The organism is Luteimonas terricola (assembly GCF_004352845.1).
Lineage (GTDB): Bacteria > Pseudomonadota > Gammaproteobacteria > Xanthomonadales > Xanthomonadaceae > Luteimonas > Luteimonas terricola.
The window spans coordinates 115,344-171,356 of sequence record NZ_SJRX01000002.1 but is presented as its reverse complement, the minus strand read 5'-3'; the positions used below and the strand labels follow the sequence as shown (position 1 = coordinate 171,356).

The 56,013-nt window shown below is 68.8% G+C and carries 49 protein-coding genes, 2 tRNA genes, 3 rRNA genes and 1 other RNA gene (2 of these 55 running past the window's edge); 32 read left to right on the top strand and 23 right to left on the bottom strand.

The genetic code is table 11. The annotated features are described in order from the left end of the window. On the bottom strand, window positions 1-399 hold the 5' portion of the coding sequence (gene ppa / locus E2169_RS05490; protein ID WP_132985618.1) for an inorganic diphosphatase. The gene continues 132 nt to the left of window position 1, outside the view; only the first 399 of its 531 coding nucleotides appear in the window; its start codon is at window positions 397-399; the stop codon falls past the left edge of the window. Between the two features lie 241 nt (window positions 400-640). Between ppa and E2169_RS05485 the strand changes: the two genes are divergently transcribed. Continuing rightward, entirely contained in the window at window positions 641-2,215 is a 1,575-nt protein-coding gene (locus E2169_RS05485; protein ID WP_165942338.1) for a M91 family zinc metallopeptidase, read from the top strand. 211 nt (window positions 2,216-2,426) lie between these two features. Next, the gene (locus E2169_RS05480) at window positions 2,427-2,966 is read left to right on the top strand and encodes a hypothetical protein (RefSeq protein ID WP_132985616.1); all 540 of its coding nucleotides are present in this window, start codon (window positions 2,427-2,429) and stop codon (window positions 2,964-2,966) included. Window positions 2,967-3,327: 361 nt separating this feature from the next. Here the strand turns inward: E2169_RS05480 and E2169_RS05475 are convergent, their stop codons facing one another. Then, a complete protein-coding gene (locus tag E2169_RS05475; protein ID WP_132985615.1) occupies window positions 3,328-5,358 on the bottom strand; it encodes a sodium-translocating pyrophosphatase in 2,031 nt (676 codons plus the stop codon). A gap of 196 nt (window positions 5,359-5,554) precedes the next feature. Between E2169_RS05475 and E2169_RS05470 the strand changes: the two genes are divergently transcribed. Further along, window positions 5,555-6,085 carry a hypothetical protein gene (locus tag E2169_RS05470; RefSeq protein WP_229659084.1) on the top strand — a complete coding sequence of 177 codons (531 nt, stop codon included), beginning with the start codon at window positions 5,555-5,557 and terminating at the stop codon, window positions 6,083-6,085. A 9-nt stretch (window positions 6,086-6,094) separates the two neighbouring features. Here E2169_RS05470 and E2169_RS05465 read toward each other — a convergent pair whose 3' ends face one another. Further along, window positions 6,095-7,351, bottom strand: coding sequence for a 6-phosphofructokinase (locus E2169_RS05465; protein WP_132985614.1), 1,257 nt, complete (start codon window positions 7,349-7,351; stop codon window positions 6,095-6,097). 126 nt (window positions 7,352-7,477) lie between these two features. Here E2169_RS05465 and E2169_RS05460 point away from each other — a divergent pair, with 126 nt between their 5' ends. The 3 genes from E2169_RS05460 (at window position 7,478) to E2169_RS05450 (ending at window position 10,103) form a co-directional block, all read left to right on the top strand. Then, the gene (locus E2169_RS05460) at window positions 7,478-8,044 is read left to right on the top strand and encodes an adenylate kinase (protein WP_132985613.1); all 567 of its coding nucleotides are present in this window, start codon (window positions 7,478-7,480) and stop codon (window positions 8,042-8,044) included. Then, complete coding sequence (mpl, locus tag E2169_RS05455) at window positions 8,041-9,453, top strand: UDP-N-acetylmuramate:L-alanyl-gamma-D-glutamyl-meso-diaminopimelate ligase (protein ID WP_268236921.1); 1,413 nt, start codon at window positions 8,041-8,043, stop codon at window positions 9,451-9,453. The genes E2169_RS05460 and mpl overlap by 4 nt, the downstream gene beginning before the upstream one ends. A gap of 74 nt (window positions 9,454-9,527) precedes the next feature. Then, the gene (locus E2169_RS05450; protein ID WP_132985612.1) at window positions 9,528-10,103 is read left to right on the top strand and encodes an LON peptidase substrate-binding domain-containing protein; all 576 of its coding nucleotides are present in this window, start codon (window positions 9,528-9,530) and stop codon (window positions 10,101-10,103) included. On the opposite strand, the gene E2169_RS05445 is transcribed toward E2169_RS05450, so the two are convergent. After that, the gene (locus E2169_RS05445; RefSeq protein WP_132985611.1) at window positions 10,100-12,160 is read right to left on the bottom strand and encodes a bifunctional DedA family/phosphatase PAP2 family protein; all 2,061 of its coding nucleotides are present in this window, start codon (window positions 12,158-12,160) and stop codon (window positions 10,100-10,102) included. The genes E2169_RS05450 and E2169_RS05445 overlap by 4 nt on opposite strands. On the opposite strand from E2169_RS05445, the gene E2169_RS05440 reads away from it, so the two are divergent. From E2169_RS05440 to E2169_RS05430, 3 genes are all read left to right on the top strand, one after another. After that, window positions 12,152-12,817, top strand: coding sequence for a protein kinase family protein (locus E2169_RS05440; RefSeq protein WP_132985610.1), 666 nt, complete (start codon window positions 12,152-12,154; stop codon window positions 12,815-12,817). The genes E2169_RS05445 and E2169_RS05440 overlap by 9 nt on opposite strands. Before the next feature lie 157 nt (window positions 12,818-12,974). Beyond that, window positions 12,975-13,790 carry an SDR family oxidoreductase gene (locus E2169_RS05435; RefSeq protein ID WP_132985609.1) on the top strand — a complete coding sequence of 272 codons (816 nt, stop codon included), beginning with the start codon at window positions 12,975-12,977 and terminating at the stop codon, window positions 13,788-13,790. A gap of 10 nt (window positions 13,791-13,800) precedes the next feature. Next, complete coding sequence (locus E2169_RS05430) at window positions 13,801-15,042, top strand: acetylornithine transaminase (RefSeq protein WP_132985608.1); 1,242 nt, start codon at window positions 13,801-13,803, stop codon at window positions 15,040-15,042. Window positions 15,043-15,066: 24 nt separating this feature from the next. On the opposite strand, the gene E2169_RS05425 is transcribed toward E2169_RS05430, so the two are convergent. The 3 genes from E2169_RS05425 to thiE are packed head-to-tail and all read right to left on the bottom strand — an operon-like array spanning window position 15,067 to window position 17,642. Next, window positions 15,067-15,681, bottom strand: a complete 615-nt coding sequence (locus E2169_RS05425) for an HAD-IA family hydrolase (RefSeq protein ID WP_132985607.1) — start codon at window positions 15,679-15,681, stop codon at window positions 15,067-15,069. After that, complete coding sequence (gene hemL, locus E2169_RS05420) at window positions 15,678-16,970, bottom strand: glutamate-1-semialdehyde 2,1-aminomutase (protein ID WP_132985606.1); 1,293 nt, start codon at window positions 16,968-16,970, stop codon at window positions 15,678-15,680. The genes E2169_RS05425 and hemL overlap by 4 nt, the downstream gene beginning before the upstream one ends. Window positions 16,971-17,000: 30 nt before the next feature. Further along, the gene (thiE, locus tag E2169_RS05415) at window positions 17,001-17,642 is read right to left on the bottom strand and encodes a thiamine phosphate synthase (protein WP_132985605.1); all 642 of its coding nucleotides are present in this window, start codon (window positions 17,640-17,642) and stop codon (window positions 17,001-17,003) included. Between the two features lie 21 nt (window positions 17,643-17,663). Between thiE and E2169_RS05410 the strand changes: the two genes are divergently transcribed. Continuing rightward, on the top strand, window positions 17,664-17,903 hold the full coding sequence (locus tag E2169_RS05410) for a rubredoxin (protein WP_370465095.1): 240 nt from the start codon (window positions 17,664-17,666) through the stop codon (window positions 17,901-17,903). A 40-nt stretch (window positions 17,904-17,943) separates the two neighbouring features. Here E2169_RS05410 and E2169_RS05405 read toward each other — a convergent pair whose 3' ends face one another. Then, window positions 17,944-18,399 carry a DUF192 domain-containing protein gene (locus tag E2169_RS05405; RefSeq protein ID WP_132985603.1) on the bottom strand — a complete coding sequence of 152 codons (456 nt, stop codon included), beginning with the start codon at window positions 18,397-18,399 and terminating at the stop codon, window positions 17,944-17,946. A 661-nt stretch (window positions 18,400-19,060) separates the two neighbouring features. Here E2169_RS05405 and E2169_RS05400 point away from each other — a divergent pair. The 5 genes from E2169_RS05400 (at window position 19,061) to rrf (ending at window position 24,275) form a co-directional block, all read left to right on the top strand. Continuing rightward, window positions 19,061-20,605 (top strand): 16S ribosomal RNA (locus tag E2169_RS05400). Between the two features lie 98 nt (window positions 20,606-20,703). Further along, window positions 20,704-20,779: transfer RNA gene (locus E2169_RS05395), tRNA-Ala, on the top strand. 15 nt (window positions 20,780-20,794) lie between these two features. Then, window positions 20,795-20,871: transfer RNA gene (locus tag E2169_RS05390), tRNA-Ile, on the top strand. 230 nt (window positions 20,872-21,101) lie between these two features. Next, window positions 21,102-23,983: ribosomal RNA gene (locus E2169_RS05385) — 23S ribosomal RNA — on the top strand. 178 nt (window positions 23,984-24,161) lie between these two features. Beyond that, window positions 24,162-24,275: ribosomal RNA gene (gene rrf, locus E2169_RS05380) — 5S ribosomal RNA — on the top strand. The 16S, 23S and 5S rRNA genes sit together here with 2 tRNA genes alongside, the layout of an rRNA operon. A 156-nt stretch (window positions 24,276-24,431) precedes the next feature. Here rrf and rpiA read toward each other — a convergent pair. From rpiA to E2169_RS05345, 7 genes are all read right to left on the bottom strand, one after another. Continuing rightward, window positions 24,432-25,079, bottom strand: a complete 648-nt coding sequence (rpiA, locus tag E2169_RS05375) for a ribose-5-phosphate isomerase RpiA (protein ID WP_132985602.1) — start codon at window positions 25,077-25,079, stop codon at window positions 24,432-24,434. Next, a complete protein-coding gene (locus tag E2169_RS05370; RefSeq protein ID WP_132985601.1) occupies window positions 25,076-25,558 on the bottom strand; it encodes an EVE domain-containing protein in 483 nt (160 codons plus the stop codon). Before E2169_RS05370 ends, rpiA begins: the two co-directional genes overlap by 4 nt. Next, window positions 25,555-26,136 carry a 5-formyltetrahydrofolate cyclo-ligase gene (locus E2169_RS05365; RefSeq protein WP_268236922.1) on the bottom strand — a complete coding sequence of 194 codons (582 nt, stop codon included), beginning with the start codon at window positions 26,134-26,136 and terminating at the stop codon, window positions 25,555-25,557. Before E2169_RS05365 ends, E2169_RS05370 begins: the two co-directional genes overlap by 4 nt. A 45-nt stretch (window positions 26,137-26,181) precedes the next feature. Further along, window positions 26,182-26,367: non-coding RNA, 6S RNA (ssrS, locus tag E2169_RS05360), on the bottom strand. Between the two features lie 93 nt (window positions 26,368-26,460). After that, complete coding sequence (locus E2169_RS05355; RefSeq protein WP_132985599.1) at window positions 26,461-26,754, bottom strand: cell division protein ZapA; 294 nt, start codon at window positions 26,752-26,754, stop codon at window positions 26,461-26,463. Beyond that, window positions 26,751-26,972, bottom strand: a complete 222-nt coding sequence (locus tag E2169_RS05350) for a TIGR02449 family protein (RefSeq protein ID WP_132985598.1) — start codon at window positions 26,970-26,972, stop codon at window positions 26,751-26,753. Before E2169_RS05350 ends, E2169_RS05355 begins: the two co-directional genes overlap by 4 nt. A 32-nt stretch (window positions 26,973-27,004) precedes the next feature. Then, window positions 27,005-29,200 (bottom strand): putative bifunctional diguanylate cyclase/phosphodiesterase, encoded by a 2,196-nt coding sequence (locus E2169_RS05345; protein ID WP_165942337.1) that lies wholly within the window; start codon window positions 29,198-29,200, stop codon window positions 27,005-27,007. Window positions 29,201-29,346: 146 nt separating this feature from the next. Between E2169_RS05345 and E2169_RS05340 the strand changes: the two genes are divergently transcribed. Both E2169_RS05340 and E2169_RS05335 read left to right on the top strand, forming a co-directional pair. Continuing rightward, on the top strand, window positions 29,347-29,892 hold the full coding sequence (locus tag E2169_RS05340; protein ID WP_132985596.1) for a UPF0149 family protein: 546 nt from the start codon (window positions 29,347-29,349) through the stop codon (window positions 29,890-29,892). A gap of 10 nt (window positions 29,893-29,902) precedes the next feature. After that, entirely contained in the window at window positions 29,903-31,219 is a 1,317-nt protein-coding gene (locus E2169_RS05335) for an aminopeptidase P N-terminal domain-containing protein (RefSeq protein WP_132985595.1), read from the top strand. A gap of 19 nt (window positions 31,220-31,238) precedes the next feature. Here E2169_RS05335 and pepQ read toward each other — a convergent pair whose 3' ends face one another. The 6 genes from pepQ to rph form a co-directional block, all read right to left on the bottom strand. After that, window positions 31,239-32,576, bottom strand: a complete 1,338-nt coding sequence (gene pepQ / locus E2169_RS05330) for a Xaa-Pro dipeptidase (RefSeq protein WP_132985594.1) — start codon at window positions 32,574-32,576, stop codon at window positions 31,239-31,241. Window positions 32,577-32,639: 63 nt separating this feature from the next. Beyond that, window positions 32,640-32,990, bottom strand: a complete 351-nt coding sequence (locus tag E2169_RS05325; protein WP_132985593.1) for a PilZ domain-containing protein — start codon at window positions 32,988-32,990, stop codon at window positions 32,640-32,642. Beyond that, window positions 32,987-35,428: a DUF1631 family protein gene (locus E2169_RS05320; RefSeq protein ID WP_132985592.1), complete on the bottom strand. Its 2,442-nt coding sequence runs from the start codon at window positions 35,426-35,428 to the stop codon at window positions 32,987-32,989. The genes E2169_RS05325 and E2169_RS05320 overlap by 4 nt, the downstream gene beginning before the upstream one ends. A gap of 104 nt (window positions 35,429-35,532) precedes the next feature. Beyond that, a complete protein-coding gene (gene hemW, locus E2169_RS05315) occupies window positions 35,533-36,690 on the bottom strand; it encodes a radical SAM family heme chaperone HemW (protein WP_132985991.1) in 1,158 nt (385 codons plus the stop codon). Then, window positions 36,687-37,280 carry an RdgB/HAM1 family non-canonical purine NTP pyrophosphatase gene (gene rdgB, locus E2169_RS05310; RefSeq protein WP_132985591.1) on the bottom strand — a complete coding sequence of 198 codons (594 nt, stop codon included), beginning with the start codon at window positions 37,278-37,280 and terminating at the stop codon, window positions 36,687-36,689. The genes hemW and rdgB overlap by 4 nt, the downstream gene beginning before the upstream one ends. Window positions 37,281-37,283: 3 nt before the next feature. Next, window positions 37,284-38,015: a ribonuclease PH gene (gene rph / locus E2169_RS05305; protein WP_132985590.1), complete on the bottom strand. Its 732-nt coding sequence runs from the start codon at window positions 38,013-38,015 to the stop codon at window positions 37,284-37,286. Between the two features lie 63 nt (window positions 38,016-38,078). Between rph and E2169_RS05300 the strand changes: the two genes are divergently transcribed. The 10 genes from E2169_RS05300 (at window position 38,079) to E2169_RS14210 (ending at window position 48,365) form a co-directional block, all read left to right on the top strand. Next, entirely contained in the window at window positions 38,079-38,939 is an 861-nt protein-coding gene (locus E2169_RS05300) for a YicC/YloC family endoribonuclease (RefSeq protein WP_132985589.1), read from the top strand. A gap of 13 nt (window positions 38,940-38,952) precedes the next feature. Further along, window positions 38,953-39,570, top strand: a complete 618-nt coding sequence (gmk, locus tag E2169_RS05295) for a guanylate kinase (protein WP_132985990.1) — start codon at window positions 38,953-38,955, stop codon at window positions 39,568-39,570. 119 nt (window positions 39,571-39,689) lie between these two features. After that, a complete protein-coding gene (rpoZ, locus tag E2169_RS05290; RefSeq protein WP_132985588.1) occupies window positions 39,690-39,992 on the top strand; it encodes a DNA-directed RNA polymerase subunit omega in 303 nt (100 codons plus the stop codon). A gap of 133 nt (window positions 39,993-40,125) precedes the next feature. Next, window positions 40,126-42,285 carry a RelA/SpoT family protein gene (locus E2169_RS05285; RefSeq protein WP_132985587.1) on the top strand — a complete coding sequence of 720 codons (2,160 nt, stop codon included), beginning with the start codon at window positions 40,126-40,128 and terminating at the stop codon, window positions 42,283-42,285. Between the two features lie 91 nt (window positions 42,286-42,376). After that, a complete protein-coding gene (locus E2169_RS05280) occupies window positions 42,377-42,760 on the top strand; it encodes a RidA family protein (RefSeq protein ID WP_132985586.1) in 384 nt (127 codons plus the stop codon). 4 nt (window positions 42,761-42,764) lie between these two features. Next, on the top strand, window positions 42,765-44,885 hold the full coding sequence (gene recG, locus E2169_RS05275; protein WP_370465097.1) for an ATP-dependent DNA helicase RecG: 2,121 nt from the start codon (window positions 42,765-42,767) through the stop codon (window positions 44,883-44,885). A gap of 17 nt (window positions 44,886-44,902) precedes the next feature. Beyond that, a complete protein-coding gene (locus tag E2169_RS05270) occupies window positions 44,903-45,835 on the top strand; it encodes a nucleoside hydrolase (protein ID WP_132985585.1) in 933 nt (310 codons plus the stop codon). An 80-nt stretch (window positions 45,836-45,915) separates the two neighbouring features. Then, window positions 45,916-46,158 carry a type B 50S ribosomal protein L31 gene (locus E2169_RS05265; RefSeq protein WP_132985584.1) on the top strand — a complete coding sequence of 81 codons (243 nt, stop codon included), beginning with the start codon at window positions 45,916-45,918 and terminating at the stop codon, window positions 46,156-46,158. Between the two features lie 269 nt (window positions 46,159-46,427). Then, a complete protein-coding gene (locus tag E2169_RS05260; protein ID WP_132985988.1) occupies window positions 46,428-47,702 on the top strand; it encodes a citrate synthase in 1,275 nt (424 codons plus the stop codon). 222 nt (window positions 47,703-47,924) lie between these two features. Beyond that, complete coding sequence (locus E2169_RS14210; protein ID WP_165942336.1) at window positions 47,925-48,365, top strand: hypothetical protein; 441 nt, start codon at window positions 47,925-47,927, stop codon at window positions 48,363-48,365. 9 nt (window positions 48,366-48,374) lie between these two features. Here the strand turns inward: E2169_RS14210 and E2169_RS05250 are convergent, their stop codons facing one another. Together E2169_RS05250 and E2169_RS05245 are read right to left on the bottom strand one after the other, a co-directional pair. Further along, on the bottom strand, window positions 48,375-49,031 hold the full coding sequence (locus E2169_RS05250) for a hypothetical protein (protein WP_132985582.1): 657 nt from the start codon (window positions 49,029-49,031) through the stop codon (window positions 48,375-48,377). Between the two features lie 44 nt (window positions 49,032-49,075). Further along, window positions 49,076-51,547 (bottom strand): penicillin-binding protein 1A, encoded by a 2,472-nt coding sequence (locus tag E2169_RS05245; protein WP_132985581.1) that lies wholly within the window; start codon window positions 51,545-51,547, stop codon window positions 49,076-49,078. Between the two features lie 241 nt (window positions 51,548-51,788). Between E2169_RS05245 and E2169_RS05240 the strand changes: the two genes are divergently transcribed. The 5 genes in view from E2169_RS05240 to E2169_RS05220 are tightly spaced (at most 14 nt apart) and all read left to right on the top strand, a layout consistent with a single transcriptional unit that may run on beyond the window. Continuing rightward, a complete protein-coding gene (locus tag E2169_RS05240) occupies window positions 51,789-52,847 on the top strand; it encodes a pilus assembly protein PilM (protein ID WP_132985580.1) in 1,059 nt (352 codons plus the stop codon). Next, a complete protein-coding gene (locus E2169_RS05235; RefSeq protein WP_132985579.1) occupies window positions 52,847-53,515 on the top strand; it encodes a PilN domain-containing protein in 669 nt (222 codons plus the stop codon). The genes E2169_RS05240 and E2169_RS05235 overlap by 1 nt, the downstream gene beginning before the upstream one ends. A gap of 11 nt (window positions 53,516-53,526) precedes the next feature. Further along, window positions 53,527-54,183 (top strand): type IV pilus inner membrane component PilO, encoded by a 657-nt coding sequence (locus tag E2169_RS05230; protein WP_370465134.1) that lies wholly within the window; start codon window positions 53,527-53,529, stop codon window positions 54,181-54,183. Window positions 54,184-54,190: 7 nt separating this feature from the next. After that, window positions 54,191-54,724, top strand: coding sequence for a pilus assembly protein PilP (locus tag E2169_RS05225; protein ID WP_132985987.1), 534 nt, complete (start codon window positions 54,191-54,193; stop codon window positions 54,722-54,724). Window positions 54,725-54,738: 14 nt separating this feature from the next. Further along, window positions 54,739-56,013, top strand: partial view of a type IV pilus secretin PilQ gene (locus E2169_RS05220; RefSeq protein ID WP_132985577.1) — the 5' portion only. The gene runs 681 nt beyond the window's last position; 1,275 of the gene's 1,956 nt are visible here — the first part of the coding sequence; the start codon lies at window positions 54,739-54,741; its stop codon lies off the right edge, out of view.

Here is a 56,013-nt window from a genome sequence, read left to right as displayed (position 1 = left end):
CTCCAGCCAGTGGCCGGAGACCTGCTTGATGTCGGTGATGTGCGCGTAGCCGGCGAAGACCTTCGGCTCCGGCACCGCCAGCAGCTTCTCGTCGCTGCCGGCCTCGTCGGTCATCTTCAGCACGCCCACCGGGCGGCAGCGGATCACCGAGCCCGGCACCAGCGGCAGCGGCAGGATCACCATCACGTCGGCCGGGTCGCCGTCGCCGCAGACGGTGTTCGGCACGTAGCCGTAGTTGCAGGGATAGCGCATGGGCGTCGACAGCACGCGGTCGACGAAGATCGCACCGGACTCCTTGTCGACCTCGTACTTGACGGGCTCGGCATCCTTCGGGATCTCGATGATGACGTTGATCTCGTCGGGCGGGTTCTTGCCGGTGTTGACGTGGTCCAGGCCCATGGTGGCTCCAGTTGTGCGGCCGCGGGAAAGCCTGCGGGCCGCGAAAGGGGGGGGGGGAAGGCCGCCCATTCTACGCGTCGCTGTTGCGACGCACCAAAGGGCGCGGGGCAGGGCGCCGGCCATGCTGTCGGGACACGTTCCGGGGCCGGGGCCGACCCGAGGTCGGGTACGCCCCAGCTTGGTGCTCGATGGCAGGGGGATTAAACAGTACGCCACCGTATCCACAACGAGAGTCCCCGGCATGAGCATCCAGTCCGCCAGTTTCGATCCCGGCGCCAGCGCCATCGCCCAGTTCGAGCGTGCGGGCTATTGGAACAATCCCGACGCCCCCCACCAGCACGACCACGGCCCCGAGGCCCTGGGCAGCGAGGCCCCGGCGCCGCGCCTGATCGATGTCGACGGCGCGGACGCCGTGGACGCCCAGCCGGAGTCCGCGCAGGGCGAAGGCCAGAAGATCGACGGCGGCTCGGACAACCCGGCCGAGCGCAGCCAGCGCAGCACCGTGGACGGGAAGCCCGTCGTCGTCGACCCGCTGTTCTCGGGCAAGGGCGTCGAGGTTGCCCGCGAACGCACCATCGACGCCTGGAACCGGATCAGCAGCGACCAGCTGGTGTTCACCACCGGCGCGGCCGACGACCACTTCGGCGTCACCCAGCGCGACAACGGCACGCTCGACGTCACCATCAACGGCGAAAGCTACGAGGTCCGCATCGACCAGGGCCAGGAGCTGACCATCCGCGCGGGTGCCGGCGATGACGTCATCGAGGTCGCACCCAACGTGACGGTCAACATCGTGGTCGAGGGCGGCGACGGCGACGACACCATCACCACCGGTGCCGGCGACGACCGCATCGACGGAGGTGCGGGCAACGACACCATCTTCTCCGGCGCGGGCCGCGACGACATCTTCGGTGGCAGCGGCGACGACGTGATCGTCGGTGGCGAGGGCGTCAACATCATCCACGGCGGCGATGGCAACGACGAGATCACGGCCGGACCCGGCACCAACTTCATCGAGGGTGGCGCGGGCGACGACGTGATCCACGGCGGTGGCAAGAGCGACATCCTGTCCGGTGGCCTCGGCAACGACCGCATCAACGTGGGCGAAGGCAAGAGCACGGTCTACACCGGTGCGGGAGATGACACAGTCGAGGGGGCTGGCGTCAACGCCACCGTCTATGCCGAAGTCGGCGACCTGATCAACGCCGCCACCGGCGCCAAGCCGACGGTGGTCAACGTCGCCATCGACGCAAGCGCCGGCCACACCATCAAGGTCGAGGGTTCGGAAGGCTTCGTGCAGCGCATCCAGGCCGAGCTGGACTTCCTGCGCGCGTCCCCCGTGGGGCAGCAGATGCTCGCCGAGTTCGACAAGGCGGCCGACGTGAAGGGCAACACGGTCACGATCAAGGAGCTGGCCAACGAGCAGAACGGTTATGCCCAGACCTTCAGCCGCGACGCCGACATCGTGAACGGGCGCGCCGGCGCCGGCGGCAACGTCGACATCGTCTACAACCCCTCTTTCCACATGGACCAGTTCCCGGCGCCCGTCGTGGTGCTGTACCACGAGATGTCGCATGCCTATAACGGCGTGAACGGTACCTTCCAGCCTGGCGAGTACACCGGCCCGGGTCCGGACAACGGCATTGCCAACGCCGAGCGCCAGGCCGTGGGCCTCGAGACCAGCGCACCCGCCTACGACTTCGACGGCGACCCCGCCACCCCGCCGACCACTGCCAACCCGGACCACCTGACCGAGAACGGCATCCGCGAGGAGTTGGGCATGCCGGATCGCCCGAGCTACGCCCTCGAGTTCTGAGCAGCCTGGAGGGACATCCGTCCAACGCGCAGCCTGCGTTCACCGCAGGCTGCGCGCTTTCGGTCATCCTGAGCGGAATCAACGAGGACACAGGTGAGGCATGGCCTTGAACACGATCCAACGCGCGGGCGGCGTCCTGGCAGCCGTCCTGTCCGCTGCCGCCGCAATCCCCCATCCTGTCGCCGCCCAGGCGCAAACGGAGTCCGAAGCCGTGAATGAAGAAGAGCAGGTGGCCCGCATCAGCGTCAGCGGGGAGGGCGCCGTGCTCGAGGCCGCCTTCGATCCCGATGGCCAGCGCCTGGCCGTGCGCTACCGCATCAGCAACAGCGGTGACGTGCCCCTGGTCGTCTTCGATCGCGGCGACAGCCATGCGGTGCTGACCAAGCGGCTGGTCGCCGGCGACGTGCCGGCGCCGCGGGTGGAGAACGGCGCGGACGGCCTGACGCTGTCGCATGCCGCGCATGCGCTTCCGGATCCCGCGCCGACGGTGCCGCCGATGCCGCTGGCCACGAAGCTCGGCCCGGGCGAGCGCCTCGACGCGGGCTTCGAGCTCGACCTGTCGCTGTTCTCCGATGCAGCCCGGGTGCGCTGGTGCCTCGGCGTGATGCCCTTCGACGAGGCGGTGTTGAGGCCGGCGACCTCGGCGGGCGACGTCGCCGTCTGGTCGGCGTCCTTCGGCGTCGTCGAGCGCCAGCAACTGCTGTGCACGCCGTGGTTCGACGTTGCGGCGGGGGTGTTCGAGGGCGGGTGAGGGCGGGTCGTGTGGCGCAGCGATTTCCGCTGCTTCCTTCGCCATGCGTCGCCGTGAGCTGGAGGGCCTCCCGGTCACGACGGGGCTCGGCTTCGGTTGCAATGCGCAGGTTCGCGGGCTTTGCTCCCGGGCCCGGCGTACTGGTGCGCACCGGGTGCCAAGGCCCTTGAGAGCGAAGTCAAGGAGGAGGCGATGGCCGCAGGCCAGCGCCGGGGGACATGAGCACTCAAGGGCCTTGGCATCCGGCGCCCGAGGGTATCAATGGCGCGCCAGTCCCCCAGTCGGGAGAAGAACCAAAGAAAAGCGGCCCCGGGGCCGCTTTTCCGTTGCCATGCCGGAACCTTCCCGGCGGGTGCCGCTCTTACAGCAGCGGCACCAGCAGCAGCGCCACGATGTTGGTGACCTTGATCAGCGGGTTGATCGCAGGGCCGGCCGTGTCCTTGTAGGGATCGCCGACGGTATCGCCGGTGACCGCGGCCTTGTGCGCCTCCGAGCCCTTGCCGCCGTGGTGGCCTTCCTCGATGTACTTCTTGGCGTTGTCCCAGGCGCCGCCGCCGGTGCACATCGAGATCGCCAGGAACAGGCCGGTCACGATCGTGCCCATCAGCAGGCCGCCCAGCGCGTCCGCGCCCAGCGTCAGGCCGACGATGATCGGGATCGCCAGCGGCAGCAGCGAGGGGATGACCATTTCCTTGATCGCCGACCTGGTCAGCAGGTCCACCGCGCGGTCGTACTGCGGCTTGCCGGTGCCCTCCATGATGCCGGGGATCTCGCGGAACTGGCGGCGTACTTCCTCCACCACCGCGCCGGCCGCGCGGCCGACGGCCTGCATGGCCAGCGCGCCGAACAGGTAGGGGATCATGCCGCCGATCAGCAGGCCGATCACCACGTTCGGGTTGTCGATGGAGAAGTTCACCGCGGTGCCGGACGCCTCCAGCTTGTGCGCGTAGTCGGCGAACAGCACCAGCGCGGCCAGGCCGGCCGAACCGATCGCATAGCCCTTGGTCACCGCCTTGGTGGTGTTGCCCACGGCGTCGAGCGCGTCGGTGGTCTCGCGGATCTCCGGCGGCAGGCCGCTCATCTCGGCGATGCCGCCGGCGTTGTCGGTGATCGGGCCGTAGGCGTCGAGCGCCACGATCATCCCGGCCATCGACAGCATCGAAGTCGCGGCGATCGCCAGGCCGTACAGGCCGGCGATGTCGTAGCAGCACCAGATCGCCGCGGCCACTGCGATCACCGGCGCCGCGGTCGACTTCATCGACACCGCGAGGCCGGCGATGACGTTGGTGCCGTGGCCGGTTTCCGAGGCCTTGGCGACCTGCTGCACCGGCGCGTACTCGGTGGCGGTGTAGTACTCGGTGATCACCACCAGCGCCGCCGTCAACACCAGGCCGACGATCGCGCACCAGAACAGCGGCATGGCGTACGCGGCATCGAACATGCTGTGGGTGATGAACCAGAACGCGATCGCGGCGAGCACGCCGGACACGCCCAGGCCGCGGTACAGCGCGTTCATGATCTTGCCGCCCGGCCGCACCTTGACGAAGAAGGTGCCGATGATCGAAGCGACGATCGACGCCGCGCCCAGCACCAGCGGGTAGACCACGCCGGTCCAGCCGTAGGTGGCGAAGAAGATGCCCGCGACCAGCATCGAGGCGATGATGGTGACCGCGTAGGTCTCGAACAGGTCGGCCGCCATGCCGGCGCAGTCACCGACGTTGTCGCCGACGTTGTCGGCGATCACCGCCGGGTTGCGCGGGTCGTCCTCGGGGATGCCGGCCTCGACCTTGCCCACGAGGTCCGCGCCCACATCGGCGCCCTTGGTGAAGATGCCGCCGCCAAGGCGCGCGAAGATCGAGATCAGCGAGGAGCCGAAGGCCAGGCCGATCATCGGCTGCAGCGCGGCCTCCACCGCCAGCGCGTCGCGACCGTCGCCGATCACGTACATGAAGTAGCCGGCCACGCCCAGCAGGCCCAGGCCGACCACCAGCAGGCCGGTGACCGCGCCGCCGCGGAAGCTGACCGCCAGTGCCTCGTTCAGGCCGACGGTGGCCGCCTGCGTGGTGCGCACGTTGGCGCGCACCGAGACGAACATGCCGATGAAGCCGGCCAGGCCCGAGAGCAGGGCGCCGATGGCGAAGCCGATCGCGGTCGGCCAGCCCAGCGCCGGCACGAAGCCGATGACCAGGAACAGCACCACGCCGACGATGGCGATGGTGGTGTACTGGCGGCGCAGGTAGGCGCCCGCGCCTTCCTGGATGGCCGCCGCGATCTGCTGCATGCGTTCGCTGCCCGTGGGCCGCGCCAGGATCCAGCGCGCGGAGAAGATGCCGTAGGCGATCGCCAGACCGGCACAGGCAAGTGCCAGCCACAGTGCTTGTTGCTCGAGCATGAAACCCTCCCCAGGGTGTGGTCGGAGAAAATGTGAAGAACCCGGAACCGCCCGACTATGGCACAGGGCCATCACCGCGTATTGCCGCGCCGCAGCGCGGCCGCGACCCCCTCGTGACGGCCGCTCGACGGGGCGTGGAGGATCGATTCAGCCGCCGCGTGCCAGCCTGCCGTCCCCGTTCCACCGGACTGATGCCATGCGCTTCGCCCAGCCCCCCCTGCTTGCCGGTGTCGCCGCCATTGCCCTCGCCTGCGCGGCCGGCCAGGCCCTCGCGGCCGACCCCGCGCCCGAGATCACGCGCCCGGCGGCCACGCCGCAGGCGGTCGGCGTGGTGCACACGCTGCGCCAGATCCCGGAGGCCTGCGCGCGCATCGAGGGCGCGTTCACCGGCGACTCCGCCGAGCCCTATCGCTACGCGGTGGTGCGCACCCGCCCCAACTGCCAGCCGCGCGCGCGCTTCGTCGATGCCGCCAAAGCGCAGCCGTCTGAGGCCGCCGGCTGGGTGTTCAACGACCTGCTGCGCGTGCCGAGCGTCGAGTGCCCCTCGCAGCAGGCCGTGGTGCGGGTCTGGCGCAAGCCGGTCGACCAGACCGTCGAGCTCGACGGCCAGGGACAGTCGCGGATCTACATCGAAGAGGCGAAGCGGGCCGCCGCCGCGGGCACGATCGCCGCGATCCCGATGTACGCCGCGGAGATGGGCGTCGAAGGCAAAGCCTGCAGCCGCTGATCCAGGCGGTCAGCCTTCCCAGGCCGGGAGCTTCTTCGCCACCGCGGCATTCTTCAGTTCGACGTACTTCGGCAGGCCGTCGCGCCCGTAAGGCGGATATGCCTCGCCGCGGATCAGCGGCTCCAGGTAGGCGCGCGCGGCGGCGGTGATGCCGTAGCCGTCGCGGCGGATGAAGCCCTTCGGCATGGTCTTTTCGCGGTTGGCGATCCGGTCCAGCGGCGCGGGTTCGATCTTCCAGCGATAGGGCGCGTCGGAGGTGCGGATGATTGCCGGCATGGTCGCGTTGCGGCCCTCGAGCGCGTAGCGCACCGCGGCCTTGCCCACGGCCAGGGCCTGGTCGAGATCGGTCTTCGAAGCGATGTGGCGCGCCGAGCGCTGCAGGTAGTCGGGCAGCGTCCAGTGCACCTTGAGGTCGAGGCGGTCCTTCACCCGGCCGGCCAGGTACGAGGCCACGCCGCCGAGCTGGGTATGCCCGAAGGAATCCTTGCCGCCGCCGGCGTCCGCGACGAAGCGGCCGTCGGCGGTGCGGATGCCCTCGCTGGCCACCACCACGCAGTAGCCGACGCGGTCGACCACTTTCTGCACGCGGGCCAGGAAGTCGTCCTCGTCGTAGGCGCGCTCGGGGAACAGGATCAGGTGCGGTGCGGCGTCCGGGCCGTCACCGGCCAGGCCCGCGGCGGCGGCGAGCCAGCCGGCATGGCGGCCCATGGCTTCGTAGACGAAGACCTTGGTCGAGGTGTCGGCCATGGCGGCGACGTCCAGGGCGGCCTCGCGCACGGAGACCGCGGTGTACTTGGCCGCCGAGCCGAAGCCCGGGCAGCAGTCGGTGACCGCCAGGTCGTTGTCGACGGTCTTGGGCACGCCGATGCAGGTCAGCGGATAGTCGAACTCCGCGGCCAGCTGCGAGACCTTGTTGGCGGTGTCGGCGGAGTCGTTGCCACCGTTGTAGAGGAACCAGCGCACGTCGTGGGCGCGCAGGACGTCGAGCAGGCGCTCGTACTTCGGGCGGTCGTCCGCGAGCGACTTGAGCTTGTAGCGGCAGGAGCCGAAGGCGCCGCCGGGGGTGTGGGCCAGGGCACGGATCGCGGCCACCGGCTCCTTCGAGGTGTCGATCAGCTCCTCGCGCAGGGCGCCAAGGATGCCGTTGCGGCCGGCCAGTACGCGCACCTTGCGGGCGCGGGCCTCGGTGATGACCGCCGAGGCGGTGGCGTTGATGACGGCGGTGACGCCGCCGGACTGTGCGTAGAAGAGGGTCGCTCTGGGCATCTCGGGTCCGGGGAAAAAGGGGTTCAGGCCGGGGGGGCGATTACGGTAAGCTGGCGCGGTCGTGGCCGCAGGCGGTGGATTCTACGCTCCGCGCCGTCCACGCCCCGCGATCAAATGGAGCGTTCGATGCGACTGGTACTGCTGGGTGCGCCGGGTTCCGGCAAGGGAACGCAGGCGACCCGCCTGAAGGAGCACCTGCAGGTGCCGCATGTGTCGACCGGCGACCTGCTGCGCGCCGAAGTGAAGGCCGGCAGCCCGCTGGGGCTGCAGGCGAAAGAGGTCATGGCCCGCGGCGAGCTCGTCTCCGACGCGATCCTGCTCGGCATGCTCGAGGATCGCTTCTCGCGCGACGACGTCGCCAACGGCTTCATCCTCGACGGCTACCCGCGCAACCTTGCGCAGGCCGCGGCGCTGGATGCGCTGCTCGAGCGCATCGGCCAGCCGATGGACGCCGCGGTCCAGCTCGAGGTCGACAACGAGCTGCTGATCGACCGCCTCGCCGGCCGTGCCCAGGCCGAAGGCCGCGCCGACGACAACCCCGAATCGGTGCGCAAGCGCCTGCAGGTCTACGACGAGCAGACCGCGCCCGTGATCGGCTATTACCGCGACGCCGGCAGGCTCGGCGTGGTCGACGGCGTCGGCACGCTGGACGAGGTCTTCGCCCGCATCCTGGCCGCGCTCGAACGGCCTTGAAGCTCCACATCCTCGGCATCGCCGGCACCTTCATGGGCGGGGTGGCGGCGCTGGCGCGCGAGCTCGGCCACGACGTCGAGGGCAGCGACCAGGCGGTGTATCCGCCGATGTCGACCCAGCTCGAGCGGCTGGGCATCGCGCTGCGGCAGGGCTACGACCCGGCCAACATCTCGCCCGACTGCGACCAGGTGGTGATCGGCAACGCGCTGTCGCGCGGCAATGCCGCGGTGGAGCACGTGCTCGACCACGGCTTGGCGTATACGTCGGGGGCGGAGTGGCTGCGGGACAAGGTGCTGCCCGGGCGCGACACCATCGCCGTGGCCGGGACGCACGGGAAGACGACCACGACCACGATCCTCGCCTGGCTGCTGGAGGCGGCGGGGCGGCATCCCGGGTTCCTGATCGGTGGGGTCGCGGAGGATTTCGGGGTGTCGGCGCGGGTGGGGGGAGATCCCGCCCACGCAGCCCCACGCCGAGGCCTGGAGAACTCCCCCTTCGTCGTCGAAGCCGACGAGTACGACACCGCCTTCTTCGACAAGCGCTCGAAGTTCGTGCACTACCGGCCGTTGGTCGCCGTGCTCAACAACCTCGAGTTCGACCACGCCGACATCTTCCCCGACCTGGCCGCGATCCAGCGCCAGTTCCACCACTTCGTGCGCACCGTGCCCGGCCGCGGCCGGCTGGTGGTCAACGGCGAGGATCCGCACCTGGCCGAGGTCCTGGCCATGGGCTGCTGGACGCCGGTGCTGCGCTTCGGGATCGATGCCGGGCAGGGTGCGCCGCTGGACTGGCGCGCGCGGCTGCTCGCCGATGACGGCAGTGCCTTCGAGGTGCTGAAGGCCGGCGAGGTCGTCGGCGAGGTGCGCTGGCCGCTGCTTGGCCGCCACAACGTGATGAACGCGCTGGGCGCGCTGGCCGCCTGCGACGCGGTGGGCGTCGATGTCGCGTCGGTGCTGCCGGCGCTGTCCGCCTTCCGCAGCGTCAAGCGACGCATGGAACTGCTCGGCGAGGCCGGCGGCATCGGCGTCTACGACGATTTCGCCCACCATCCCACCGCCATCGCCACCACGCTCGAAGGCCTGCGCGCGCAGGTCGGCGCGGCCGGCCGCATCGTGGTGGCGATGGAGCCGCGCAGCAATTCCATGCGGCTGGGTGCGCACGCGGCGGCGCTGGCGCCCTCGCTGGCGCTGGCCGACGCGGTGGTGTTCCTGCACCGGCCGGAGCTGGAGTGGGACGCCGGCGCGGTGGTCGGCGCGCTTGGCGGCCAGGCCGTGGCCGTGCCCGATGCCGACGCGTTGCTTGTCACCTTGCAGGCCATGGCGCGTGCAGGCGACCGCGTGGTGTTCATGTCCAACGGCGGCTTCGATGGCGCGCCGCGACGCTTCCTGGCGCTGCTGCGCGACGGCTGACATGCGCGTGTGCGTGGCGGCGATGCCGCCCGTGCGCTTCGCGCGCAAAGTGCCGGGCGCGTAAACTGCGGCCGATGGTCGAAACCCGGATACTCCCGCTGTTTCCGCTCCAGGCCGTGCTGGTCCCCGGCGCGGCGCTCGGCCTGCGCGTGTTCGAGCCGCGCTATCTCGACATGGTCGGCGAATGCGGCCGCAACGACGGCGGCTTCGGCGTCTGCCTGATCGCCGAGGGTGGCGAAGTGGGCGCGCCCGCGGTCCCGGCCGAGTTCGGCACCGAGGCGCTGATCGAGGACTTCGGCACCGACGACGATGGCCTGCTGACCCTGCGCGTGCGCGGCGCGCGCCGGTTCCGCGTGGCGAGCACCGCGGTGCGCGGCAACGGCCTGGTCGAAGCCGAGGTCGAGTGGCTCCGGGATGATCCGGCCCGCGCCCGCCTGCGCCCGCAGCACGCGCTGCTCGGGACCCTGCTGGAACGCATCTTCGACCAGGTCGGCCGGCCGCCGGGGGTCGACCCGGACTTCGACGATGCCGCCTGGGTCGGCTGGCGCCTGCTCGAACTGCTGCCGATGCCGGAGGAGCGCCGTGCGGGACTGCTCGCGGTAGACGATCCGCATGCACGGCTCGACGGCCTGCTGGCGCTGATCGGCTAGGGGCCGGCCCCCGCGATCATCGGCGTGCGCAGCCGCAGCACCTGCACGCCCGAGGCCGGGTGCGGGTCTTCGCGCAGGTCCAGCCCCTCGAGGTCTTCGCGCAGCAGGGCGTAGGCGCCGGCGGTATCGGCTTCGGGCGACCACAGCCCGAACAGGTCGAAGGGCCGCGCGTGGACCAGGGTCTGCACGGTGCCGATCCACAGCGGCGTGCCGTCGCGCGGCTGCCGCGGCGCGCGCCACAGGCGCAGGGCGAGGACGCGGCCGTCATCGAGCGTGCGTCGCAGCAGCAGCGCTTCGGCGCTGGCGCCCAGCGTCGCCGGCAGCACCTTTTGCGCAAGCGCCGGGGTGTCGTCGTCGAGCAGGAGCAGGGTGTCGCGCCAGTCCGCCTGGGACTGGACGTCCCAGCCCCGCGACTCGAGGTGAAGCTCGAGGGGCGCCAAGGGCCCTGCGACCTGCACGTCCAGCGGCCAGCGGCGGCTGGCGTCGCGCTCGTTGCGCTGCCAGGGCAGGGTCGCCCAGCCGTCCTGCCACCAGCTGGCGAGGTCGATGTTGGCCGGCGGCGGCGCGGGCGCGAAGCGGTCCAGCATCGGATCCACCGCGCGCGGGGCGTGCCACAGCGCCGTCACCAGGAAGGCGCCGTAGAACAGCGCTGCCAGCGGCCGCATCCAGAACGAGCGCGCCACGTGGCGGCGGTAGGCGATGCCCAGCGCCAGCAGCCAGGCGATGCCCAGCAGCATTCCACCGACCAGGTCGGTGAGCCAGTGCGCGCCGAGGTACAGCCGCGCGAAGCCCAGCACCGCGACCACTGCGCCGGAGACCAGATAGGGCCAGACCCGCTGCCGGCCCGGCAGCTCGCGCGCGATCAGCACGGCGAAGAAGCCGAAGGTGATCGTGGTCATCGTCAGCCCCACCGACGGGAAGCCGAAGCCGCTGAGCGCGGTCGGTGGCCGCGGCATGTCGATCGCCGCCTCCAGCGCCGCGGTCAGCACCAGGCCGAAGGCCAGCGCCGCCAGCCAGTGTGCGGCCGCCATCCAGCGCCGGCGCCACAGCAGCCACAGGGTGGACAGCGCCACCGGCAGACCCAGCACCACCGGGTCGCCGATCGAGGCCAGCCCCGCCATCAGCCGGTCGGCCAGCGGGTTGCGCAGCGCGTACATGGCGTCGTGGATGCGCAGGTCCAGCGCCAGCGGTCCGCCGCGCGCAAGCATCGTCGCCAGCAGGGTGAACCAGGCGACGCCGATTGCCAGCAGGCAGGCCGCCAACAGCGCCAATGATGCCGATTCGGGGCGGTTGGGCGAGATCAGCGCCGCGGCGTAGCGGCCCAGGCGCGGATGGTCGCGGGTCCAGCGCAGCGCGCGAGCGAGCAGGGCATCGGCATGGTTGGCGAACCAGCGGTAGGTGTAGAGCACCAGCGCCCAGGCCAGCGCGATCGCCGCCAGCAGCGCGCCGACTACCAGCGCCAGGCGGTCGGCCACCGCGGCCACGGCCTCATAGGCTTCGCCAAGCAGCCAGCCCGGGCCCAGGAACAGCACCGCCCAGGTGATCGCCGCCACCACGCTCGCCGGCACGTAGCGGCGCAGCGGCATGTGCGACATGCCGGCGATCGCGGGCACGAAGGGACGCACCGGGCCGACGTAGCGGGCGATGAAGATGCCCTTGATCTCGTTGCGCCGGAACAGCACCTCGGCGCGCTCGAGCAGCTGCGGGTACTTGGCGAAGGGCCAGGTGGCGCGCAGCTGCGGGCCCCAGCGGCGGCCGATCCAGTAGCTGCTGGCATCGCCGGCAAAGGCGCCCAGCGCAGCGCAGGCGATCGCGTAGGGGCCGGAGATCTCGCCGAAGCCGATCAGCACGCCGATCGCGAACAGCATCGGCAGCGCCGGAACCACGGCGCCGAGCACGATCACGGCGTCGCAGAACGCGATCAGGAATATGGCGACGCCGGCGGCCACGGGATGGGCGCCGATCCAGGCAACAAGTGTGTCGAACCAGGCGCTCACCGCCGCGATTATGGCAGCCGGCGCCTGCGTTGCGCCGCCTACAATGCGGACATGGATCATTCGGGTTCAGTCGAAGTCGCCGCGTTGAAGGCCGACAGCTTCGGTCGCATCGCGCTGATGCGGACCGGGGATGGCGCGCCGTTCGTCCGCCGCGACCTCCGCCACGTGCCATGGTGGCTGCGCTTGCCGGCCTGGTGGCTGGCGCGTCGCGAGGCCCGCGGGTTGCGGACGGTCGCCGGCATGGCCGACGTGCCGCAGCTGCTGGCCTGGGACGGGCGCGTGCTCGACCGCAGCTACATGGCCGGCGACGCCATGTACCAGCGCCCGCCGCGCGGCGACATCGCCTACTTCCGCCGCGCGCGCCGGCTGCTGCAGCAGCTGCATCGGCGCGGACTGGCCCACAACGACCTCGCCAAGGAGGCCAACTGGCTGGTGCTCGAGGACGGCCGCCCGGCGCTGATCGACTTCCAGCTTGCTGTGCGCGGACGCCCGCGCTCGCGCTGGATGCGCCTGCTGGCGCGCGAGGACCTGCGCCACCTGCTCAAGCACAAGCGCACGTACTGCCCCGGGGCGATCACCCCGGTCGAACGCCGGGTGCTGCGCCGCACGTCGTGGGTGCGTGAGGCCTGGTTCGCCACCGGCAAGCCTGTCTATCGCTTCGTCACCCGCCGGATCCTCAAGTGGGAGGACAACGAGGGCCAGGGCCCGAAGCCCTGAGCGCTCGTCTCATTCCCACCTGGCGCCATTCTCCCGCAGGAGCAGCTACAGCTGCGACCTCAGCCGTATCATCGGGTCGCAGCTGCAGCTGCTCCTGCAGGCATGCAGGCAGCTGCATGGCCAGGCCGATCCGCCCTTCCCAGCCCCGGTGCCATCCATGACCACCCTCGTCGGCAAGACCCTCTTCATCACCGGAGCCTCCCGCGGCATCGGCCTCGCCATTGCGCTGCGTGCCGCGCGCGACGGCGCCAACGTGGCCGTCGCCGCAAAGTCGGACGTTCCCAACCCCAGGCTGCCCGGCACCATCCACACCGCGGCGAAGGCGATCACCGAAGCCGGCGGCCAGGCCCTGGCGCTGAAATGCGACATCCGCGAGGAAGACCAGGTGCGGGCCGCGGTCGCCGCCACCGTCGACACCTTCGGTGGCATCGACATCCTGGTGAACAACGCCAGCGCCATCTGGCTGCGCGGCGCGCTCGATACGCCGATGAAGCGCTTCGACCTGATGCAGCAGGTCAACGCCCGCGGCAGCTTCCTTTGCGCCCAGGCCTGCCTGCCCTACCTGCTCGAGGCGCCGAATCCGCACATCCTCACGCTGGCGCCGCCGCCGTCGCTGGATCCGAAATGGTGGGGGTCGCATACCGGCTACACCCTGGCCAAGATGGGCATGAGCTTCGTGACCCTGGGCCTGGCGGCGGAGTTCGGGCCGCAGGGCGTGGCGGTCAACGCGCTGTGGCCGCGCACCATCATCGGCACCGATGCGCTGAACATGATTCCGGGCGTCGAAGCGGCGAACGGCCGCAGCCCGGAGATCGTGGCCGACGCTGCGCACGCGGTGCTGGTGCGCGAGGCCCGCGGCTTCAGCGGCAACTTCCTCATCGACGAAGATGTGCTGCGCGAGGCCGGCGTGACCGATTTCGACCGCTACGCGCCCGATGCGGCGCGGCTGCTGCCCGACCTGTTCCTCGACTGAGTCCGACCACATGCACGTCGACCCCGACCCCGACCCCGACCCCGACACCCTGATCGCGCTGGGCGACCGGCACTACCTGCCCGTGTACCGCCAGCGCCGCCTGGTGCTGGACCGGGGCCGCGGCGCCCGCGTCTGGGACACCGAAGGGCGCGAGTACATCGATTTCTCCGCCGGCATCGCCGTGTGCGGCCTGGGCCATGGCGATCCGGACCTGATCGCGGCCCTGGTCGAGCAGGCCGGGCGGCTCTGGCACACCAGCAACGTCTTCCACAGCGAGCCGCCGCTGCGCCTGGCGCAGGAGCTGGTCGAGGCCTCGCGCTTCGCCAGGCGTGTGTTCCTGTGCAGCTCCGGTGCCGAGGCCAACGAGGCGGCGATCAAGCTCGTGCGCAAGTGGGCCGCCGCGCAGGGCCGCGAGCCGGCGCGGCGCACCATCGTCACTTTCCGCGGCAGCTTCCACGGCCGCACCCTGGCCACCGTCACCGCCACCGCGCAGCCGAAGTACCAGGCGGGCTACGAACCGCTGCCCGGCGGCTTCCGCTACGTGGACTTCAACGCCATCGACCAGCTCGAGGCCGCCATGGCCGATGGCGACGTCGCCGCGGTCATGCTCGAGCCCGTGCAGGGCGAGGGTGGAGTGATGCCCGCGGCGCCCGGCTTCATGCAGGCCGTGCGCGCGCTGTGCGATCGCCATGGGGCCCTGCTGGTGCTGGACGAGATCCAGAGCGGCATGGGCCGCACCGGCGCGCTGTTCGCGCACTGGCACGACGGCGTGGTGCCCGATGTCGTCACCCTGGCCAAGGCGCTGGGCGGCGGCTTTCCCATCGGCGCGATGCTCGCGGGGCCGAAGGTGGCCGATGCGATGCAGTTCGGCGACCACGGCAGCACCTTTGGCGGCAATCCGCTGGCGGCCGCGGTGGCGCGGGTCGCGCTGCGCAAGCTGTCATCGGAGGCGGTCCTGGCCAACGTGGTCCGCCAGGAGGCCGCGCTGCGCGCCGGCATCGAGGCGATCAATGCCGAGTACGGCCTGTTTTCGCAGGTGCGCGGCCGCGGGTTGATGCTCGGCGCCGTGCTGAAGCCCGGGTTCGCCGGCCGCGCGGGCGAGATCCTGGACCTGGCCGCTGGATGCGGCCTGCTGCTGCTTCAGGCCGGCCCCGACGTGCTGCGCTTCGTGCCCGCGCTGACCATCGATGATGACGAGGTGGCCGGGGGCCTGGCGTGCCTCCGCAAGGCGCTGGCGGGATTCGTGCGGTAAAGGCGCCCGAAAGGCGCCCGCCGCTCAGGCCAGGCCGTAGCGCTTCAGCACGCGTCGCAGCGAGCGCGCATCGCCAGCGGTGTCGGCGTGCAGGCCTGCACGCCGGGCGCCCTGCACGTTGCTGAACCTGTCGTCCACGAACAGGGTGCTGGCCGCATCCCAGCCGAGGCGCTCCAGCGCGTTCAGGAAGGTCGCGGGATCGGGCTTGCGCATCGCCAGCGAGCCGCTGGTCAGGACCCTGCCTTCGAACCGGTGCGATACCGGCGCGATGATTCCCGGGATCGCGCGCTCCATCAGCGGGCCGTTGTTGGTCAGCACGCCCAGGGGCAGGGCCTCGTCGAGTGCGGCCACGCAGGCCAGCACATCGGCGTCGGCCACGGTGCAGGCGAGGCGAGATGCGAGCCACGTGTCCTCGTCGAGCGGGCAGCCGAGGCCCTCGCCAAGGCGGCCGAGGTAGGTGGCGGTATCGACCCGCCCGCTGTCGTACTCCGTTTCCAGGCCCGAGGCGAACAGCACGTCGTGCACCCGTCCGGGGTCACAGCCGGCGTGTCCGGCCAGTGACGCGAGTCGCAGGGGGTGCGCGTACCGCGCCAGGACGCCGTCGAAGTCGAACAGCACCTGGCGGATGCGTGGCCTCACCCGGCGGCGACCACCCGGAAGGCTTCGCGCGCGGCGGCCAGCGTGGCCTCGACCACCGCTTCGTCATGCGCGCTGGAGATGAAGCCGGCCTCGTAGGCCGACGGGGCCAGGAACACGCCGCGCTCCAGCATCGCGTGGAAGAAGCGCTTGAATGCAGCGGTGTCGCAGGCGATCGCATCGGCGTAGGTGTCGACCTTCCGGTCGGTGAAGAACAGGCCGTACATCGCGCCGACGCGGTTGGTGGTCAGCGGCACGCCGGCATCGCGTGCGGCCGCTTCCAGCCCGTCGCACAGCGCGTTGGAGGTGGCCTCGAGGCGGTCGTGGAAGCCCGGCTCCTGGACCAGCTCCAGCATCGCCAGGCCCGCGGCCATCGCCACCGGATTGCCGCTGAGCGTGCCGGCCTGGTAGATCGGGCCCGCGGGGGAGATCTGCTGCATCAGGTCGCGTCGGCCGCCGTAAGCGCCGACGGGCATGCCGCCGCCGATGATCTTTCCGAAGGTGGTCAGGTCCGGGGTCACGCCGTAGCGCGCCTGCGCGCCGCCCAGCGCGACCCGGAAGCCGGTCATGACCTCGTCGAAGATCAGCAGCGCGCCGTGCTGCGTGCACAGCTCGCGCAGGTGCTGCAGATAGCCCTCGCGCGGCGGCAGGCAGTTGGCGTTGCCGACCACCGGCTCGATGATCACGGCCGCGATCTCGTCGCCGATCTCCCCGAACAGCTGCGTCGCGCCCTCGAAGTCGTTGTAGCTGATGGTCGAGGTCAGCTCGCTGAGCCCGGCGGGCACGCCTGGCGAGGTCGGCACCCCCAGGGTCAGCATGCCGCTGCCGGCCTTGACCAGGAAGGAGTCGCCGTGGCCGTGGTAGCAGCCCTCGAACTTGAGGATGCGCTGGCGCCCGGTGGCGCCGCGGGCCAGCCGGATCGCCGACAGCGTGGCCTCGGTGCCGGAGTTGACCATGCGCACCATCTCGCAGGACGGCACCAGCCGGGTGATCGTCTCGGCCATGGTCACCTCGGCCGGGCAGGGCGCGCCGAACGACAGGCCGCTGCCGATCGCCGCCTGGACCGCCTCGCGCACCCTGGGATGGTTGTGGCCGACGATCATCGGCCCCCATGAACCCACGTAGTCGATATAGCGGTTGCCGTCGACGTCGTGGAGGTAGGCGCCATCGGCGCGATCGACGAAGAACGGTTCGCCGCCGACCGATGTGAACGCGCGGACCGGGGAATTGACGCCGCCGGGGATCAGTTCGCGGGCGCGGGAAAAAAGGGCCTGTGACTTCTCATGCTTCATCGCAACTCGATTCCTGTCTGTCGGTGTGAGCTAGAACGCCTGCCGATACGCGCGGGCCGCGGCCGCGGGATCGGGCGCGTCGAATACGCCGCTGATCACCGCGACCAGGTCCGCGCCGGCCTCAATCACGATCCGGGCATTGTCCGGCGTGATGCCACCGATAGCCACCCGAGGCAGGCCGAATCCGGCCGCGCTGCTCAGCAGCTCCGGCGTCGCGCGCCGCGCCAGCGGCTTGGTCGGCGACGGGAAGCAGGCGCCGAACGCCAGGTAGCTGGCACCGGCCGCGGCCGCGGCTTCGGCCGTGGCCAGGCTGTCGTAGCAGGAGGCGCCGATGATCGCGTCCTCACCCAGCGCCGCGCGCGCCGTGCGCAGGTCGCCATCGCTTTCGCCCAGGTGCGCGCCGTCTGTGCCACAGGCAAGCGCAAGTCGCCAGTCGTCGTTCACCAGCAGCGGCACGCCGCGCTCCCGGCACAAGGGCAGCAGCGCGGCGACCTGTTCACGTGCAAGCACGGCGTCGGCGCGCTTGTTGCGGTACTGCAGCAGCGCGGCGTGGTCGATCACCGCCGACACCCGGGCCAGCAGGCGTGCGGTGTCGGTGTCGTCGGGCGTCAACAGATACAGTCCGCGCCCGATCGTTCGGACACTGGACGGCGGCACGTTCACGTCTGGCATCGCGTGGTTTCCTGTCAACAGGTGGAGTGGGACAATGGCGGCCCGCGCATCCCGCGCTTGCCGCCCGATTATCCGATGAACGAGTCCGCCACCGCCCTGCGCACCTGGATGTGCGTCGTCTGCGGCTTCATCTATGACGAAGCCCAGGGGCTGCCCGAAGAAGGCATCGCGCCGGGGACGCGCTGGGAAGACGTGCCGGAGACCTGGACCTGTCCCGACTGCGGCGTCACCAAGGACGACTTCGAGATGATGGCGCTCTGACGCCTGCCCTGGTGTTGCCGACGCCCGCCAACGCCGGGGGTCAGCGCACGGGCGCCGTGATGCCCGGCCCGAGTTCCAGTACCGCCCCGTCCTCGAGGCCCAGCCGGCGCGCTTCGCCGGCGTTGAGTTCGAGTACGTACAGCGCCGGGCCGCGGCTGGGGTAGGGCGGGCAGCGATCGCCCGCTGAACACGGCGGCACGCTCCGTTGTTGCGATACCAGCCGCAGCGAAGCGTCGAAGTACAGGATGTCGAGCGGGATCCGCGTGTTCTTCATCCAGTACGCCAGGCGCTCTTCGCGGTCGTGGATGAACAGCATGCCGTGGCCCTCCGCGAGAACGTCGCGGAACATCAGGCCGCGCGCGCGCGCCTCGTCGTCGACGGCCACTTCCACGCGATAGCGCTCTCCGGCGAGCTCCACCCAGCGCGCATCGCTCGCGCAGGCGCTCGCGAGCAGGCTGGTGCAGCACAGCAGTGCGGCGATGAATGGGATGCGCATGGGCGTTCCGGCCTTTATAGGAGGATCAGCGACCAACAGTCTTGGAGCCGGCGGCGGCGGTCAAGCCCTTTGCACCGCACCCCCTTCCCAAAACGATTCCGGCACTGCACAATGCGCGCCCCGCCACGGTGCGGTCGACACAGTCGGCGACCAGAAGCGGGGGAGGACGAAAAAGACCGCTTCACAGGGTGTTGACGTTCTCCAAAACCGCGCTAAGATGTGCGGCTCCCCAGACGGAACGGCCTTCGGGCCACAACGGAAAGGGAGGCTGAAATCAACCCCCCAACAAGGTGTTGACGGACGCGAAAGTCGCACTACAATGTGCGGCTCCCCAGACGGAACGGCCTTCGGGCCAGAACGGAAAGGGACGCTGAAATCAACCCGAAACAGGGTGTTGACGGAAGCAAAAGCCGCGCTATAATGGGCGGCTCACCCCGGCGGAAACGCCAGGGGCTGCGGAGAAGGCGCTGAGGCCTCTCCAACGATCTTTGACAGTGTGCGCAGGTGACTTGTGCGGGCGTCTGGCAAGTGGATGGTTGTCCATATTGCAGACGTTCGTAACAAGAGCAACAAATCAATCAAATGCAGAAATGCAAGCGAGTGGTTCGAGCTCAGGTAACGACGACTGCACTCAAAGCTTTGGACTTCGGTCCGAAAAATTTAAGTGAAGAGTTTGATCCTGGCTCAGAGTGAACGCTGGCGGCAGGCCTAACACATGCAAGTCGAACGGCAGCACAAGGGAGCTTGCTCCCTGGGTGGCGAGTGGCGGACGGGTGAGGAATACATCGGAATCTGCCTATTTGTGGGGGATAACCTCGGGAAACCGGGACTAATACCGCATACGACCTACGGGTGAAAGCAGGGGACCTTCGGGCCTTGCGCAGATAGATGAGCCGATGTCGGATTAGCTAGTTGGAGGGGTAACGGCCCACCAAGGCGACGATCCGTAGCTGGTCTGAGAGGATGATCAGCCACACTGGGACTGAGACACGGCCCAGACTCCTACGGGAGGCAGCAGTGGGGAATATTGGACAATGGGCGAAAGCCTGATCCAGCCATGCCGCGTGAGTGAAGAAGGCCTTCGGGTTGTAAAGCTCTTTTGTTGGGAAAGAAAAGCAATCGGCCAATACCCGGTTGTTCTGACGGTACCCAAAGAATAAGCACCGGCTAACTTCGTGCCAGCAGCCGCGGTAATACGAAGGGTGCAAGCGTTACTCGGAATTACTGGGCGTAAAGCGTGCGTAGGTGGTTCGTTAAGTCTGATGTGAAAGCCCTGGGCTCAACCTGGGAATTGCACTGGATACTGGCGGGCTAGAGTGCGGGAGAGGATGGCGGAATTCCTGGTGTAGCAGTGAAATGCGTAGATATCAGGAGGAACATCCGTGGCGAAGGCGGCCATCTGGACCAGCACTGACACTGAGGCACGAAAGCGTGGGGAGCAAACAGGATTAGATACCCTGGTAGTCCACGCCCTAAACGATGCGAACTGGATGTTGGGGACAATTGAGTCTTCAGTATCGAAGCTAACGCGTTAAGTTCGCCGCCTGGGGAGTACGGTCGCAAGACTGAAACTCAAAGGAATTGACGGGGGCCCGCACAAGCGGTGGAGTATGTGGTTTAATTCGATGCAACGCGAAGAACCTTACCTGGCCTTGACATGTCGAGAACTTTCCAGAGATGGATTGGTGCCTTCGGGAACTCGAACACAGGTGCTGCATGGCTGTCGTCAGCTCGTGTCGTGAGATGTTGGGTTAAGTCCCGCAACGAGCGCAACCCTTGTCCTTAGTTGCCAGCACGTAATGGTGGGAACTCTAAGGAGACCGCCGGTGACAAACCGGAGGAAGGTGGGGATGACGTCAAGTCATCATGGCCCTTACGGCCAGGGCTACACACGTACTACAATGGGAAGGACAGAGGGCTGCAAACCCGCGAGGGCAAGCCAATCCCAGAAACCTTCTCTCAGTCCGGATCGGAGTCTGCAACTCGACTCCGTGAAGTCGGAATCGCTAGTAATCGCAGATCAGCATTGCTGCGGTGAATACGTTCCCGGGCCTTGTACACACCGCCCGTCACACCATGGGAGTCTGTTGCACCAGAAGCAGGTAGCTTAACCTTCGGGAGGGCGCTTGCCACGGTGTGGCCGATGACTGGGGTGAAGTCGTAACAAGGTAGCCGTATCGGAAGGTGCGGCTGGATCACCTCCTTTAGAGACTAAAGACAGCTAATTGCCTGTCAGGCGTCCGCACAAGTGACCTGCATCCAGGAGTTCCAAGGCGAAAGCCGGGAACCGACCCCTTTTTTTACGGGGCCATAGCTCAGCTGGGAGAGCACCTGCTTTGCAAGCAGGGGGTCGTCGGTTCGATCCCGACTGGCTCCACCATGCTGGACGAACATTGGGTCTGTAGCTCAGGTGGTTAGAGCGCACCCCTGATAAGGGTGAGGCCGGTGGTTCGAGTCCTCCCAGACCCACCACCCCTGGATGATCTGCGCACACACTAAAGATTTGAATCGGATTGGCATTGTGGCCGGTCCGTGTTCTTTGAAAATCAGGGACGTAGCGAGCGTTTGAGACGAATATCCAAACGTGTCGTTGAGGCTAAGGCGGGGCCCTGGAGGCCCTGAATGAAATTGAGTGGTTATATTCACGTCCATGTTTTGTACGCATGGACTGCATATGGCTCCGAGGCGACTTGGGGTTATATGGTCAAGTGAATAAGCGCACACGGTGGATGCCTTGGCGGTCAGAGGCGATGAAGGACGTGGCAGCCTGCGAAAAGTGTCGGGGAGCTGGCAACAAGCTTTGATCCGGCAATGTCCGAATGGGGAAACCCACTCCGCAAGGAGTATTGCATGGTGAATACATAGCCATGCAAGGCGAACCCGGGGAACTGAAATATCTAAGTACCCGGAGGAAAAGAAATCAACCGAGATTCCCCTAGTAGCGACGAGCGAACGGGGAGCAGCCCAAAAGTTGTTCCGGTTCTAGCAAAACAGTCTGGAAAGACTGGCCGTAGAAGGTGACAGCCCTGTATGCGAAAGGGCCGGAATGATGATAAGTGAGTAGGGCGGGGCACGAGAAACCCTGTCTGAACATGGGGGGACCATCCTCCAAGGCTAAATACTCCTGACCGACCGATAGTGAACCAGTACCGTGAGGGAAAGGCGAAAAGAACCCCGGTGAGGGGAGTGAAATAGACCCTGAAACCGTGTGCGTACAAGCAGTAGGAGCCCTTCGGGGTGACTGCGTACCTTTTGTATAATGGGTCAGCGACTTACTGTTCGTGGCGAGCTTAACCGTATAGGGGAGGCGAAGGGAAACCGAGTCTGATAAGGGCGCATAGTCGCGGGCAGTAGACCCGAAACCGGGTGATCTAGTCATGCCCAGGGTGAAGGTACCGTAACAGGTACTGGAGGCCCGAACCCACTCCCGTTGCAAAGGTAGGGGATGAGGTGTGATTAGGAGTGAAAAGCTAATCGAACCCGGAGATAGCTGGTTCTCCTCGAAAGCTATTTAGGTAGCGCCTCGCACGAATCTTCTTGGGGGTAGAGCACTGTTATGGCTAGGGGGTCATTGCGACTTACCAAACCATTGCAAACTCCGAATACCAAGACAGAATATGCGGGAGACACACGGCGGGTGCTAACGTTCGTCGTGAAAAGGGAAACAACCCAGACCCACAGCTAAGGTCCCAAATTTACTGCTGAGTGGAAAACCATGTGGAAAGGCACAGACAGCCAGGAGGTTGGCTTAGAAGCAGCCATCCTTTAAAGAAAGCGTAATAGCTCACTGGTCGAGTCGGTCTGCGGGGAAGATTTAACGGGGCTAAGCAGTGAACCGAAGCTTGGGGTGCATAACTTTGTTATGCGCGGTAGAGGAGCGTTCCGTAAGCCGTTGAAGGTGGATTGAGAAGTCTGCTGGAGGTATCGGAAGTGCGAATGCTGACATGAGTAACGATAATGGGGGTGAAAAGCCCCCACGCCGAAAGCCCAAGGTTTCCTTGCGCAACGTTAATCGACGCAGGGTGAGTCGGCCCCTAAGGCGAGGCAGAAATGCGTAGTCGATGGGAAGCTGGTTAATATTCCAGCACCTCGCACAAGTGCGATGGAGGGACGGAGAAGGCTAGGTCTACCGGGCGTTGGTTGTCCCGGGGAAAGCAGGTAGGTGGATCCCTTAGGCAAATCCGGGGGGTCATCAACACCGAGCAGCGAGACGAGTCCATTAGGACGAAGTGATTGATGCCACGCTTCCAGGAAAATCTCCTAAGCTTCAGCTTGTGCAGACCGTACCGTAAACCGACACAGGTGGGTAGGATGAGAATTCTCAGGCGCTTGAGAGAACTCGGGTGAAGGAACTAGGCAAAATGGTACCGTAACTTCGGGAGAAGGTACGCCCCCTTTGGTGGCCACATGCGTGGCTTGGCTGAGGGGGGCCGCAGATACCAGGCCGCTGCGACTGTTTATCAAAAACACAGGACTCTGCAAACACGAAAGTGGACGTATAGGGTCTGACGCCTGCCCGGTGCCGGAAGGTTAATTGATGGGGTCAGCCGCAAGGCGAAGCTCTTGATCGAAGCCCCGGTAAACGGCGGCCGTAACTATAACGGTCCTAAGGTAGCGAAATTCCTTGTCGGGTAAGTTCCGACCTGCACGAATGGCGTAACGATGGCGGCACTGTCTCCACCCGAGACTCAGTGAAATTGAAATCGCTGTGAAGATGCAGCGTTCCCGTGGCAAGACGGAAAGACCCCGTGAACCTTTACTATAGCTTTACACTGAACGTTGAGTTCGTCTGTGTAGGATAGGTGGGAGGCTGTGAAACTGTGGCGCTAGCTGCAGTGGAGCCATCCTTGAAATACCACCCTGTCGTGCTTGACGTTCTAACCTAGGTCCGTTATCCGGATCGGGGACCGTGTATGGTGGGTAGTTTGACTGGGGCGGTCTCCTCCCAAAGAGTAACGGAGGAGCTCGAAGGTACGCTCAGCGCGGTCGGACATCGCGCACTGTGTGCAAAGGCATAAGCGTGCTTGACTGCAAGATCGACGGATCAAGCAGGTACGAAAGTAGGACTTAGTGATCCGGTGGTTCTGTATGGAAGGGCCATCGCTCAACGGATAAAAGGTACTCCGGGGATAACAGGCTGATACCGCCCAAGAGTTCATATCGACGGCGGTGTTTGGCACCTCGATGTCGGCTCATCACATCCTGGGGCTGTAGTCGGTCCCAAGGGTATGGCTGTTCGCCATTTAAAGTGGTACGCGAGCTGGGTTCAGAACGTCGTGAGACAGTTCGGTCCCTATCTGCCATGGGCGTTGGAGATTTGAGAGGGGCTGCTCCTAGTACGAGAGGACCGGAGTGGACGAACCCCTGGTGTTCCGGTTGTCACGCCAGTGGCATTGCCGGGTAGCTACGTTCGGAAGCGATAACCGCTGAAAGCATCTAAGCGGGAAGCGCGCCTCAAGATGAGATCTCCCGGGGCACAAGCCCCCTGAAGGAACCATCAAGACTAGGTGGTTGATAGGCTGGGTGTGTAAGCACAGCAATGTGTTGAGCTAACCAGTACTAATGATCCGTGTGGCTTGACCATATAACCTCAAGTGGCCTTGGACTCGACGACGCGTCGATGTTCGGACCAAACAAAAGTTCGCTACGTCCCTAACTTATTCGCCGACGGCGGAGCTGTGTCATGGCTCCGTTCAGAGGCAAACCAACGAGAGCGTGTGCGCGTCAAGCCGGTGTATCGGCCCGCGACCCTCCACCCTCTCCCTGGTGACAATAGCTGCGTGGAACCACCCGATCCCATTCCGAACTCGGAAGTGAAACGCGCATGCGCCGATGGTAGTGTGCATCTAGCATGCGAGAGTAGGTCATCGCCAGGGTTTTACCCCAAAACCCCGCAGCCACGGCTGCGGGGTTTTTCTTGTCTGCTGTTTTGAAACCTGCGCGTCGAGTAACCCTCGGATGTCCAAGGTGTCAGCGGTGGCACGTGAGACGTAGCGCTGACATGGAAGCCAAGCGCGATAGCGCCGTGGACGTTATCGCACCAGGGGAGGCGTCCCGCCGGCGATCACGACGTCGGCCGGGCGGCGTGCGAAAAGTCCCACGCTGACTACGCCGGGCACCTGGTTGAGCGACTGTTCAAGCCCCACGGGATCGGTGATCGACAGCCCGTGGATGTCGAGCACCCAGTTGCCGTTGTCGGTCACGGTGCCCTGGCGCCACACCGGCTGTCCGCCGGTCATTGCGACGATCTCGCGCGCCACCAGGCTGCGCGCCATCGGCACCACCTCCAACGGCAAGGGGAAACGCCCGAGCACTGGAACCTCTTTCGAAGGGTCGATGATGCAGACGAAGGTCGTGGCCGCCTCGGCGATGATCTTCTCCCGCGTGAGCGCGGCACCGCCGCCCTTGATCAGGCGTTTGCCGGGGTCGCACTCATCGGCTCCGTCGACATAGAGCGGGATGGGGCCGCAGGCGTTGAGGTCCAGTACCTCGATGCCGTGGCCGCGCAGCCGCTGGGTGCTCTGCTCCGAGCTCGACACGGCACCGGCGATGCGGTCGCGGATGCCGGCCAGGGCGTCGATGAAGTACGCGACGGTGGAGCCGGTGCCCACGCCCACCACCATGCCGTCCTCGACGTAGTCGATGGCCTTTTCGCCGGCCAGGCGCTTTGCGTCGCTCATTTCGGCTCCATGGCCAGCAGGATCTTCCACTGCGCGGCGGTGACCGGCAGCACGGACAGGCGGCTGCCCTTGCGGATCAGCGCGAAGTCCTCGCCCAGCGCCGCGGAGCGGCCGCGGATGGCCTCGAGCGTGACTGGCCGGGCGAGCTTCCGCACGAAGCCGACGTCGATCAGCATCCAGCGCGGCTCCTCGGGCGTCGCCTTGGGATCGAAGTACTTGGACTTGCGCTGGAACTGCGTCGGATCCGGGTAGGTACTGCTGGCCACTTCCGCGATGCCGTAGACGCCGGGCACGGCGCAGTTGGAGTGATAGAACAGCACCCCGTCGCCGAGCTGCATGCCGTCGCGCATGAAGTTGCGCGCCTGGTAGTTGCGCACGCCGGTCCAGGGTTCGGTGCCGACGCGCTCGAGGTCGTCGATGGAAAAGTCCTCGGGCTCGGACTTCATCAGCCAGTAACGCTTTCGCTTGCCAGTGCTCATGTCGGACGCGTAAGGGTGGATTGATCGGTGCAGACCGCATCGAGCTGGACGTCCCAGTCTTCGCTGGGGAGCTCGCCTGCGACCTGCTGGAATGCGAACGCCGCACCGACCAGCCGCGGTGGCGCAGGCTGGAGGTGGCGGAACGCGAAGCTGCGATCGTACCAGCCGCCGCCCATGCCAAGCCGATGGCAGCGCGCGTCGAAGCCGACGAGCGGCACGACGATCAGGTCAAGCGCGGAGGGGTCGAGCAGCGCTTCCGGCGCGACGACGGGTTCGGGGATGCCGTAGCGGTTGGCTTCGACGGCTTCGCCGGCGCGCCAAGGAGCGAAGCGCAGGCGCCCGTCCTCGTGCACCACCGGCAGGCAATAGACGACCTCGCGCGGCAGCCGCAGCTGCCAGGCATGCAGCGCGATCTCGCCATCGGCCGCCCAGTAGCCGGCCACCCTTGCACCGGGCGCAAGCGGATGTGCGAGCAGTTCCGCGGCGAGACCGTCGGCGGCGCCGATGCGCGCGGCCGGCGGTACCGCGCGGCGGCGTTCGCGCATGATCCGGCGGATGGTTCCGCGTGCCGAGGTCACGCCGGCACCACTGCGCACTGCGCAGGCAGACCGGAAGAAAGAGATACGCCCTCCACCATGTCGATGCGTGCCAAACGACCTTGAACCCGGGGTTCAAGTGGGAACGCTTGGCTGCCTTCGGGCTTCCCGCTCGCGGGCGGATATGCACGCCAGGCTTCCGTCGCATCCCCGTGGTCGTGATTAAGGGACAAGGCGAATGTTTGTGCGCGCCGTCGGTCACGGCAGAGGACGCAGCCGCAGTATACCGCGGGGCATCCTGTTACGAAGGCCACCTGTCGGCCGCCGTTCACCTCGCGCGCGGCGGCGCCGGTGCGACGCGCGCGCTCAGGCATCGAGCAGGGCGTCGAGCTTGGCTTGCAACGCCGACAGCGTGGCGGCCAGTTCGCGGTCGCGTCGTTCGCCATCGCGCTTCAGCTGCTCCAGCTCATGGGCGAGGTTCAGGGCGGCGAGCACCGCCACGCGATCGATCGCGGCCATCCGGTTCGCGCCGCGCACCTCGCGCATGCGCGTGTCCAACAGGCGTGCCGCGGCCATCAGGCCGTCGACCTCGCCGCTGCCCACGCCCACGGTGTATTCACGATCCAGCACGCGGACGCTGACCGCCTGGGTTTCGCTCACGTGTGCTGCTCCAGTGATTTCAGTCGCGCGATCATCGCTTCGACGCGGCTGCGCGCCTGCTCGTTCTTGGCCAGCAGCTGCGCGCGTTCGCCGGAGACCTGCTCGTGCTGCTGGCGCAGGCTGCGGTTCTCCTCCGCCAGCCGGCGCGTGCGTACCGCCAGCTCGTCGAAGCGTTCGGAAAGCCGCTGCAGCTGGGCGAGCACGTCTTGAGTGTCCATTACCGGCACGATAGGCAGGCCGGCGGGGGCGGTCAAGGCGCGCCGACGGCGCCGGCGCGCTGGCCCGCGGCAAGCTGCCGGTTATGGATGAAGGCCATGCACGACATCGCGTCGATCGGCTGCGAGACCCAGTAGCCCTGGATTTCGTCGCAGCGGTGCTGCGCCAGGAACCGCGCCTGGGCCTCGTTCTCCACGCCCTCGGCGACGACCACCAGGCCCAGCCCGTGGGCCATGGCGATCACCGTGGTGGTGATCGATGCGCCTTCGCGGTCGTGGCACAGGTCGGCGATGAAGGTCTGGTCGATCTTGAGCGTGGTGATCGGCAGCCGCTTCAGGTAGGCGAGCGAGGAGTAGCCGGTGCCGAAGTCGTCGATCGCCAGCGATACACCCAGTTCGCGGAAGGCCTGCAGCTTCTGCGCGGTCTGGGTGGCATTGGCCATGAGCACGCTTTCGGTCAGCTCCAGCTCGAGCGCCTGCGGGGGAACGCCGGTGTCGTCGAGCACCCTGCGCACGACCTCGGCGAAGTCGCCGCGCAGAAGTTGCAGCACCGACATGTTCACCGAGACGGTGAGGTCGGAGAGGCCATGCTCCCGCCAGCGGCGTTGCGCCAGGCAGGCCTCGCGCAGCACCCATTCCCCGATCTCGAGGATCATCCCGTTTTCCTCGGCGAGCGGGATGAAGTCCGCTGGCGGGATCTCGCCGTGCTCCGGGCTGGACCAGCGCAGCAACGCTTCGGCCCCGGTGATGCGGGACGACGCCAGCGACTGCCGCGGCTGGTAGACCACGCGCAGTTCGCCGCGGTCCAGCGCCTTGTGCAGCGCACCGGCCAGCGTCGCGCGCCGGCGGATCGCCGTCTCCATGCTGTCGTCGTAGCGCATCCAGGTGCGGCGTCCGGCGGCCTTGGCCTGGTACATGGCGGCATCGGCGCGCTTGAGCAGCTCGGTGGGCACCTGCGCGTGGTCGGGATACAGGCTGATGCCGATGGATGCCGACACCGACACCTCCTGGCCGTCCTCGGGCAGCAGCGGCGCCTCGAAGGCCATGATGATCTCGCGCGCCACGCGCTCGGCGTCCTCGGGGACCGCGAGGTCCTCCAGGATCACCGTGAATTCGTCGCCGGCCAGCCGCGCCACGATCTGCCCGTGGCCGACGGCCTGCTGCAGGCGGGCGGCCACGGCGCGCAGGATGCGGTCGCCCACGGCGTGGCCCAGCGAGTCGTTGATGTCCTTGAAGCGGTCGAGGTCGAGGAACAGCACCGCGACCCTGGAGCCTTCGCGGCGCGCGCGCACGATGGCGCGCGACAGCCGCTCCGCAAGCAGCGAGCGGTTGGGCAGGTCGGTCAGTGCGTCGAAGTTGGCGAGATAGCGCAACTCCTCTTCGGCGCGCTTGTGCAAGGTGATGTCACTGAGCATGAGCACGTACATGCGTCCGCCATCGGCGTCGCTGCCGAGCACCGTCGCGGCCTCGACCGCGCACAGGAACTCTTCGCCGTTCCTCTGCCGCTGCCACATCTCCCCCGACCAGCGGCCATCACGCGCGACGGCCTCGCGCATCGCGCGGCCACTCGATGGATCGTGTTCAAGGCTGTCGAGCACGGCTGCACCGCGCCCGGTGACATCGGCCGCGTCGTGGCCCGTGATCCGGGCGAAGGCGGGGTTCACCGAGAGGAAGCGGAACTGCGCGTCGAGCACCGCCACCGCCTCGCTCATGCTGCGCAGGACTTCGCTGGCGATGCGGTTCTCGCGCTCCACCGCGCGGCTGCGGCCGATGTCCAGCGAGGTGCCGGCCAGGCGCAGGATCGTGCCGTCGGGGTTGAATTCCACGGCGCGGCCGCGCGCGCGGATCCAGACCCAGTCGCCACGGGTGGAGACGGGGCTGTCGGCGCGGACGCGGTGCTCGGATGCGAACTCGGGCGTCTCCCCGGCCACATGGCGGTGCATCGTATCGACCACGCCGGGCAGGTCGTCGGGATGGATCACGGCGGCGGGATCGGCTTCCTCGGAGCTGAAGTCGTAGCTGCGGCTGCCATCGTGCTTGGCAACCAGGTAGCGCAGTCGCGCAGTCGGGACGTGGAAGTCCCAGTAGCGCTGGCCGCTGGCCCACAGCGCCATCCGGAAGGACAGTTCGCGCTCCTGCAGGCGCGCGACCGCCCGCCGCGCCGCGCGGGCACGCTGCGCCACGGCGATGCAGGCCGCTGCAAACAGCAGCGCCATCGCCACAGCGATCACTAAACCCGTTTCAGCGGCCACTGGCACGCATGAGTTCCTTCGCGCCTCCCCGGGAGGTCCTTGCAGTGTAGGCATGGGCGACCACCGGCAACAAGCCACCCGCGGCGGTACACTGCGCCAGCCCGTCGCAGCCCGTTTCCGTGCCCATGTCCGAATCATTGCCCTCCCTGTCCGACGTCGAGCAGGCCTGCCGCGAGGCCGAGCTCGCCACGCCCGCGGCCGAACTCCACGGTGGCCTGTGCGGCTGGCTGGCTGGCGGTGGCGACGCCGCCGGCAACTGGTTGGCGCAGGTGATGGTGGATGACACCCTGCCGGCCCCGGCAGAGGGTTCGGTGCTGGCGCGGCTGCAGATCGCGACCCGTGCCCAGTTCGAGGACCGCGACTTCGGCCTGGTGCTGCTCGGGCCCGGCGACGACGCCTCGCTGGCGGAGCGCAGCGGCGCACTCTTCGACTGGTGTCGCGGCTTCGTCGGCGCCTTCGGGCTGGCCGCGGGCGGCGATCCGCGGCTGTCGGCCGAGGGTGAGGAGGCGCTCGCCGACATCGCGCGGCTGGCCCGCGCCACCGCGCAGGACGAAGGCGACGAAGAGGACGAAGCCGCGCTGGCGGAGATCGAGGAATTCGTGCGCGTCGCCGCGCTGCTGCTGCACGGTGATTGCGCGCTGGCCGCGCGCCATCGCAACAGCCTCAACTGAAGGCCGCTGCATGGCCCTTGCCACCTCGCTCGCCAGCTACAGGCGCCGCCGCCGTCAACTGATGCGCATGGCCGGCGATGACGCCATCCTTGTCCTGCCCGCCGCTCCCGAGCGCGTGCGCAGCCGGGATACCTTCCATCCCTACCGGCAGGATTCCGACGTCCTCTACCTGAGCGGCTTCGAGGAACCCGATGCCGTGCTGGTGCTGGTGCCCGGCCGCGAGCACGGCGAGAGCCTGCTGTTCTGCCGCGAGCGCGACCCTGCGCGCGAGGCCTGGGACGGTCCGCGCGTCGGGCCCGAGGGCGCGCCTGACACGCTCGGGGTCGACGACGCCTACGACATCGACGACCTCGACGAGATCCTGCCCGGCCTGCTCGAGGGCCGCCGCCGCGTCTACTACCATTTCGGCCGCGACACCGACTTCGACCTCAAGCTGATCGGCTGGCTGAACCGAGTCCGCGCCCAGGTGCGCCACGGCGCCCAGCCGCCGCACGAGTTTCTCGAGCTGGGCCACCTGCTCGACGAGATGCGCCTGTTCAAGACCGCCGACGAGCTCAGGTTGATGCGCCGCGCGGCCAAGGTCACGGTGCAGGCGCACCAGGCGGTGATGCGCAGCGCCCGGGCGGGCATGCGCGAGTACGAACTGCAGGCCGAGCTGGAACGTGTATTCCGCGCCGCCGGCACCGAGCCCGCCTATGGCAGCATCGTCGGCGCGGGCGGCAACGCCTGCGTGCTCCACTATCGTGCCAACGACGCGGTCGTGCGCCGCGGCGACCTGGTCCTGGTCGACGCCGGCGCCGAACACCGTGGCTATGCCGCCGACATCACCCGCACCTTCCCGGTCGATGGGCGCTTCAGCCGTGAGCAGCGCGTGCTGCACGACCTGGTGGGTGCCGCGCATGCGGCGGCGCTCGCCCAGGCACGGCCCGGCGTCGCGTACGAGGCCGGCCACGAAGCGGCGGTCGAGGTGCTGACCGAAGGCATGCTGTCGCTCGGCCTGCTCAAGGGCACGCTGCGCAAGGCGCTGGCCGACGGCGCCTACAAGCGCTTCTACCCGCACAAGACCGGCCACTGGATCGGCCTGGACGTGCATGACGTCGGCGACTACCGCATCGACGGCGAGTCGCGCCTGCTCGAAGCGGGCATGGTCTACACCATCGAGCCGGGCATCTACATCCCGCCGGGGGATACCGGCGTGGCCGCGAAGTGGCGCGGCATCGGCATCCGCACCGAGGACGACGTGGCCATCACAAGGGACGGCCACGAAGTGCTCACCACCGGGCTGGCGCGGAGCGCCGACGAGATCGAGGAATTCATGGCCGCCTGAGCCGCGCGGCGGCCCGGGCTCAGGCCAGCGCCGCGAACTCCTCGCGCGTCAGGTTGACCGGGGCGCCGTCGGTGCAGATGACATTGTCCTCGATGCGGACGCCGCCGAAGGGGCGGAAGGCGTCGACGCGGTCCCAGTCGACCAGTCGGGCGTTGTCGCTGGCCGCCAGGTCTTCCATCAGCACCGCGCCGAAGTACAGGCCGGGTTCGATGGTCACGACCATGCCGGGTGCGAGTTCGCGGGTCAGCCGCAGGTAGGGATGGCCTTCGGGCTTGTCGATGGTGCCGCCGGCGTCGGAGGCGGCGAAGCCGGCGACATCGTGCACCTGCAGGCCCAGGCCGTGGCCGAGACCGTGCGGGAAGAAGCTCGAGCTCAGGCCCGTCGCCACCGCCTCTTCGGCGCCGCACGTCACGATGCCGAACTCATTCAGCACGCCGGACAGCGCCAGGTGGGCGTCGAGGTGCAGCTGGCGATAGTCGACGCCAGCGCGGACCTGGTCGCACATGGCCAGTTCGGCGCGGTCGATGGCGTCGATGAAGGCCTGGAACTCGCCGCCGCGGTCCATGGCGTGGCTGCGGGTGATGTCGGCGGCATAGCCGCCGTGGCTGGCGCCGGCGTCGAGCAGGAAGCTGCGCACGGGCTTCGGCGGCAGGCGGTCGCGCTCGGTGTAGTGCAGCACCGCGCCATGCGTGTTCAGCGCGACGATGTTGTTGTAGGGCAGCTCGTTGGCGTCCTCGCCGACGGCCTGGCAGTAGGCCAGGTGGATGCCGAACTCGCTGGCTCCCGCGCGGAAGGCGCGCTCGGCGGCGCGATGGCCGCGGACGGCGCGCCGGTTGGCCTCGCGCATCATCGCCAGTTCGTAGGGCGTCTTGAAGGCACGGTGGTAGTCGAGGTAGTCGAGCACCGGCTGCGGGTTGTTGGGCGCGAAGGCGCCGTAACGTCCGAGCGCGCTCTGCGCTTCGCCGAGGATGGCGCAGCGGGTGGCGTTGCGCGGAAGGTGCTGCAGGGCGTCGTCCGGGTTGCGCACCACCTCGATGTCGAAATGGTCGACCCAGTAACCCGACGGCGCATCCGGCACCACGTGCCAGTAGTCGCGCGGCTGCAGGTACACCAGCTTCGGGCGCTCGCCCGGCGTGAACACCAGCCAGCTGTCGGGATTGCGCACCAACGGCACCCAGGCCTTGAACTGCGGGTTGGCGGCGTAGGGATAGTCGCGGTCGTCGAAGATCTGGTAGTGCAGGGTGCCGCTGGGCACCACCAGATGGTCGAAGCCACCGCGCTCCAGGGCCACGGCGGCGCGGGCGGACAGCGTTTCGAGGTGGGCGGGGTAGAGGGCGGCGGCGGTCTGGGAGGTCATGGCGGCAACGTGTACGGGGAAGGCCCTATTTTGCCGCATCGGCCGCGATCCCGCCGGGATGCGCTATTCGTAGCGGCTGCCGGGTGCGTCGATCCAGGCGCGCAGCGAGCCCGCCTGGTGTTCGGTCGTGCCGATGAACCGGAAGCCGGCCCAGACCTGGCCGGGCGCGCTGGCCTTGTCCACCCACAACAGGTGCGCACCGATCTCGATGCTCGCCTCGTCGCCGCCGTCGGCGTTCAGGCTGAACCGGAACTGGTACAGCGCATCGTCCACCAGCGGCGTGCCGGCCATCAGCAGCATGCCGGTTTCCGACAGGTTGCCGATGCGGCCGACCACGCGCTCGGTCATGGCATCGACCACCAGGATGGTATCGGGGGCCTTGCGGCGCCGGGCGCGGCGGAACTCGTTGATCATGCGTGTGCGTCCCCGGAGATGGGCAGCGCGTCGCCGCGGCCGGCGAAGCTGCGCAGGGTGCGCAACGTCGCCTGCCAGGCGCGGTCGACCAGGCGTCCGCGCTCGGCGGTGACGATGCGGGCCTGGCCGGCCACGATCATCCGCGCCAGCGAATCCAGCGAATGTTCGCCGATGCGCTGGCCGCGCTGGTTCACGAACAGCGCGTTGTCGGTCACCGGGCTGAACCAGGACATGCGCCGGCGCACCACGTCGCCCTGCTGGTTCGTGGTGAACTCGATCCAGGTGCCGAAGGGCATCACCCGCAGCTGCTCGTAGCGCGCCTGCTCTTCGGTCGTGCGCGGCGGCAGGTCGGGGCGGCGCGCGTGCGCGGCATCCTCGCCAAGCCGGGTGCGCGCCTTGAGCTTCATCGCCAGCTCGGTGCGCGAGGCCGGATCGTCCTCGTCGCTGCGGCTGCTGGTCAGGCGGGCGGCGATGATGCCGGCTTCCTCGGCGTGGTAGCCGACCTGCGACAGGGCCGCTTCGACGTGGCTGGCCAGCGCCGGGTCGGCGATCTCCTCTCCGCGCGCGCAGGCGGTGATGATGCGGCGGGTGGCGTCGAGCTGGGCCTGCCACTCCGGCGATTCTTCGCCCTGGCGGAGCAGGGTCAGGGTCAGCACATCGGCCCAGGCCTGGTTGAGCAGGGCCCTGGAGAACTTCGGGATGCGCTGGTCGCCCATCAGCTTTTCGAGCACCGCCGACGAGCGCCGCTTGGCGACTTCGAGCTTCTCCTTGCCGCGGGCGGCCTCGATGTGCCGGCGCTCGAGCATCTCGGCCTTGCGCACCTGCGCCTGCAGGTGGGCCTGCAGTTTTTCATTGCTGGCCTCGAACACCTTGCTGTCGCCGTCGTACTGGTCGACGACGTGATTGACGGCCTGCTGCAGCGGCATCAGGAGCTGCGGATCGACGTCGTCCTTGTCCAGCCAGTTGGCGGCGGTCTCGGCGACGGTGTTGAGCAGCTCGCGCGCCGGGTGGGTGGCCTGTACGAAGAAGGCCTGGTCCTGGAGCGCGACGCGCAGCAGTGGCAGCTGCAGGCGCCGGATCAGCGCCGCGGCCGGCGCACCGGTCTGGATCTCGCCCTCGAGCTGGCCATACAGCAGGTGCAGCAGTTCGAAGGAGTCGTTGTCGCGTTGCGACAGGGTCGCGCCCTTGCCGTGCCGCTGCCGCGCCTGCGCCAGCAGCATCTGGCGCACGTCCATCAGGCTCGGCTTGGCGCCGCCGGGGCCGCTGGGCTGGCGTTGCAGCGTCCCCAGCGCCTGCATCACCTCGCCGGTGCCCAGCGTCGCCATGGCCCCCCCGGACTTCCCGGCCTTGAGCTTGCCGATCAGCGCCCGGCGCCCGGCCAGCAACTGCTGCAGTGCGGCGTATGACGCCTGTTCGTCGCTGCCGGCGAGGGCGGTGGTGGTTTCCGCCATCCAGCCCGTGTGCGGCTGTCCGGCGCCCACAGGCCTGCCCGGGACGCCGGCCTGGCCCGTCCGTCCGCCCGTTGCGGTGCCGGCCGGGGTGTGGCTCGCGGCGCCGGTGTTCGCCGTGTTGCCGCCCGCGGTGCGATGCCCCTGGTTGGCGGTATCGCTGCCGTGGTCGTCATCCGCAGCGCTGTGCGCGCCAGCCTTGCGGCGCCCCGCCGCCTGGCCCGGCGCCGCGTTCTCCGCGGCTTCTTCGGCCAATCCGCGCGGCGACGCGCGCAGGCGCATGGGCACATAGGTCAGGCCCCCGAGGATCCCGGCCTGGTCGAGCGTGGCATCCAGCTTCTCGAGCACCGGCGCGTAGTGGGCCATGACCATGCGGTCGAACAGCCGATACAGCAGCTCCCGCGCCTCCGGGCCGATCTGCAGCGAGCGACAGGCGTTGCGGAGCGCGCGGCACACGGCTTGCGGGCCCAGCGGCAGGCGCTCGGCATCCAGCGCGGGCGTCCCGGCCAGGACCCCGAAGCGCTGGCCGAGCAGGTGCATCGGCAGGCTGGCGCGGCCCTCCTGGCGGGTGGCGATCTCGCGCAGCAGGGTGTCCTCGTCGATCATGGAATCGTCGACCAGGCTCAGTACGCGACCGGCGGCCGGCGCTGCGGGCGACGATGCCGGCGTGGAGCTCGCGGGTGGCGTGCGCAGCGTGGCCAGTCCGGCCTCGAGCTCGAGCATGAACTGCGGCACCAGGTCCGAGCGGTTGCTGCGGAAGCTGCGCAATGCCTGCACGTAGGCGGACTCGCTGCCGGGGTGGCGCGCGCGCTCGGCCAGCCGGAACAGCTCCTGCTCGTACTCGTCCAGCAGCGATGCCAGGTAGGGGTCGAGTTCCATCGACACCAGCCTCAGCGCCGCGTCAAGCGCCTTGCGAACGCGCCGCGGCAGGTCTGCGGCCGCCAGGCTTCGTCGCCCGGGGTCGTCGCTGGAATGAGTCGTCAATGACATGAGTGTGTGCTGGTTCCCCGGGGATCTTCATATCATGGGCGTCTTGTGACGGCCAGCACGCAGGAACCGGGCGCGACCGGCCATGGCCATCGCGGCCGTCTGCGTCATGCCAGGAACAGCGAGACCACATCGTTGCCCAGGCGCCGCCCCAGCGCGGTGGGGACCACGCGTTCGCGATCGACGTCGAGCCAGCCGCGGGACACGGCGTCGGCCAGCTCCGCGGCGATCGTGGTCCGCGCCAGGCCCGTGCGTGCCTCGAAGTCCGCCAGCGCGAAGCCCTCGTGCAGCCGCAGCGCATTGAGCATGTATTCGAAGGGCAGGCGCGACGGCTCGACATCCTCGTCGCCACCGAGCGCGTCGGCGCCGCCGGCGACGGACATCCAGGCCGTGGGGTGCTTGAGCCTCCAGCGCCGGCGCACCGTCTGCGCGGCACCGAGGCTGATCTTGCCGTGGGCGCCGGCGCCGATGCCGATGTAGTCGCCGAAACGCCAGTAGTTGAGGTTGTGCGCGCACTGCCGGCCGGGGCGGGCGTAGGCGCTGACTTCGTAATGTTCGAAGCCTGCAGCGGCCAGCATCTCCTGGCAGTGTTCCTGGATGTCCCAGGCCGCGTCCTCGTCGGGAATGCCGCCGGGCGGCCGCGCGGCGAACAGCGTGTTCGGCTCCAGGGTGAGCTGGTAGTGCGAGACGTGCGCCGGGTCCAGCGCGAAGGCGCGCTCGAGGTCGGCGGCGGCGCCGGCCAGGTCCTGGCCGGGCAGCGCGTACATCAGGTCGAGGTTGATGTTGTCGAAGCCCGCGTCCTGCGCGAGCTTGACCGCCGCCTCGGCCTCGCGGCTGTCGTGGATGCGGCCCAGCCGCTGCAGGCAGCCGTCGTCGAAGCTCTGCACCCCGAAGCTCAGGCGATTCACGCCCGCCGCCAGGTAGCCGTCGAAGCGGCCATGTTCGGCGGTGCCGGGGTTGGTCTCGAGCGTGATCTCGCAGCCGGGCGCGAAGCGCAGCCGCGCGCTGGCCTGCTGCAGGAAATCGTCGATGGCGTCGGCCGGGAACAGCGAGGGCGTGCCGCCGCCGAAGAACACGCTGTGCACGGTGCGGCCCCAGGCCAGCGGCAGGTCGTGCTCGAGGTCGGCGATGAGCGCCCGCACGTAGTCGCCGAACGGCAGCGCGCCGCGCTGTTCGTGCGAGTTGAAGTCGCAGTACGGGCATTTGCGCACGCACCAGGGCAGGTGCACGTACAGCGACAGCGGCGGCGGCACCAGCACGGTCAGGCCAGTTCGGACAGGCGCGCGCGCAGCGCGGCCAGGGCGCGGCCGCGGTGGCTGACCGCGTTCTTGATGGCGGCCGGCAGCTCGGCGGCGGTCAGGCCGCTGTCCGGGTCCAGGAATACCGGGTCGTAGCCGAAGCCGCCTTCGCCGCGCGCGGTGCGCAGGATACGGCCACGCCAGCTGCCTTCGACCACCAGCGGACGCGGATCGGTCGCATCCCGCAGCAGCACGATGCAGCAGTGGAAGCTGGCGCCGCGCGCGCCGTCGGCGACGCCGTCGAGCTCGCGCAGCAGGCGTTCGATGTTGCGCGCGGCGTCGCCGCCGGGACCGGCGTAGCGCGCGGAGTACAGGCCGGGTGCGCCGCCCAGCGCGTCCACGCACAGGCCGGAGTCGTCGGCCAGCGCCGGCAGGCCCGTGACCTGTGCGGCGTTGCGGGCCTTGAGCAGTGCGTTCTCGACGAAGGTGAGGCCGGTTTCCTCGACGTCATCGACCCCGAATTCCGACTGCGCGCGCAGGCTGAAGCCATCGCCGCCCAGCAGGGCGTGCAGCTCGGCGAGCTTGCCGGCATTGCCGCTGGCCAGCACCAGGTCCACGACTCAGCCCGCGGCCAGGGCGGCCTGCTGCGCGGCGAACAGTTCGCCGCAGCCCTTCGTGGCCAGCGCCAGCAGCGCATCGAGCTCGTCGCGGCGGAAGGCGTGGCCCTCGGCCGTGCCCTGCAGCTCGATGAAGCCGCCGCCGTCGTTCATCACCACGTTCATGTCGGTGTCGCAGCCGCTGTCCTCGACGTAATCGAGGTCGAGCACGGGCAGGCCGCCATGGATGCCGGCCGATACCGCCGCCACCGCGCCATGGATCGGGTCGCGCTTGAGCTCGCCGCGGCCCTGCAGCCAGCGCACGGCATCGACCAGGGCCACGTAGGCGCCGGTGATGGCCGCGGTGCGGGTGCCGCCATCGGCCTGCAGCACGTCGCAGTCGAGGGTGATGGTGCGCTCGCCCAGGGCATCGCGGTCGACGCAGGCGCGCAGGCTGCGGCCGATCAGGCGCTGGATCTCGAGCGTGCGCCCGCCCTGCTTGCCGCGGGAGGCCTCGCGGTCGCTGCGGGTGTGGGTGGCGCGCGGCAGCATGCCGTATTCGGCGGTGACCCAGCCCGTGCCCTTGCCGCGCAGGAAGCCGGGGACCCGGTTCTCGACGCTGGCCGTGCACAGCACCCGGGTCTCGCCGAAGGCCACCAGCACCGAGCCCTCGGCGTGGCGCGTGAATCCGCGCTCGATGCGCACCTCGCGCATCTGGTCCGGCGCGCGGCCGCTGGGGCGAGGGGTCTGGGACATGTCGATTACCGCTGGAATGGCGCGCGAGTTTACCATCGGCACCCCGACCCACTGGATGCCGGCATGATCCGCAGCATGACCGCCTACGCCTCCGGCGAGCGCACGACCCCCTGGGGCACGCTTGCCTGCGAACTGCGCGCGGTCAACCACCGCTTCCTCGAGATCGGGCTGCGCGCGCCCGATGAGCTGCGCGTGCTCGAGCCCCAGCTCCGCGAACGGATCTCGGCGAAGGTGTCGCGCGGCAAGCTCGACCTCTCGCTGCGGCTGCGTGGCGCGGAGGGCGCGGCTTCGCTGCACGTCGACGAGGCGCTGCTCGGCCAGCTGTCGGCGATCGCACGGGATGCCGAGGCCCGCTTCCCCGGCCTGCGCACCCAGTTCGTGGACCTGCTGCAGTTTCCGGGCGTGCTGCGATCGGCGGCCCCGGAGCCCGCGGCGCTGCAGGCCGAGGTGCTGGCGCTCCTGGACGAAGTGATCGAGGCCTTCATCGCCGCGCGCGAACGCGAAGGCGGCAAGCTGGTCGCGGCCATGCTGGAGCGCGTCGACGGCATCGCTGCCCGCGCCGCCGACGTGCGCGGGCTTGTTCCCGCGATCCGCGCCGGCCAGCGCGCCAAGCTCGAGGCGCGCCTGGCCGATCTTGCGCAGGCGGCGGACCCGGGCCGGGTGGAACAGGAACTGGTGCTGGCTCTGCAGAAGCTCGACGTCGACGAGGAGCTCGACCGCCTCGACAGCCACGTGGTCGAGATCCGGCGCGTGCTCGACCAGCCCGAGCCTGCCGGCCGCCGGCTCGACTTCCTGCTGCAGGAGTTCAACCGCGAGGCCAACACCCTGGGCTCGAAATCGGTCGACGCCCGCACCACCAACATCGCGGTGGAGCTGAAGGTGCTGATCGACCAGATCCGCGAACAGGTGCAGAACATTGAATAGCGGCGACGCCCGGGTGCGCGGGACACTGTTCATCGTCGCGGCGCCGTCGGGCGCCGGGAAGTCGAGCATCGTCAACGCCTGCCTGGCGCGCGACCGCAACATCAGCCTGTCGATTTCCTTCACTTCGCGGCCGCCGCGCCCGGGCGAGCGCCAGGCCGAGCACTACCACTTCGTCGACGATGCGCGGTTCCAGCACATGATCGATGCCGGCGACTTTTTCGAGTACGCCCGCGTCCACGGCGACTGGAAGGGCACGGCGCGGCAGTCGGTCGAACCGCAGCTGGCCGCGGGTCGCGACGTGCTGCTCGAGATCGATTGGCAGGGCGCGCGCCAGGTGCGCGCGGTGGTCCCCGACGCCGTGGGCGTCTTCATCCTGCCGCCCTCGCGGGCCGCGCTCGACGAGCGCATGCGCAAGCGCGGCCAGGACAGCGAGGAGGTCATGGCCCGCCGCCTGGCCGCCGCGCGCGAGGAGATGTCGCACTACGAGGAGTTCGATTTCGTCATCGTCAACGACGATTTCGATACCGCCGTGGCCGAGATGTGCGCGGTGTTCGTCGCCAGCCGGCTGCGTCGTGCCACCCAGGCCCTGCGCCATGCCGGCCTGGTTGCGGCGCTCCTTCGCGAGGAATAGGGCTGGACAACGCTGCAAGTGACTGATTTACATTGCGTTGCTTGCGAAAGACGGTTGCGTGCCCTATCATTTCCGGTCCCTTACCCCGCATCGACGGCCCGCCGGCCGCCCGGAGATTTATGGCCCGCATCACCGTTGAGGATTGCCTCCAGGTCATCGACAACCGCTTCGAGCTGGTCATGCTGGCCGCCAAGCGCGCCCGCCAGCTCGCCAACGGCGTCGAGTCGAAGCTCGACAACAGCGAGAACGACGACAAGCCCACCGTGCTGGCGCTGCGCGAGATCGCCGCCCGCACCATCGATGCCGACTACGTCGAGGCCGTGGAAAAGACCGAGCGCGAGCGCCGCGAGCGCGAGGCCCTGGAGTGGGCCGCTGCCGAGGTCGTGGCCGACGACGACCTGGCCAAGGGCGACGACGCCTGATCCCGGCCTGCGCGCCGCGAGGCGCCGCGCCGCATCGACGGCCCCGCCCTGGCGGGGCCGTCTGCATTTCCGGCCTGGCAGCGGCGGCGCGGCCTCCGTTGCCGCCCCGCGGGCGCGCGCGTAGGCTCATTGCATGAATTCCGCCGAGCTCGCGCTGGTCCAGGTATCCGTGCCCGGGGACGAGGACGTCCCCGGGTACATGCGTGCGCTCGAAACCGCCGCCGCCTACCTGCCGGCGGAACAGCTGCGGCTCCTGCGGCGCGCATGGGCCGTGGGCGCGGCAGCCCACGAGGGACAGGTGCGCCGGTCCGGCGAGCCCTACATCACCCATCCGGTGGCGGTGGCCGGCGTGCTGGCCGACCAGAAGGTCGACATCGAGACCCTGGTGGCGGCCGTCCTGCACGACACCATCGAGGATACGCCGCTGACCCGCGCGGCCCTGGCCAGCGAGTTCGGCGAGTCGGTGGCGGAGCTGGTCGAGGGCGTCACCAAGCTCGACAAGCTGCAGTTCGCCAGCCGCCGCGAGGCGGACGCCGAGAGCTTCCGCAAGATGATGCTGGCGATGGCGCGCGACCTGCGCGTGATCCTGATCAAGCTCGCCGACCGCCTGCACAACATGCGCACCCTGGGCGCGCAGTCGGCCGAGGCGCGCGAACGCATCGCCCGCGAGACGCTCGAGGTCTACGCGCCGATCGCGCAGCGCCTGGGCATGAACCTGATCAAGTCCGAACTCCAGGACCTCGGTTTCCGCGCGCTGTACCCGATGCGCCACCGCATCCTCGACAAGCACATCCGCGCCCAGCCGCTGTTGCGCCGCGAGGCCATGGCCAAGATCGAGGCCCAGATCGCGCAGCGCTTGACCAAGGAAGGCATGGGCTACCGCCTGGTGAGCCGGGTGAAGTCGCCGTGGAGCATCTACAACAAGATGCGCGGCGAGGCCAAGACCTTCGAGCAGGTGATCGACGTCTTCGGCTTCCGGGTGATCGTCGGCAAGGTCGCGGAGTGCTACCACGCTCTGGGCGTGGCGCATTCGGTGTACAAGCCGGTCGATGGCCGCTTCCGCGACTTCATCGCCATTCCCAAGGCGAACGGCTACCAGTCGCTGCACACGGTGCTGTTCGGGCCCTACGGCTCGCCGATCGAGGTGCAGATCCGCACCGAGGAGATGGACCTGATCGCCGAGCGCGGCATCGCCGCGCACTGGGCCTACAAGCACGGCGGCGACGGCCCCAACAGCGCCCAGCAGCGCGCGCACTCGTGGATTTCCGGCCTGCTGGAGACGGAGAGCGATACCGGCTCGTCGCTGGAATTCCTGGAAAACGTCAAGGTCGACCTGTTCCCCGATGAGGTCTACCTGTTCACGCCCAAGGGCGCGATCATGTCGCTGCCGCGCAACGCCACCGCGATCGACTTCGCCTATTCGGTGCACACCGATGTCGGCAACCAGGCGGTGGCCGCGCGCGTGGACCGCAAGCTGGTGCCGTTGCGCACGCGCCTGGCCAGCGGGCAGACGGTGGAAATCGTGACCGCGAAGTCGTCCCAGCCGCGGCCACAGTGGCTGGAATTCGTGGTCACCGGCAAGGCGCGCACTGCGATCCGCCAGCAGCTCAAGCAGCTCGAGCACGAGGACGCCGTGCAGCTCGGCCACCGCATGCTCGACAGCGCGCTGGAGGACCTCGACAGCTCGCTCGAGCGGCTGCCGGCGGCGCAGCTGGACGCCTACCTCGCCGAGCACCGCTACCCGCGGCTGGAGGCGCTGCTGTCCGACGTCGCGCTGGGCAACCGGATGCCGGCGCAGGTGGCGCAGTCGCTCAGCCGCAAGGATCCCGCGCGCGCGCGCGCGCACCACCGCGAGGACCGCATCCTGATCACCGGCGCCGAGCGCGGCGTGGTGACGTTCGCCAACTGCTGCATGCCGATCCCGGGCGACGAGATCATGGGTTACCACACCGCCGGCCGCGGCGTGATGGTGCACCGGATCGAGTGCCCGAACCTGGCCGAATACCGCAAGTCGCCCGAGCGCTGGGTCGACATCGGCTGGGACCGCGTGGTCACCGGCGACTACAACGTCGCCCTGCGCTTCCAGGTCGAGAACCGGCCCGGCGTGCTGGCGCAGGTCGCTGCGGCGGTGGCCAAGGCCAAGTCCAATATCGACGCGGTCGAATACCTGGAGCGCGACACCAACGTCTCGGTGATCCAGTTCGCGATCGAGGTCCGCGACCGCACCCACCTGGCCGACGTGATCCGCAAGGTGCGCAGGCTGGGCGTGGTCCACGGCGTGCAACGGCAGTAAACCGCGCGGGGCACGGCGCCCGCGTGCCGCGCGATGGCCGCGGGCGCGGACGGCGGTCATAATCGCCTGCCACGCATCGAAGGATCCACGCATGCCCAGGCAACCCGTCCGCACCGCCGACGCGCCCGCCGCGATCGGCCCGTACTCGCAGGCCACGCGCTGCGGGAACACCGTCTTCCTGTCCGGGCAGATTCCGCTGGATCCCGCTACCGGCGAGCTCGTCGCCGGCGATCTCGCGGCCCAGGCGCGCCGCGCCTTCGACAACCTGCGCGCGGTCTGCCAGGCCGCGGGCGGCTCGCTGGACGACGTCGCCCGCGTCGGCCTGTACCTCACCGACCTGTCGCAGTTCGCGGTGGTCAACACGGTGATGGCCGAGGTCTTCGCCGAGCCGTATCCCGCGCGTTCGACCATCGAAGTGTCGGCGCTGCCCAAGGGCGCGCAGTTCGAGGTCGACGCGGTGATGGTCCTCGACTGAGGCAGTGGCGACGCCGAGGCGCACGCGCGGCACGCCGGCGCCCGGACTGGCGCCGGACGGCGCGACCGCGCTGTCCGCGCTCGCAGGCGTGGGCCCGAGGGTCGCGGAGAAGCTCGCCGCGCGCGGGCTGGAGACCCTGCAGGACCTGTGGCTCCAGCTTCCGCGCGGCTACGAGGACCGCACGGCGCTGACGCCGATCCGGCTGCTGCAGCCCGGCGTCGCGGCGCAGGTGGAGGGGCGCGTCGAAGCGGTGGAGCGCGGCTTCCGCTACCGCCCCATGCTGCGGGTCGCGCTTGGCGACGATTCGCGTGCGACCCTCGTACTGCGTTTCTTCCATTTCCGCGCCGCGCAGGCCGCGCAGTTCCAGCCCGGCGTGCGCGTGCGCGCCTACGGCACGCCGCGGCCGGGGCAGCGCGGCCTCGAGATAGTGCACCCGAGCTACACCCTGCTCGACGACGCCGACGCCTCCGGGCTTGGCGACCGTCTCGACCCGGTCTACCCGGCCGTCGAGGGCGTTGGCCCGGCCACGATGAAGCGCCTGATCGCGCAGGCGCTCGACCGCCTTCCCGGGGACGAGGTGCTGGAGCTGTTGCCGCCGGCGCTGCTGCGCGAACACCGCCTGCCGGGGCTGCGCGAGTCCCTGCTCACCGTGCACCGGCCGCCGCGCGACGCCGACGTCGGCGCGCTGCTGGCCGGCACCCATCCGGCGCAGCGCCGGTTGGCACTGGAGGAGCTGCTCGCGCACCACATCAGCATGCGACGCCAGCGTATCGCCCGGCGGGCGCACGCCGCCACGCCGCTGGCGGACCCGGCGCTTGCTGAACGCCTGCGCGAGCAGTTGCCGTTCGCGTTGACCGCCGCGCAGGAGCGGGTGTTCGCCGAAGTGCATGCGGACCTCGGCCAGCCCGTGCCGATGCTGCGCCTGGTCCAGGGCGACGTCGGCTCGGGCAAGACCGTGGTCGCCGCGATGGCCGCGCTGATGGCGGTCGCCGACGGCCGCCAGGCCGCGCTGATGGCGCCCACCGAGCTGCTGGCCGAGCAGCACCTGGGGAACCTGCGTGCCTGGCTCGAACCGCTGGGCATCGAAGTCGCCTGGCTGGCCGGCAAGGTCACCGGCCGTGCGCGCAGCCGCGCGCTGGCCGACGTCGCCGACGGCCGTGCGCAGGTCGTGGTCGGCACCCATGCGCTGATGCAGCAGGGCGTGGCCTTCCACGACCTGGCACTGGCGATCGTCGACGAACAGCACCGCTTCGGCGTCCACCAGCGGCTGGCGCTGCGCGACAAGGGCGGCGAGGGCGGGCGCGTGCCGCACCAGCTTGTGATGACCGCGACCCCCATCCCGCGCACCCTGGCGATGGCCGCCTATGCCGACCTCGACGTGTCGGCGATCGACGAGCTGCCGCCGGGCCGCACCCCGGTGCAGACCGTGGTCATGGCGGAAGGCCGCCGTCCGGAGCTGATCGAGCGCATCCGCGCCGCCTGCGCGGAAGGCCGCCAGGCCTACTGGGTGTGCACGATCATCGACGAGTCCGACGAGGTCGTCGCGCAAGCCGCGCAGGCGACGTTCGAGGGCCTGTCCGCCGCGCTGCCGGAACTGCGGGTCGGCCTGGTGCACGGACGCATGAAGGCCGCGGAGAAGCAGGTCGCGATGCGCACCTTCAAGGAGGGCGGCTGCGACCTGCTGGTGGCGACCACGGTGATCGAGGTCGGCGTCGACGTGCCCAAGGCTTCGCTGATGGTGATCGAGAACGCCGAGCGCCTGGGCCTGGCGCAGCTGCACCAGCTGCGCGGGCGGGTGGGGCGGGGCAGCGCGGCCTCGAGCTGCGTGCTGCTCTACCAGCCGCCGCTGTCGGCGATGGCGCGCGAGCGCCTGGAGACCATGCGCGAGACCGGCGACGGATTCGTCATCGCCGAAAAAGACCTGGAGCTGCGCGGCCCGGGCGAGCTGCTGGGCACGCGCCAGACCGGATTGGCCGCGTTCCGCGTCGCCGATCTCGCACGCGATGCCGGCATGCTGCCGCTGGTGCACGAACTCGGTGAAGGCCTGCTGCGCGATCGGCCCGCGCTGGCCGAGCGCCTGGTGGAACGCTGGGTCGGCGGCGCCGCGCGCTACGCCTCGGCCTGATCGGGGATAATCGCTCGATGGACGAACGCATCCCGCTGTTGATCGATACCGACCCGGGCGTCGACGACGCCCTGGCCCTGTTGATGGCCTTCGCCGACCCGCGCCACGAGGTCGTCGGCCTGACCATCGCCGCCGGCAACGTCGGCCTGCAGCACACGGTGGCCAATGCGCTGAAGGTGTGCGAGGTGGCTGGCCGCGACGACGTGCCGGTGTTCCCCGGCTGCGACCGCCCGCTGCTGCATCCCTCGCCGGATGCAGCCAACGTGCATGGCCGCGACGGCTTCGGCGACGTCGGCCTGGCGCCGGCCGCCCGCGGCGCCGAATCGCGGCACGCGGCCGAGGCCATCATCGAACTCTCCCATCGCCACGCCGGCCGCCTGCTGTTGGTGACCCTCGGCCCGCTGACCAACGTCGCGCTCGCGCTGCGCCTGGATCCCACGCTGCCCACGCGCGTGGCGCGGCTGGTGGTGATGGGCGGCGCGGTGACCGCCCACGGCAACATCACGCCGTCGGCCGAGTTCAACGTGTTCTTCGACCCCGAGGCCGCGCACATCGTGTTCGGGGCCTTCCCGCGCTTCGACCTGTGCGACTGGGAAGCGGCGCTCGCCCACGGCGTTCTCCTGCGCGACGCGGAACGCTGGCTGGCCGCGCCGGGACCGGTGGCGGCGTTCTACGAAGCCGTGTCCCGCCACACCCGCCGCTGGTCGGAAGACGCGCGCGGCGAACGCTGGCACTCGGCGGACGGGCTGGCGATGGCCATGGCCTTGCGGCCCGACGGCGTGCTCGAGTCGGCCGAGCGGCCGGTGGAGGTGGTGCTGGGCCATTCCCCCGCGCGTGGTACGACCCTGGTGGACTGGCAGCGCCAGCTCGGGCGGCCGGACCGGGCCAGGATCCTGCTGCGATACGACCAGGCGCGCCTGGAGGATCAGGTGCGCGAGGCGTTGGGCTGAGGGCATTGCGCGGCAAGGCTTGCGAGGCCTGAAACGGCCGGCTATAATGCCGCTCTTTCCTTGCTCACTCTGGTATCGTCATGAAGGCCGACATCCACCCCCAGTACCGCGACGTCGTCTTCCAGGACGTGACCTCGGACTTCAAGATCCTCACCCGTTCCACGCTCTCCAGCAAGGAGACCGTGAAGTGGGAAGACGGCAATGAATACCCGCTGGTCAAGATCGAAGTGTCCTCGGCTTCGCATCCGTTCTACACCGGCCAGAACAAGCTGATGGACACCAGCGGCCGCGTCGACAAGTTCCGCAAGCGCTACGCCAAGTAAGCGCCTGCCGCAGTCGAGGTCCGGATGGCCGCCGAAAGGCGGCCATCGTCGTTCCGGGCGGATGCTTCGTCCCATCCGCCTCCCGAAGCGTGGATACGGTGGCGCACGTCGCTATGCGATAATCGCGGCATCAATTGCGGCATCGCGCCAGAGCCGCGATCCGCGTGATTCCCCGCTGCCCGCGCGCCCCCGCGCCGCGGCGCGACGCAAAGATAAAAGGAGTGCGACGAGTGTCCGCCATCGAGAACAAGGCCGGCGACGAGCCGTCCATCGCCACCCTGCAGGTCGCCGGTGCTTCGGTCGAGCTGCCGGTCCTGAAGCCCACCCTCGGCAACGAGTGCATCGACATTTCGAAGTTGCCCAAGGCCACCGGGCGCTTCACCTACGACTCCGGCTTCACCGCCACCGCAAGTTGCAAGTCCGCGATCACCTACATCGACGGCGACGAGGGCGTGCTGCTGTACCGCGGCTACCCGATCGAGCAGCTGGCCGAGCACTCGAACTTCCTCGAGGTCGCCTACCTGCTGATGAACGGCGAGCTGCCGAACCAGGCCGAGATGGCCGCGTTCGACCACGACGTCACCCATCACACGATGATGCACGAGGCGTTCAAGAGCTTCATCGGCGGCTTCCGCCACGACGCCCATCCGATGGCGATGCTGGTCGGCATGCTCGGCTCGATGGCGAGCTTCTACCACAACGACCTCGACTACGACGATCCCGAGCAGCGCCGCCTCGCCGGCATCCGCCTGATCGCCAAGCTTCCGACCATAGCGGCTGCGTGCTACCGCTACTCGATGGGCTGGCCGCTGAACTATCCGCGCAACGACCTCGGCTACGTCGAGCGCTTCCTGCACATGATGTTCGAGCTGCCCAGCGGCCCGCTGGAGCTGTCGCCGGTGGCCGCCAAGGCGATGGACCTGCTGTTCATCCTGCACGCCGACCACGAGCAGAACGCCTCGACCTCGACCGTGCGCCTGGTCGGTTCCACCGGCGCCAATCCCTACGCGTGCATCGCCGCCGGCGTCGCCGCGCTGTGGGGCCCCGCGCATGGCGGCGCCAACGAGGCCGTGCTGAAGATGCTCGGCGATATCGGCGACGTGAAGAACGTCCAGTCGGCGGTCGACCGCGCCAAGGACAAGGAGTCCGGCTTCCGCCTGATGGGCTTCGGCCACCGCGTGTACAAGAACTTCGACCCGCGCGCGAAGCTCATCCGCGAGATGACCCACAAGGTGCTGGGCGAGCTCGGCATCGACGACCCGATGCTCGAGGTCGCGATGCGCCTTGAGGAGGCCGCGCTGAAGGACGACTACTTCGTGCAGCGCAAGCTGTACCCGAACGTCGACTTCTACAGCGGCATCATCTACAAGGCGCTGAAGATCCCGACCGAGATGTTCACGGTGATGTTCGCGATCGCGCGCACCGCCGGCTGGGTGTCGCACTGGCTCGAGCAGCAGAACGACCCGGAGTTCAAGATCGGCCGCCCGCGGCAGATCTACACCGGTGCGGCTTCGCGCGACTACGTCGCCACCGACAGCCGCTGACGCCCGCTCCCGCAGCATCCCCCGATCACGCCCCGCCCTGTGCGGGGCGTTTTCGTTCAGCGCGGGGAATTCCCACGTCGGTTCGGGCGCATCGCGGCTGGCGCGCATCGCGGCTGGCGTCGAACATGGGCTGCGTCTCCGGTCCGCGCTGCGGCAACCGCGACGTGTCCGCGGCGGACAGTCCGCGGCGGGCAGGGTCATTCTCCAGGGAAGGAGCATCCAATGCGCATCAAGCTGCATCCCGCGGCCGCCGTGGCGGTCGCGTTGCTGGCATCCACCGCCTTCGCCGTGGGCGCCGGGGAACATGAAGTGCGATCAGGCGTGGTCACGGCCATGCAGCCAGTCGCGGCAAGAGCCGACGTGGTCAGCGCGTCCACGAAACGGCAGCTTGGCGGAATGTTGGGCCGTGCGCTCGGCCAGGCGGTTGGTGGGCGCAGCGGGCAGTCGTATGAACTCACGCGCGTCGCCGCCAACCTTGGTGCCGACATCGCGTCCGGCGATGGCGACGGAGCGCCGGGCGGTGACTACATGCTGATGGTGCGCTTCGACGATGCCTCGGAATCCGCGTTCACGCGGACGGGCGCCCAACTCGCCCGCATCCGTATCGGCGGCCGGGTGAAGGTCGTCGGCTCGGGCGACTCCGCGATGCTTGTCGCCGAATAGCACGGCGAGTCAGCGGCGCGCGGCCATGGATTCGCGGTCGGCGTCCCCGTCCCCGGCCAGCAGCGCGCGCAGCTGGCTCGCCGAAGCGCGCGGCATGGGCCGTCCATCGTTGCCCGAGAGCGGCGCCTGGCGCAGCGTATCCAGCGGCAGCACCGTGAGCTCGAAGGCGAGCCCGTCGGCACTGAACATCCAGACCGGGGCGTCGTGCTCGCGTACCCGGTCCAGGCGCAGGCGTCGCGAACCGGCCTCGGCCGGGATGTCGGCATCGGCCAGGAAGCGTGCGACGTCGTCGGCGTCGTCGGCGTGCAGGTGCAGGGCGACGGGGGTGTGCCCGTCGGCCGTGCCATCGAGCACGCGCCCGACCAGCCGCGGCCGGAAGCGTTCGAAGAACGCCAGCGCGTGCAGCGCCGCCTCGCGCCGCACATTCAATGCCTCGGTCCGGGACTCGCCCAGGAACAGCCGCTGGTACTCGCGCAGCGCTTCGTCGATCTCCCGGTTGCGCGGCAGCGAGGCGTCGTCGTGGATGCCGAGCCGCTCGGCCGCCTTGAGCTTGGCCTGGTGGTAGTCGCGGATCCCGCCTTCGGCCATCAGCCTGGCGGCTTCGTGTGCGAGGCGGTGGCGGCGTTCGCGGGTATGCCGCTCGGCGCGCTGTCGGGCTCGATGCATGGGGGGGCTCCCTGCTGGCCCCCCAAGCCTACCGGATGCGTGCGTCAGAAGATGTCGAAGGCTTCCTCGGCCGGCGCCTCGTCGAAATCATCGAAGGTCGACTCCATGCGCTCGAGGTCCTCGGCCTTCACCCACTCGGTGAGCCCGCCTTCGCCGCCGGGCAGCAGCCGACCGCTGTTGCTGACCGACACCTTGACCATGCCGGGCGGCGGTTCGTTGGTGGCCAGCGGCATACCGTCGAGCGCCACGCGCATGTAGTCGATCCAGATCGGCAGCGCGGACCGGCCGCCGTATTCGCGGTTGCCCAGCGAGCGGTTGTCGTCGCGACCCACCCAGACCACGGTCGAGAGGCTGCCGCCGAACCCCGAGAACCAGGCGTCGCGGTGGTCGTTGGTCGAGCCGGTCTTGCCGCCGACATCCTCCCGGCCCAGCACCTTGGCCTGGGTGCCCGTGCCACGCTGGACCACGTCCCGCATCATCGAGACCAGCTGGTAGGCCACCCGCGGGTCGATGGCGCGCGGTGCGAGCACGGCGTCCGGATCGGGTTCCGCAGCCGCCGCCTTGCCGCTCGTTTCGGCAACCGCCGCGGGTGATTCCGGTCCGAGGTTGAAGCCGTCGATGACGGTCGCGGGGGCGCCCGGCGCGCCACCGGCGTCACAGCTGCGGCAGCTCACGGCCGGTTTCTCCTCGAAGATCACCTGGCCGTCGCGATCGCGGACCTCGTCGATGTACCAGGGCGTGACCCGGAAGCCGCCGTTGGAGAACACGCTGTAGCCGCGCGCGATGTCCAGCGGCGCCAGCGACGGCGTCCCCAGCGAGATCGACAGATTCGGAGGCAGCTCGGACTCTTCGAAGCCCATGTGGCTGATGTAGCGTCGCGCATAGTCGACACCGATGGCGTCGAGCAGGCGCACCGAAACCAGGTTGCGGGAACGCACCAGGCCCTCGCGCAGGCGTATCGGTCCAAGGAACCTGCCGTCGTCGTTCTGCGGCCGCCAGTCCTGGCCCCGGCGCATGCGGAACACCACCGGGGCGTCGGGCACGATCGAGGCGGGGTTGAAGCCACGCTCGAACGCCGCGGCATAGATGAAGGGCTTGAAGCTCGAACCCGGCTGGCGACGCGCCTGGGTGGCGCGGTTGAACTCCTGGCCGGCGAAGCTGAAGCCGCCGACCAGCGCCCGCAGCGCACCGGTGTCGTGCTCCATCGACACCAGCGTGGCCTGCGCGCGCGGCAGCTGGTCGAGCTGCCAGGTGGGCCGGGCATCTGCAGGCGGCGCCGCGCCGCTCTTGCCCTCGGGCTCGATGCGGCGCACGCGGGTGAGGTCGCCGCGCTTGAGCAGTGCCGCCGGGTTGCGTCCGGTCCAGCGGCTGGATGCGGCATCGAGGGTCACCACGGTGCCGTCGGACAGGACCACGTCGGCGGTGCCGCTTTCCGCACGCAGGACGATGGCGGGCAGCAGGCCCGACTGGGCCGGGATGCCGCGCAGGCGCGCGGCCGCGGTGGCGGCGTCCTCGTCCGTCGCCAGCTCGAAGCTCTGCTCGACCTTCGACCAGCCGTGGCGGTGATCGTATGCCAGCAGGCCGCTGCGCACGGCCTGGTCGGCCGCGGCCTGCTTGACCGGGTCGATGGTGGTGGTGACGTGGTAGCCACGAGTCAGGACGTCGCCGCCGTAGCGCGCGATCATCTCCTGGCGCACCATTTCGGCCACGTAGGGCGCATAGACCTCGACCGGCCGCTCGTGCGGGCGGGCATGCATCGCCACGGCCTGTGCCGCCGCGGCCTCGGCCCGGGTGATGAAGTCGAGGTCGGCCATGCGCTCGAGCACGTAGTCGCGGCGGATGCGCGCGCGCTCGGGATTGGAGACCGGGTTGCCGCTGGAGGGGAACTTGGGGATGGCGGCGAGCGAGGCGACCTCGTCGAGGTCGAGCTCGGACAGCTGCTTGCCGTAGTAGAACTCCGCGGCCGCGGCGATGCCGTAGGAGCGGTTGCCGAAGAAATTCTTGTTGAGGTAGAGCTCGAAGATCTCGTCCTTGCCGAGTTCGCGCTCCATCTTCATCGCCAGCAGCATTTCCTCGAACTTGCGCGAGTAGCTGACCTCCGGGCTGAGGTAGAACTGCCGCGCCACCTGCTGGGTGATGGTCGAACCACCGGGCACGCCCTCCTTGGACCCGGTCTTGGCGATCAGCCAGATCGCGCGCGCCACGCCCTTGTAGTCGATGCCCTCGTGCTCGTAGAAGCGGTTGTCCTCGATCGCGATGAAGGCCTGCTTGACCGCCTCGGGCACTTCCGCGATGTCGACCGGGTAGCGCCGCATCTCGCCGAACAGCGCCATCAGGCGACCGTCGTTGGCGTAGACGTACATCGGCTCCTGCAATTCGATGTTGCGCAGGCTGTCGACCTCGGGCAGGCGCGAGGACACCACGTAGTACAGCGTACCCGCGGCGAGCAGGCCGAGTATGGTGGCAAGGATGGCCAGCAGCAGCAGCCAGCGGAGCAAACGACGGAAACGTGACATCGGGTTGGTCCTGGGCCGGGTTGGGCCTTGGCGGGCCGTGGAGAGTCGCGCAGTATATAGAGGTGGGCCGGATCACCGCGGAGCGTCCGGTCCCAGGGTGACGTAAAACGTCAAGACGTGACCGAACGCGCAATGCAGCACGCTTTGGGGTGCCGCTTGTTGCCATTCGGTAAAAACTCCGTTATTTAATGCATCGGGGCACGAAGCGCACGTAAGCGCCCGTGACATGGGGAGAAAAAGCGTGGGGCTGATCACAAAAAGCCAGGCACCGCTGGTCGGGGTCGATATCAGTTCGACAGCGGTCAAGCTGTTGCAACTGTCGCGGTCGGGCGATCGGTATCGGGTCGAGCACTACGCGGTCGAACCGTTGCCGCCGAACGCCGTGGTTGAAAAGGGCATCGTCGAGGTCGAGGCCGTCGGCGAGGCGATCCGGCGCGCGATGTCGCGCTCGGGCAGCAAGGCGAAGCATGCCGCCGCCGCCGTCGCCGGCTCGGCGGTGATCATCAAGCTGATCCCGATGCCCGCCGACCTCGACGACGAAGAGATGGAATCGCAGGTCGAGCTCGAGGCGGTCAACTACATCCCGTACCCGATCGAGGAAGTGAACCTCGACTTCGAGGTGATGGGACCGATGCCCGGCAACGCCGAGATGGTGCAGGTGATGCTGGCGGCCTCGCGCTCCGAGAGCGTCGAGATGCGCGCGTCCGCCCTCGAACTCGGGGGCCTCGGCGCCAGGGTGATGGACGTCGAGGCCTTCGCGATCGAGAACGCCTTCGCGCTGCTGGCCAATACGCTCAGCGTCCCGCGCGACGGCATCGTCGCCCTGGTCGACATCGGCGCGACCATGACCACGCTCAGCATCCTGCGCAACGGCCGCAGCCTGTATACCCGCGAGCAGGTATTCGGCGGCAAGCAGCTCACCGACGAGGTGATGCGCCGTTACGGCCTGTCGTACGAGGAGGCTGGCCTGGCCAAGCGCCAGGGTGGCCTGCCCGAGAGCTACGAAGTCGAAGTGCTGGAGCCCTTCAAGGAGGCGCTGGTCCAGCAGATCAGCCGCCTGCTGCAGTTCTTCTACGCCGGCAGCGAGTTCAACCGCGTCGACCAGGTGGTGCTGGCCGGGGGCTGCGCCTCCATCGCCGGCATCTCCGAGATGGTCGAGGAGCAGCTCGGCGTGCAGACCGCGGTGGCCAACCCGCTCGCGCAGATGACGCTGGGTCCGCGCGTGCAGGCCCACGCGCTGGCGCAGGACGCGCCGGCCATGATGATCGCCTGCGGGCTGGCCCTGAGGAGCTTCGACTGATGGCACGCATCAATCTCCTCCCCTGGCGCGCCGAACGCCGCAAGCAGCGGCAGAAGGAGTTCGGCGTCATGCTGGGCTTCGCCGCGCTGGCCGGCCTGCTGCTCTGGTTCCTGGTCAACGGCTATTACAACGCCCAGATCGACGGCCAGAACGCGCGCAACGCCTACCTGCAGGACCAGATCAAGCAGGTGGAGTCGCGGATCACCGAAATCGATGAGCTCGACCGCCAGAAGGCGCGCCTGCTGGCGCGCAAGGAAGTGATCGAGCAGCTGCAGGCCAACCGTTCGCAGATGGTGCACCTGTTCGACTCGCTGGTGCGCACCATCCCCGATGGCGTGGTGCTGACCAATATCAAGCAGGAAGGCGAGAAGCTGACCCTCGAGGGCCGTTCGCAGTCCAACGCGCGGGTGAGCACCTACATGCGCAACCTCGAAGGTTCGGGCTGGATGACCAAGCCCGACCTCTCGATCATCGAGGCCCGCGACGGCGTTGCCGGCTTGCCGTACGCCTTCACCCTTGCGGTGCAGCTGGCCAATCCCAACGCACCGAAGGACCTGGACGGCGATGGCATTCCGGATGCGGTGCCGCCTGTCGATGCCGCGCCGGCACTGCAAGACGAGCCCGCCGTCAATGACGGGTCCGCCGCTGAAGAAGGAGCCGCATCGTGAGCAAGCGGAAGATGTCGCTCAAGGAACTCGACTTCAACAACATCGGCTCCTGGCCGCGCGAGTACAAGATCGGTTTCTGCGTGATCGTGGGCCTGCTGATCTTCGGCCTGCTGTGGTGGGTCATGACCCGCGAGAAGGGCGACCAGCTGGAAGGCCTGGAGCGCACCGAGTCCGACCTGCGCGCCGAGTTCGAGACCAAGCAGGGGCGCGCCGCGAACCTGGAGCCGCTGAAACTGCAGCTGGCACAGATGGAGCAGCAGCTGCAGCAGATGCTGCGCCAGCTGCCCAGCCGCACCGAGATGCCCGACCTGATCGTCGACATCTCGCAGACCGCGTTGGCCACCGGCATCCAGAACGAGCTGTTCCAGCCCGGGCCGGAGACTCCGAAGGAGTTCTACGCCGAGAAGCCGATCGCGCTGCGCATGGTCGGCACCTACCACCAGTTCGGCGCGTTCGTCAGCGGCGTGGCTTCACTGCCGCGGGTCGTGATCATGACCATGCATGACATCCAGCTGCGGCCGCGCGGTGGCGACAAGGATCCGCGCGCCGGCATCCGTCCCAACGCGGCGCTGGAACTGGCCGGTACGGTCAAGACCTATCGCTATCTGGACGAGGACGAGGCGGCCGCGCAGGAAGCTGCGGCCGCGGCAGCCGGGGGGAGCCGCTGACATGGGCATGACATCCAACGCCGTTCGCGGCCTGGCCTGCCTGGCCGCCATCGCGGCGCTGGCCGGCTGCGGCCGCGGCATCACCAGCGAGCCCGGCGGCGCGCCGAACCTGGAGGAGTGGGCCGCCAACGTGCGCGCACGCCCGGCACCGCCGCTCGATCCGCTGCCTGTGATGCAGCAGTTCGAGACCTTCGAATACGCCGCGCAGGGCATGCGCGACCCGTTCAGTGCCGCCTTTACCAACGAAGGCGGCGGCAGCGGCCCGCGGCCGGATTCCAACCGCCGCAAGCAGACCCTGGAGCAGTTCCCGCTCGACAGCCTCGACATGGTCGGGTCGCTGGGTGCCGGCAACAGCTTGACGGCGCTGGTGATGGCACCGGACAAGGTCACTTACCGGGTCAGCCCGGGCGTTTACATGGGCCAGAACGATGGCCGCGTCACCAGCGTTCAAGAAGACCGCATCGAACTCGTCGAACTCGTGCCCGACGGCGCGGGTGGCTGGCTGGAACGGCCGGCGTCGATCGCGCTCGAAGACAATTGATTAGGGGAAGCCAGATGACGTTCACCAACGCCCAACACCGTTCGTCGACCCAGCGGGCCCTGCCCGTCCGGGCAGGCGCCTGTGGTCTCCTCGCGGGCCTCCTTGCCGCCTTCGGCTCGGTCAGCGCCGCGCCGAACCCGGGCGTGCCCGTGGCCAGCTTCGCCCAGTCCTCCGCGGGCGCGGTCGACCCGGCCAAGCAGGTCCCGGCCGAGGTGGCCGTGACCGACATCGACTTCAAGCGCGGTGATGGCGGGGCGGGCAAGCTCGTGCTCCGCTTCGACGGCGAGGGCGCGGCCCCCGACCTGCGCACCGAAGGCGGCGCGGTCATCATCAACGTCGGCAACGCTTCGCTGCCGGCAGCGATGCAGCGGCCGCTCAACGTCACCGACTTCGCCACCCCGGTGCAGCGCATCGACGCCAACCAGGGCGCCAAGGGCACCCAGATCGTGCTGAGCACGCAGGGTGCCTTCGAGCCGCTGGCCTACCAGACGGGCCGCGACTACATCGTCGAGATCGTGCCGCGGGCCGAGGCTGCGCCGGGTCGCGCCGTGGGCGCATCGGCAGCCAACACCGTGGCAGCCACCGGCCAGGCCACGGCCGCCCAGGCTGCCCAGGGCGATACCCGTGCCTATCGCGGCCGCCCGGTCACGTTCAACTTCCAGGACGTGCCGGTGCGCACCGTGCTGCAGCTCATCGCCGAGCTGTCGGACCTCAACATCGTCGCCAGCGACAACGTCACCGGCAACGTCACCCTGCGCCTGATCAACGTGCCGTGGGACCAGGCCCTGGACATCGTCCTGCAGGCCAAGTCGCTGGACAAGCGCCGCAGCGGCAACGTGGTCTGGGTGGCGCCGCAGGTGGAGATCGCGAAGTTCGAGCAGGACATCGCCAACGCCCGCATCGCGCTGGAGAACAGTGCGGAGATGATCACCGAGTACATTCCGATTTCCTATGGCAGTGCCGAGGACATCGCCAAGCTGCTGACGGAGGAGAGCAAGAGCAGCCAAGGCGGTGGCGGCCAGGGTGACTCCAGCCGAGGGTTCCTTTCCCCGCGCGGCAGCCTGAGCTTCGATCGCCGGACCAACACGCTGCTGATGATCGACATTCCCGACCGCGTGGCCGACGTCAAGCGGCTGGTCGATGAACTCGACAAGCCGGTCGATCAGGTCGTGATCGAGTCGCGCATCGTGATCGCGAACGAGTCGTTTGCCCGCGATCTGGGCGCGCGCTTCGGTGTCCGCGCTGCCAAGGATCGCTTCATCAGCTCTGGATCGCTTGAAAGCAACCAG

Excerpts from the sequence above, each read along its gene's own strand:
- E2169_RS05485 (WP_165942338.1), top strand. The coding sequence starts at position 641 with ATGAGCATCCAGTCCGCCAGTTTCGATCCCGGCGCCAGCGCCATCGCC.
- E2169_RS05475 (WP_132985615.1), bottom strand. The coding sequence starts at position 5,358 with ATGCTCGAGCAACAAGCACTGTGGCTGGCACTTGCCTGTGCCGGTCTG.
- E2169_RS05470 (WP_229659084.1), top strand. The coding sequence starts at position 5,555 with ATGCGCTTCGCCCAGCCCCCCCTGCTTGCCGGTGTCGCCGCCATTGCC.
- E2169_RS05465 (WP_132985614.1), bottom strand. The coding sequence starts at position 7,351 with ATGCCCAGAGCGACCCTCTTCTACGCACAGTCCGGCGGCGTCACCGCC.
- E2169_RS05460 (WP_132985613.1), top strand. The coding sequence starts at position 7,478 with ATGCGACTGGTACTGCTGGGTGCGCCGGGTTCCGGCAAGGGAACGCAG.
- E2169_RS05450 (WP_132985612.1), top strand. The coding sequence starts at position 9,528 with ATGGTCGAAACCCGGATACTCCCGCTGTTTCCGCTCCAGGCCGTGCTG.
- E2169_RS05440 (WP_132985610.1), top strand. The coding sequence starts at position 12,152 with ATGGATCATTCGGGTTCAGTCGAAGTCGCCGCGTTGAAGGCCGACAGC.
- E2169_RS05445 (WP_132985611.1), bottom strand. The coding sequence starts at position 12,160 with ATGATCCATGTCCGCATTGTAGGCGGCGCAACGCAGGCGCCGGCTGCC.
- E2169_RS05435 (WP_132985609.1), top strand. The coding sequence starts at position 12,975 with ATGACCACCCTCGTCGGCAAGACCCTCTTCATCACCGGAGCCTCCCGC.
- E2169_RS05430 (WP_132985608.1), top strand. The coding sequence starts at position 13,801 with ATGCACGTCGACCCCGACCCCGACCCCGACCCCGACACCCTGATCGCG.
- hemL (WP_132985606.1), bottom strand. The coding sequence starts at position 16,970 with ATGAAGCATGAGAAGTCACAGGCCCTTTTTTCCCGCGCCCGCGAACTG.
- thiE (WP_132985605.1), bottom strand. The coding sequence starts at position 17,642 with ATGCCAGACGTGAACGTGCCGCCGTCCAGTGTCCGAACGATCGGGCGC.
- E2169_RS05405 (WP_132985603.1), bottom strand. The coding sequence starts at position 18,399 with ATGCGCATCCCATTCATCGCCGCACTGCTGTGCTGCACCAGCCTGCTC.
- rpiA (WP_132985602.1), bottom strand. The coding sequence starts at position 25,079 with ATGAGCGACGCAAAGCGCCTGGCCGGCGAAAAGGCCATCGACTACGTC.
- E2169_RS05370 (WP_132985601.1), bottom strand. The coding sequence starts at position 25,558 with ATGAGCACTGGCAAGCGAAAGCGTTACTGGCTGATGAAGTCCGAGCCC.
- E2169_RS05350 (WP_132985598.1), bottom strand. The coding sequence starts at position 26,972 with ATGGACACTCAAGACGTGCTCGCCCAGCTGCAGCGGCTTTCCGAACGC.
- E2169_RS05340 (WP_132985596.1), top strand. The coding sequence starts at position 29,347 with ATGTCCGAATCATTGCCCTCCCTGTCCGACGTCGAGCAGGCCTGCCGC.
- E2169_RS05335 (WP_132985595.1), top strand. The coding sequence starts at position 29,903 with ATGGCCCTTGCCACCTCGCTCGCCAGCTACAGGCGCCGCCGCCGTCAA.
- pepQ (WP_132985594.1), bottom strand. The coding sequence starts at position 32,576 with ATGACCTCCCAGACCGCCGCCGCCCTCTACCCCGCCCACCTCGAAACG.
- E2169_RS05325 (WP_132985593.1), bottom strand. The coding sequence starts at position 32,990 with ATGATCAACGAGTTCCGCCGCGCCCGGCGCCGCAAGGCCCCCGATACC.
- E2169_RS05320 (WP_132985592.1), bottom strand. The coding sequence starts at position 35,428 with ATGTCATTGACGACTCATTCCAGCGACGACCCCGGGCGACGAAGCCTG.
- rph (WP_132985590.1), bottom strand. The coding sequence starts at position 38,015 with ATGTCCCAGACCCCTCGCCCCAGCGGCCGCGCGCCGGACCAGATGCGC.
- E2169_RS05300 (WP_132985589.1), top strand. The coding sequence starts at position 38,079 with ATGATCCGCAGCATGACCGCCTACGCCTCCGGCGAGCGCACGACCCCC.
- rpoZ (WP_132985588.1), top strand. The coding sequence starts at position 39,690 with ATGGCCCGCATCACCGTTGAGGATTGCCTCCAGGTCATCGACAACCGC.
- E2169_RS05285 (WP_132985587.1), top strand. The coding sequence starts at position 40,126 with ATGAATTCCGCCGAGCTCGCGCTGGTCCAGGTATCCGTGCCCGGGGAC.
- E2169_RS05280 (WP_132985586.1), top strand. The coding sequence starts at position 42,377 with ATGCCCAGGCAACCCGTCCGCACCGCCGACGCGCCCGCCGCGATCGGC.
- E2169_RS05270 (WP_132985585.1), top strand. The coding sequence starts at position 44,903 with ATGGACGAACGCATCCCGCTGTTGATCGATACCGACCCGGGCGTCGAC.
- E2169_RS05265 (WP_132985584.1), top strand. The coding sequence starts at position 45,916 with ATGAAGGCCGACATCCACCCCCAGTACCGCGACGTCGTCTTCCAGGAC.
- E2169_RS14210 (WP_165942336.1), top strand. The coding sequence starts at position 47,925 with ATGCGCATCAAGCTGCATCCCGCGGCCGCCGTGGCGGTCGCGTTGCTG.
- E2169_RS05250 (WP_132985582.1), bottom strand. The coding sequence starts at position 49,031 with ATGCATCGAGCCCGACAGCGCGCCGAGCGGCATACCCGCGAACGCCGC.
- E2169_RS05245 (WP_132985581.1), bottom strand. The coding sequence starts at position 51,547 with ATGTCACGTTTCCGTCGTTTGCTCCGCTGGCTGCTGCTGCTGGCCATC.
- E2169_RS05235 (WP_132985579.1), top strand. The coding sequence starts at position 52,847 with ATGGCACGCATCAATCTCCTCCCCTGGCGCGCCGAACGCCGCAAGCAG.
- E2169_RS05230 (WP_370465134.1), top strand. The coding sequence starts at position 53,527 with ATGTCGCTCAAGGAACTCGACTTCAACAACATCGGCTCCTGGCCGCGC.
- E2169_RS05225 (WP_132985987.1), top strand. The coding sequence starts at position 54,191 with ATGACATCCAACGCCGTTCGCGGCCTGGCCTGCCTGGCCGCCATCGCG.